A 57,108-nucleotide genomic window follows, 5' to 3' on the forward strand; every position below is an offset into this window, starting at 1 on the left:
GGTCCTCACGGCGGCGGCGGGCGATGTCCGACCGGGTCGTGTCGAGGAACTTGCGCCAGGCCACGGTGACGAGCCAGCCCTTCGGATCCCGCGGCTCGTCGGCCGGCCACACCCGGACCGCCTCGACCAGGGCGTCCTGCACGGCGTCCTCGGCCGCCGCGAAGTCTGCTCCGCGGCGGACGAGGATCCCGATGACGCTCGGCGTGAGGCTCCTGAGCAGGGCCTCGTTCATGGAGGGGGTCACTCCGTGACGGTGGGCGACTCGCCCAGGAACGGGCGCAGCTCCAGCCACTCGTGGATCGGCTGCCCGCCCGCTCCCGGAGCCGCCGACAGCTCCCCGGCCAGTTCGAGGGCGCGCTCGTAGCTGTCGACGTCGATCACCATCCATCCGGCGATGAGGTCCTTGGTCTCGGCGAACGGGCCGTCGGTGACGGGCGGGCGGCCCTCGCCGTCGTACCGGACGAACGTGCCACCGGGGGCGAGCGCCTGGCTGTCGACGTACTCGCCGGTCTCCTCCAGGCGGGCGGCGAAGTCGTTCATGTACGTGACGTGGGCCGTGATCTCCTCCTGCGTCCACTTGTCCATCGGCACGTGGTTCACGGACTCCGGGGCGCCGCGGTAGTGCTTGAGCATCAGGTACTTGGCCATGGTGTGCTCCTCGGTGCTTGTGCGACCTATTTTGGTCACGCTCACCTCAGGGACGGAGCCGGTCACGGCTTCTCGACATCATCCGCGAAGTCTTTTGCCCTCGTCTTCGAACGGGTCGGCTACAGGGCGTCGAGTTCGGCGTTCGCCCTGGCGGTGACGTGGGCGAGCGCGCGGGCCGCGATCTCGCGGTCGGCCTCCGGCAGGTCCCCGTACAGCCGCTCGGTCGTCTCGGACACGGCGGCCGTGAAGGCGCGCTGGACGCTGTCGCCCCGGTCGGTGAGGGAGGGCAGGGCACCCTCGACCAACCCGGCGTCGGCGAGTTCGTCGAGCAGGACGCCCGCCGCCGACTCGTCGATCTTGAGCTTCGCGGTCAGGTAGCCGACGGCCCCGGCGCGGTCGGGCCCGTCGGACACGGCCTTGAGCGCCACGGACTGGTGGAAGGTCAGCCCCGAACCGGCCAGGAGCCGGTCCCGCACGGCGGCGATCGCGTGGTACGTGATGCCGATGAGCTGGCCGTTGAGGAGGGGGGTGGAGGCGGTAGTCATGGCGTGGATCTCCTTGTGGATAGGGCGTGTTGAGGCTCCGGATGTCAAACGGAGATTTCTCCGGTTGGCGTGCCGCAACTCTAAGCGGAGAGTTCTCCGATTTTCAAGGGATAACCGGAGAAGCCTCCGCTACGTTCGCTACGCTGCTTCGCATGACCACCCCCGCCGATCGCACCGCTCGCACGGACCGCGCCGCCCGCACAGATCGCGCCGAGCGCGCCGACGCCGCCCGCAACCGCCTCCGCGTCCTCGGCGCCGCCCGGCGCCTGCTCGCGGCGGACGGCTTCGCCGAGCTGTCCCTGGACGCGGTGGCCAAGGAGGCCGGAGTCGGGGTCGGCACGGTCTACCGGCGCTTCCACAACCGGGCAGGGCTCGTCTACGCACTGATCGAGGACAACGAGACCCGCTTCCAGGAGGCGTTCGCCCGCCACTGCGAGGACGAGACCCCGTCGGCGTACGAACGACTGCGCGCCTTCCTGCACGGCATGACCGAACTCGTCGACGACAACCGGGAGTTACTGCTCCTGGCCGAGGCGAGCGCACCGGCGGGGCGCTATCACAGCACCCCCTTCCGGCGGCACCACGAGCAGATCGTCGACATGGTCGCGGAGCTCGCCCCCGGTGTGGACGCCGCCTACGTGGCGGACCTGCTCCTGATGGCGTACACGCCGGGCCTGTTCGACTTCCAGCGCACCGAGCGCGGCTGGGACGTGGACCGCATCAAGGGCGGCCTGGACGTGCTGATCGCGGGGATCGGGGCCGCGGCGCGGGCGCCACAGCCCGACCCGGCCGACCCGACCGACCCGGCCGACCCGGCCGACCCGGCCGACCAGCAGCCGTCCTAGCCGAGCACCGAGCGAGCATGCCTATGCTCGGCGCATGCCCCACGCCCTGATCCTCGGCGGTACCGGCCTCATCGGCCGCGTGGTCGCCCAGCGGCTGCTCACCGCCGGGTGGACCGTCGACGTCACCGGCCGGGACCCCCGCCGCATGCCGTCCGGGATCGCCGCCATGGGCGCACGGTTCACGGCGGCGGACCGGGCCGACGAGGATCAGCTCCGGGCCGCCCTGGGCTCGGGCGCGGACCTGCTCGTCGACTGCATCTGCTACACCGCCGCCGACGCCCGCCTCCTGCTGCCCCTGGCTGCCGACGCCACGTCCACGGCGCTGATCTCCAGCCGGGCCGTGTACGCCGACGCCGACGGCAACCACGCCAACTCCGACGTCCCACCCCGCTTCGACGGCCCCGTCCGGGAGACCCAGCCCACCGTGGCCCCGGGCGACATGGACCACCGCTCCCGGGAGGGCTACGGCCCCAACAAGGTCGCGGCCGAGCAAGTCGCCCTGGACAGCGGCCTGCCCATCACCGTGGTACGCCCTTCCCGCGTCCATGGGGTGGGCGCGGCCCGCCCGCGCGAGTGGGTCTTCGTCAAACGCGCCCTGGACCGACGCGCCGCGGTGCTGCTCGCCCACCGGGGCACCGGGGTCGTCCACCCGACGGCCGCAGCCAACATCGCCGCTCTCGTCGAAACAGTCGCCACGCGGCCGGGCGCACGCGTCCTCAACTGCGCCGACCCCGACGCGCCGAGCGCCCTCGCCATCTCCCGCGTCATCGCCCGGCGCCTCGGGCACACCTGGGACGAAGTCCTCCTCGACGCGAGCGCCCCGGACACGCTGGGGCGCACCCCGTGGGACTCCCCCCACCCGGCCGTGCTCGACACCTCCGCCGCCGAAGCCCTCGGGTACCGGCCCGCCGGGGACTACGCGACGACGGCCGCCGCCGAGATCGACTGGCTCGTCACCGCCGCCCGGACCGGCGACGCCGAGGGGACCCTGCCCAAGCCGGACGACCCGTACTTCCGCCCGTTCTTCGACTACGCGGCCGAGGACGCCTTCCTCACCGCGCACACCCGGCGCGCCTGAGCCCCCGCGCCCCGGCTCACCCCGTACGCCGGATGACCGCCAGATACATCGCGTCCGTCCCGTGCAGATGCGGCCACAGCTGGACATCGGGCCCGTCCCCGAGCGCCGGGACGCCGGGCATCAGATCCCGCGCGTCCACCAGTTCCGCGTCCCCCCACTGCTTGAGCACGTCATCGACGACGGCCCGGGTCTCGGCGAGGTGCGGCGAGCACGTGGCGTACCCGACGACACCGCCGACCCGCACCGACTCCAACGCCGTGCGCAGCAGCGCGCGTTGCAACGGAGCAAACCCTTCGAGGTCTTCGGGCCGCCGCCGCCAGCGCGCTTCGGGGCGTCGCCGCAGCGCGCCAAGTCCCGTACAGGGAACGTCCATCAGGACCCGGTCGAAGCTCCCGGGCCGCCACGGCGGCCGGGTCCCGTCGGCGGCGACGACCTGGTAGGGGCCGGGGTTCCCGGCGAGGGCCTGGCCCACGAGGCGGGCCCGGTGCGGCTGCTTCTCGGCGGCGAGGAGCACGGCCCCGCGCTCGGCGGCGAGGCCCGCGAGCATGGCGGCCTTGCCGCCGGGGCCCGCGCAGCCGTCGAGCCACTTGGTGTCGGAACCGTCGACGGGAGCGTTCGCGAGTGCGATTGCGACCAGCTGGCTGCCCTCGTCCTGGACCCCGGCCCGCCCTTCGCGCACCAGGTCGAGGGAGCCGGGCTCGCCGCCCTCGCTCAGCCGCACGGCGTACGGCGACCAGCGGCCCGGAAGCGCCGAATCCGCGTCGAGCGAGTCGAGGAGTTCATCGGCCGTGGACCGTCCGGGCCGCGCCACGAGGGTCACCTCGGGCCGCTCGTTGTCGGCCTCCAGGAGGTCCTCGATCCCGGCCCGGCCGCCCCCGAGGGAGTCCCACAGCGAGGAGACGACCCACCGCGGATGCGAGTGCACGACGGCGAGATGGTCCTCGGGGTCCTCGTCGTAGGGCGGCGCGACCTTCTCCAGCCAGCCGTCGAGGTCGTCCCGCGCCACCTTCCGCAGCACCGCGTTCACGAACTTGGCCCGCCCGTCGCCGAGCACCACCCGCGCCAGCTCCACCGACGCGGACACCGCGGCGTGCGAGGGGATCCGGGTGCCGAGCAGTTGGTGGACGCCCAGGTTCAGGACGTCGAGGACGGGCGGGTCGACCTCGCGCAGCGGCCGGTCGATGCAGGCCGCGACGATCGCGTCGTACGTCCCCTGGCGGCGCAGCGTCCCGTACACCAGCTCCGTGGCGAGCGCCGCGTCCCGCGCGTCGAACTTCTCGGGCCCCTCCTGCTCACGGGCCTTGCGCAGCAGCGGCGGCAGCACGAGGTTCGCGTACGCGTCCCGCTCGTCGACGGCCCGCAGCGCCTCGAAGGCGAGGAAGCGGACGGGGTCCTTCTGCGGGCGGCGGTACGGCTTGGGGGACTTGCCGGAGTTCCCGGGCCGGCCCTGGGAGGCGGGCTTGCCCTGGCCTCCGGACTTGCCCTGGGTGCGGGGACGCCGGTTCGGCTGGTCGTTCAAAGGTGCTCCGCTGCTGGTGATGGGGCGAACCATGTCAGCGTACGTCGCCCGCGCCCGGCCTCCCACTCGCACCCTCGCGGGCGGCGTCAGACGCCGAGCCGCTCCCCGGAGGCGATCCGCACCCCGCGCGCCCAGTCGGCGGCGGCCATCGGCTTCTTGCCCTGTGCCTGCACCCACAGCAGTTCCACGGCGTACGAGCCCGTGCCGACGTACAGGTTCTTCTTGCCCGCGGCGATCTCACCGGGCGCGAGGTCGGTGCGGTCCGGGACGGGCGTGGCCTGGATCAGCTTCAGGCGCTCACCGCGGAACACGGTCCACGCGCCGGGCGCGGGCGTGCAGCCGCGCACCACGCGGTCCACCCGGAGCGCGGGTGCCGACCAGTCGATGTGCGCGTCCTCGACGGTGATCTTCGGGGCGAGGCTGACGCCGTCGGCGGGCTGCGGCACAGCCGTCAGCGAGCCGTCCTCGATGCCGTCCATGGTCGCGGCGAGCAGCCCGGAGCCCGCGAAGGCGAGGCGGGTCAGCAGGTCGCCGCTGGTGTCGGTGGACCGGATCTCCTCGGTGACCGTGCCGTACACCGGCCCGGAGTCCAGGCCCTCCTCGATCAGGAACGTGGAGGCGCCGGTGATCTCGTCCCCGGCCATGATGGCGTGCTGCACCGGCGCGGCACCCCGCCAGGCGGGCAGCAGCGAGAAGTGCAGATTGACCCAGCCGTGGACCGGGATGTCCAGGGCGGACTTCGGCAGCAGCGCGCCATAGGCGACGACCGGGCAGCAGTCGGGCGCGATCTCCCGCAGCCGGGCCTGGAACGCCTCGTCACGCGGCTTCGCGGGCTTCAGGACCTCGATCCCGGCCTCTTCCGCACGCTCGGCCACCGGACTCGCGACCAGCCTGCGGCCACGGCCCGCGGGCGCGTCGGGGCGGGTGACGACGGCGGCCACCTCGTGCCTGCCGGATGCGATCAGCGCGTCCAGGGCGGGGACGGCGACCTCGGGGGTGCCTGCGAAGACCAGCTTCACTGGGTGGTACCTCGGTTCTCTGGGGGTCGGCGACGCACCAGTCTATGGGCCCTGCCCAGAGGTTTCCCGGGGGCGTACGCATGGGTGTGCGCCCTGCGCATATGCACATACGCCCCTGGACCGTGACCCCTCACGACGTAGCGCGTTGGGTCAAGAGAAAGTTGACCACAACGGGCCGCACACGCGGCCCGCTCCTCATTGCACAGCACCACCAACCCTCCACCGCCGCAGCGGAACCGAGACACGGACCGCCCCGCACGCCGCACGTCCCCGTACGCAGCCCGTCCCCACCGACGCGACCCCCGCACCCGTCCCCGCTTCCCGCTTTCCCCTCTTTCCTTTCCGTCCTTCCCCTTTCTCCCCTACAGCTCCTTTCATCCCGATCACTCAACGCCGGTTCGAGAGGCTTGTTCATGGCCGACCACGCAACCCACGACGCCCAGGCACGGGCCAGCCTGCACCTGCTGGTGCGGGACATCGAGCGGGTCCGCCGGCAGGTGGACGCACTGCGCACCCTCACCGCCCAGCTCGGCAACGTCTACCGCCCGCGCCGCTCCAGCCCCTCCGCGGGCTTCGTCGTGTACGGACGCGCGCCCGCTCCGACCGTCCGCCTGGCCCAGGAACTGCGCGACAGCGTCGAGACACTGGTGACCGCGGCCGTCGACTTCGACCGCTCGCTCGGCTTCTCGTGGGACGCGGTGGGCTCCGCGCTCGGCGTCACCAAGCAGGCCGTGCACCGCCGCTACGGCGCACGCCGCACCACGGCCCAGACCACCGCCGAACCCGAGCGGGCACCCGAGCCGACCACCGCCGCGACCGCCACCACGGCTCCCGCCCCGCCCCGCACGGTCCCGGTGGGCGCCCCCCTGCCCTCCGTCCCCGCGGCCCGCACCATGCCGACCCAGCCGTCAGCGGGCAGCCCCGGCCTCCGCGACGACATGCGGCCCGGCGCCTTCCCCGGCCCGCGCAACGGCTGACCCGGGCGGCAGCCGCCTGCCCCCTGCCCACGCCGGGCGGGGGGCAGCCGTGCTTCATGGCCCACCCACACCACCCGCCGACGCACCCAACGCCGCCAGCCCACCCAGGACCGCCGACTCCCCCGGGACCCGCCGGACCAGCCACCGCCGATCGGATCAGCCAACACCCGCTGGCTCACCCGGCCACCCACTGACTCACCCGACGCCTGCCAGCTCCGCGCTCCCGCCGACTCTCCCAACGTCCGCCGACTCCGCCGATATCCCCCAGCGCCCCCGGCGCCCGCCGACTCGCCCTCACCCAGCGGCTCACCCGATATCCGCGGGGTCGATCCGCACCCGCACCGCTTCCTGCTGCCCCGCCCCCCGAGCCATCCGCGCCGCCTGGGCCGTCTTCAGGGCCCGGGCGAGGGCCGCGCCGCTGCCGGGCGGCACCCGGACGAGTGCGCGCTCCCAGTGCTCGCCGGGCGGGGCGTCCCCTGGCCGCCGAGGCCGACCGGCCGCGGTGGTGGCGACCGGCACCGGACCCAACACCTCGGCGTCCGGCGGCAGTTCGGCGCCGCGGAGGAACTCGGCCAGCGCGTCCGGGGCCCCGGTCACCGCCGCCATCCGCGACACCGGCGGAAACCCCAGCTCGGCCCGTTCCGACAACTCCCGCACGGCGTGCCCCACCGGATCCCACCGCACCAGCGCCTGCACGGGCCGGAGCGTCGGCTCGGCGACGATCACCACCGTGCCGCCCGCGCCCTGGTCGCGTACCAGCGCGGCCGCGCCGATCCAGCGCCGCAGCGCCTCCTCGCCCGCGCGCAGATCGGGGCGGCCGAGCATGGCCCAGCCGTCGAGCAGCAGGGCGGCCGCGTAGCCGCCCTCGGCCACGGGCTCCGCGCCCGGGGTGCTCACCACGAGGGCCGGCGCGCCGCCCACCGTGTCGAGGACCTGCTCCCGCCCCGACGTCCGCACCGGCACCGCCGGAAACGCCCGCCCCAGCTCCTCGGCGGTCCGCCGCGCCCCCACCACCTGCGCCCGCAGGCGGAACCCACCGCACTCGGAGCAGTGCCAGGCGCCCTCGTCCCGCCCGCACCAGGAACAGCACAGCGCGCCGCTGTCCCGGGCCTCGAGCGGCCCGGCGCAGTGGCGGCAGCGCGCGGGCTCCCGGCACCGCTCACAGGCGAGGCGCGGCACGTACCCGCGCCGGGGCACCTGCACCAGGACCGGCCCGTGCTTCAGGCCCTCGCGGGCCACCTGCCACGCCAGCGTGGGCAGCCGCGCGGCCCGCGCGGCCTCGTCGCGGGCGAGGTCCCCGTCCCCGACGGTCCGTACCAGCGGAGCGGCGCCCCGCACTTGCTCGCGCCCGGCGGCCAGCGGCAGCGCCCACCCGCTCTCGACCAACTGCGCGGCCTCGACGGTGCAGCCCCAACTGCCCAACAGGAACCCGCACTTGTCCCGCGCGGCACGCAGCTCGAGCACCTCCCGCACATGCGGGAAGGGAGCGTTGTCGTCGCTGTGACTCGCGTCGCCGTCGTCCCACACGACGACGAGCCCGAGGTCGCGCACCGGGGCGAACATCGCCGCCCGCGTCCCGACGACGGCCCGCACCGACCCGCGCCGCACGGCCAGCCACTCCCGATACCGCCGCTCCTGCCCCGCGTCGGCGGTGAGCACGGCGTGCTGCCCCTCCCCCAGCCGCTCCCGCAGGGCCGCGTCGACACGCGCGGCGGGCCGCCCGGCCGGTACGACGACGAGGGCGCCGCGCCCCGATGCGAGCGTCGCCTGCACGGCCCGGGCGATCTCGTCGGCCCACTGCGGCCCGGGCAACGCCGTCCACACGGCCCGGGGCGCACCACCGGAGGCGAGCGCCGCCACGAACTCAGGACCGCGCCCGTACCGCCCCCACGACCCCGGGTCGGGCGCGGGCGGCGGCGGAGCGGCAGGCGGCGAGGGCCGGGACTCCGCGCGGGCGTGCCGCGGCGGAACGGCCAACTGCAACACGTCGGCCAGGCTGCCCGCGTACCGGTCGGCGACGGCACGGGCGAGCCCCAACAGCTCCTGGTCCAGGACGGGCTCCGGCGACACGACCTGCGCGAGCGCGGCCAGCGGTCCGTTGTAGTCCGACTCGGCGCACCGTTCGACGACGAACCCGTCGATGAGCCCGCCGCCCTCGCGCCGCCCGTGCCGCACGTTCCGCGCCCCGGCGCCGAACCGCACCCGCACCCGCACCCCGGGCTGCGCGGCCTCGTCCAGTTCCTCCGGCACCGCGTAGTCGAAGTACCGGTCGAGATGCAGCACCCCCTTGTCGACCACCACCCGCGCCACCGGCAACCCCTCGGCCAGCGCGGCCCCCCGCCACGTACGCGGCTTCGCCTTGGGCACCTTGGCCTTGCGCACACTCTCCCGAATGAGCGCGAGCTGCTCGGGCCCGCCACCCTCCCCGGCATCCGACTGACCGTTCTCGCTGCTCACAGCCAAATTCCTACCAGACAGGAGTGACAGCGCCGACCCGGGCGGAGACCAGGGGCAGCCCAGAAGGTCCCGGCACGCACCGAGGCCCGGCCTCCCCCAAGGGAGCACCGGGCCTCAGTGACCGAAAGAGCGGCGGCCTCGCCTACAGGCCCACGGCCTTGCGCAGCGCCTCGACCCGGTCCGTCCGCTCCCAGGTGAAGTCGGGGACGGCGCGGCCGAAGTGGCCGTACGCGGCGGTCTGGGAGTAGATGGGGCGCAGCAGGTCCAGGTCGCGGATGATCGCGGCCGGGCGGAGGTCGAAGACGTCGCCGATGGCGGCCTCGATCTTGTCCGTGTCGACCTTGGCGGTGCCGAAGGTCTCGACGAACAGGCCCACCGGCTCGGCCTTGCCGATCGCGTAGGCCACCTGGACCTCGCAGCGGGCGGCGAGGCCGGCCGCGACGACGTTCTTGGCGACCCAACGCATGGCGTAGGCGGCGGAGCGGTCGACCTTGGACGGGTCCTTGCCGGAGAAGGCACCGCCGCCGTGGCGGGCCATGCCGCCGTACGTGTCGATGATGATCTTGCGGCCGGTCAGGCCGGCGTCGCCCATCGGGCCGCCGATCTCGAAGCGACCGGTGGGGTTGACCAGGAGGCGGTAGCCCTCGGTCTCCAGCTTGATGCCGTCGTCGAGGAGCGCCTTGAGCTCCGGCTCGACGACGAATTCGCGGATGTCGGGGGCCAGGAGCGAGTCCAGGTCGATGTCCGACGCGTGCTGCGAGGAGACGACGACGGTGTCGAGGCGGACGGCCTTGTCGCCGTCGTACTCGATGGTGACCTGGGTCTTTCCGTCGGGACGCAGGTAGGGGATGGTGCCGTTCTTGCGGACCTCGGACAGGCGCCGCGAGAGGCGGTGCGCGAGGTGGATCGGCAGCGGCATGAGCTCGGGGGTCTCGTCGCAGGCGTAGCCGAACATCAGGCCCTGGTCGCCCGCGCCCTGCTTGTCGAGCTCGTCCTCGTCGCCCTCGACACGCTTCTCGTACGCGGTGTCGACACCCTGGGCGATGTCCGGGGACTGGGCCCCGATGGACACCGACACGCCACAGGAGGCGCCGTCGAAGCCCTTCTTCGAGGAGTCGTAACCGATCTCGAGGATCTTTTCACGCACCAGCTGCGCGATCGGCGCGTACGCCTTGGTCGTGACCTCACCGGCCACGTGCACGAGGCCGGTCGTGATGAGCGTCTCCACGGCGACCCGGGAGGTCGGGTCCTCCCGCAGAAGGGCGTCGAGGATGGTGTCGCTGATCTGGTCGGCGATCTTGTCGGGGTGACCCTCGGTCACGGACTCCGAGGTGAAGAGACGGCGGGACACATCGCTCCCTGTGGTTGCAGCGGCTGCTGGCTGATCATTGGCGGACGGGCCGAGAGCTGCGCTCGGCGTCGTCCACGACCAGTTTATCGGTCGCACTCCGCCGCGCGGTCACCTGTCTCGCCACATGGAGCCCTGTGACCTGCGGCACTGCATTGTGCGATACGACGATCGGTCTCCACCAGGGGGCCTGCCGTCCGAATTCACAGGATTTGAGCCCTCCACTTGAACGAAAGTGATGTTCGCCCCAGTTTTCGGCGTGGAGACCCGCCGGTTCACGCCAGTCGCTGAACCACCAGGTCCCAGATCGTGTCCGCCAGGTCTTCCTTGGGCCCGTACGGCACAGGAGTCTCACTGCCATCGGCACCGAGCACGATGGCCTCATTCTGCTCAGAGCCGAATGTCTTGCGCTCACCGACCTCGTTCACTACGAGAAGGTCGCAGCCCTTGCGGGCGAGCTTGGCGCGTCCGTTGGCGAGGACGTCGTCCGTCTCGGCGGCGAAGCCGACGACGACCTGCCCGGGGCGGGGCCGCTCGCCCGCGATCTCGGCCAGGATGTCCGGATTGCGGACGAGGGTGATCGAGGGCGGAGCCTCGCCGTCCTTCTTCTTGATCTTTCCGGTGGCGTACGTCTCGGGGCGGAAGTCGGCCACGGCGGCAGCCATCACCACCACGTCGGCGTCGGCGGCGGCCTTCAGGACGGCCTCGCGCAGCTGCACGGCGGTGCCCACGGGCACGATGTCGACGCCCGCCGGGTCAGGCAGCGCGGTGTTCGCCGCGAGGAGGGTGACGCGGGCGCCGCGGGCCGCCGCGCCGCGGGCGAGCGCGTAGCCCTGCTTGCCGGAGGAGCGGTTGCCGAGGAAGCGCACCGGGTCGAGGGGCTCGCGGGTGCCGCCGGCGCTGACGACGACGTGCCGTCCGGCGAGGTCCTGCTCGGGCCGCCCGCCGCGGGCGAGGACGCGGCGTACGACCTCGAAGAGCTCGGCGGGCTCCGGGAAGCGGCCCTTGCCGGTGTCGACGCCGGTGAGGCGGCCGACGGCGGGCTCGACGACGAGGGCGCCGCGGCGACGCAGGGTGGCGACGTTCTCCTGGGTGGCGGGGTGCTCCCACATCTCCGTGTGCATGGCCGGGGCGAAGACGACCGGACAGCGGGCGGTGAGGAGCGTGTTCGTGAGCAGGTCGTCGGCCAGGCCGTGGGCGGCCTTGGCGAGCATGTCGGCCGTGGCGGGCGCGACGATCACGAGGTCGGCGCCCTGCCCGATGCGCACGTGCGGCACCTCGTGGACGTCGGACCAGACCTCCGTGGACACGGGGTGGCCCGACAGCGCCGACCAGGTCGCAGCGCCGACGAAGTGCAGCGCGGACTCGGTGGGGACGACGCGCACGTCGTGTCCGGACTCGGTGAGCCGGCGCAGCAGCTCGCACGCCTTGTAGGCGGCGATCCCACCACTGACCCCCAGAACGACCTTCGGCTTGTCCACCGTGCCTCCCCGCACTCGAAAACGTACGACTCCATGACACACCACGGGCCCGGCAGGTGCTCTGCCGGGCCCGTGGTGGACCTGCTGGTGCTTACTGCGGCGCTGCTGCTCAGGTCGCGGGGGCCTCGACGGCCTCGGACGTCAGCAGACCCGCGTTGATCTCGCGGAGCGCGATCGAGAGCGGCTTCTCGTGGACGTGGGTGTCCACCAGCGGGCCGACGTACTCCAGGAGGCCCTCGCCGAGTTGCGAGTAGTACGCGTTGATCTGACGGGCGCGCTTGGCGGCGTAGATCACGAGGCTGTACTTCGAGTCGGTGGCCTCGAGCAGCTCATCAATCGGCGGGTTGATGATGCCCTCGGGCGCGGTGATGGAAGAGGACACGCTCTGCCTTCCGAAAGGTGGACGGTGAAGATGGTGAATTCGGTTGTTGAATTCGCGTTGAAGATCAAACAACCTTCATCAAGGCTAGCAGCTCGCGCGCCACGTCCTCGACGGAGGTGTTGACGAGGGTGATGTCGAACTCGGACTCCGCGGCCAGTTCCACCCGCGCCGCCTCGAGCCTGCGCTCGATGACCTCGGGCGGCTCCGTGCCCCGGCCGGTGAGCCGGCGCACCAGCTCCTCCCAGCTCGGCGGGGCCAGGAAGACCAGCTGGCCGTCGGGCATCGACTCACGCACCAGGCGGGCGCCCTGCAGATCGATCTCGAGCAGGACGGGCACGCCCGCCTCCAGGTGCTCCAGGACGGCGTTGCGGGGCGTGCCGTAGCGGTTGCCCGCGAATTCCGCCCACTCCAGGAGCTCGCCGTTGGCGATCAGCTTGTCCATCTCCTCATCGGAGACGAAGAAGTACTGCACGCCGTGCCGCTCGCCGGGGCGCGGCTTGCGGGTCGTCGCCGAGACCGAGAGCCAGACCTCGGGGTGTTCCTTGCGCATATGGGCGACGACCGTGCTCTTGCCGACCCCGGAGGGGCCGGAGAGCACGGTCAGCCGCGGACGTACGTCCGGGGGTACGGGGGTCGTCCCCCGGGGTGTAGCAGCCATGCAGCGATTATCCAGCCTCTTGGGACTGCCTGAGACCAGGAGCCCCGGAAAAGCCGGAGACCGTCAGGCCCCGCTGCCGCCGAACTCGCGCTCGAGAGACGCGATCTGGTTGGAGCCGAGCCCGCGCACGCGGCGGCTCTCGGAAATGCCGAGGCGCTCCATGATCTGCTTGGCGCGGACCTTGCCCACGCCCGGCAGGGACTCCAGGAGGGCGGAGACCTTCATCTTGCCGATGACGTCGTTCTCCTGGCCCTGCTTGATGACCTCGTGAAGGGAGGCGCCGGAGTGCTTGAGTCGATTCTTGACCTCGGCCCGCTCCCGGCGAGCCGCGGCGGCCTTTTCGAGCGCGGCTGCGCGCTGTTCAGGGGTAAGGGGCGGAAGAGCCACGCCTACGTCACCTCGGATGTCGAACTGTCGGATACGGACCGGTGAGGAACCTAGTCGCCCCACACCAGGGGAGCAACGTGCAACGCGCTTGCCCGTCGCCCCCCACTACCTCAAGGGTGTGGGGGGTGGCCCCCACTCGTCGGAGACTAGCGGCCATGGCCGCCGGAGTCAGCGAGAACAGACGAAAAGTCCTGGTCAGCCTCTACTGAGCCCGACATTTCAGGCATTTCACCCCTGTTTTGGCCGGGTGTCGCGTAAGCAACGCGTCAGTTCTGCGCGCGCACGCCCTCCTCGGCATCTCCCGGAAACGCGAATCCGCACCCGGAAAAGCCTTTCTGCCGCCCCGACGTGCGCGCTCTCGGCGAAAGAAGTCCCGCGTCCTACGCGGCGTCCACCGCGGCCCGCACCTCGTCCGCGAACCGCGCCGCCGCGTCCCGCAGCGCGCCCGCCTCGGGGCCCGCCTTCAGGACGCCCCGGCTGACGTTCGGCACGACGTTGCGCACGGCCGCACCGAAGACCCGGGGAAGGTCGGCCGGGGTCGCGCCCTGCGCCCCGATGCCCGGCGCGAGCAGCGGCCCGTTGATGTCCAGCTCGAACGTCGACAGGTCCCCGAGCGTGGCCCCGACCACGGCCCCGTACGACCCCATGGGCGCGGCTCCCGCGTTCTCGGCCGCGAGGTGGCCCAGCATGGTGGCCCCGATGCTCCGGCCGTCCTCGCGCACCGCGCGCTGCACCTCGGCGCCCTCCGGGTTGGAGGTGAGGGCGAGCACGAACAGGCCCGTGCCGCTCTCCCGCGCCAGGTCCACGGCGGGCTTCAGGGAGCCGTAGCCCAGGTAGGGCGAGACGGTCAGGGCGTCCGAGAAGAGCGGGGCGTCCTTGCGCAGGTAGGTCTCGGCGTACGCGGCCATGGTCGAGCCGATGTCGCCGCGCTTGGCGTCCATGACGACCAGGCCCCCCGCGGCGCGCAGGTCCGCGACCGCGCGCTCCAGGACGGCGACGCCCCGCGAGCCGAAGCGCTCGAAGAACGCCGACTGCGGCTTGAACACGGCGACCTGGTCGGCCAGGGCGTCGACGACGGTGCGGGTGAAGGACTCCAGGCCCTGCACGTCGTCGTTCAAGCCCCAGGCGGCGAGCAGGGAGGCGTGCGGGTCGATCCCGACGCACAGCGGGCCGCGGGTGTCCATGGCGTGGCGCAGCCGGGCGCCGAAGGGTTCCTGGGGGCTCATGCTGCGGAGGCCTTTCGGGTGTCGGCGCCGACCGCTTCGGCGAGCGTCGCGTACGGGGAGGTGGCGAGGCGGGCGGCGAGGCCCTTGTGGATCCCGCGCGCCCAGAACGGGCCCTCGTAGATGAACGCGCTGTAGCCCTGCACCAGCGTGGCGCCGGCGAGGATGCGCTGCCAGGCGTCCTCGGCGTTCTCGATGCCGCCGACGCCCACGAGGGTGATCCGGTCGCCCACGCGCGCGTAGAGGCGGCGCAGGACCTCCAGGGAGCGCTCCTTGAGGGGCGCGCCGGACAGTCCGCCGGTCTCGGCGTACAGCTCCGGGTCGGAGGTGAGGCCGAGGCCTTCGCGCGCGATGGTGGTGTTCGTGGCGATGATGCCGTCCAGGCCCAGCTCCACGGCGAGGTCGGCGACGGCGTCGATGTCCTCGTCGGCGAGGTCGGGCGCGATCTTCACCAGGAGCGGGACGCGGCGGCCCTCGACGCTGCGGTCGGCGGCCTCGCGCACGGCGCTGAGCAGGGGGCGCAGCGACTCGGTGGCCTGGAGGTTGCGCAGGCCGGGCGTGTTCGGCGAGGAGACGTTGACGACCAGGTAGTCGGCGTGGCGGGCCAGGCGCTCGGTGGACTTCACGTAGTCGGCGGCGGCCTCGGCCTCGGGCACGACCTTGGTCTTGCCGATGTTGACGCCGACGACGGTCCTGAAGACGGGCGTGCGGGCCGCCAGGCGGGCCGCCACGGCCGCGGAGCCCTCGTTGTTGAAGCCCATGCGGTTGATCAGCGCGCGGTCCGGCACGAGGCGGAAGAGGCGCTTCTTGGGGTTGCCGGGCTGCGGCTCACCCGTGACCGTGCCGATCTCGATGTGGTCGAAGCCGAGCATGGCCATGCCGTCGATGGCGACGGCGTTCTTGTCGAACCCGGCGGCGAGCCCGAAGGGGCCGTGCATGCGCAGGCCGAGGGCCTCGGTGCGCAGCTCCTTGTGGCGCGGGGCGAGGGCGGCGGCGACGAAGGTGCGCAGGACGGGGACGCGGGCGGCGAGCCGGATCCAGCGGAAGGCCAGGTGGTGGGCCCGCTCGGGGTCCATGCGGGTGAAGACCAGGCGGAAGAAGAGGTGGTACATGGGTGGAGTCCTCGGTGTCCTCGGTGTCCTCGGTGTCCTCGTGCGGCACGGGTCGTGGGGCATGCCGCACGAGGAGGGGGACACCGGATCCGGTGTCCCCCTCGTGGGCTGCTAGTCGCGGTCCGCAGACAGGGCCGTCAGGTGCTCCGCGTGTTCCTGGAGCGAGCGCACGCCCACGTCCCCGTGGTTGAGCGCGTCGATGCCCTGGACGGCGGCGGCGAGGCCCTGCACGGTCGTCAGGCACGGCACGGAGCGCGCGACGGCGGCCGTGCGGATGTCGTAGCCGTCGAGGCGGCCACCCGTGCCGTACGGGGTGTTGACGATGAGGTCGACCTGGCCGTCGTGGATGAGCTGGACGATGGTCTTCTCGCCGTTCGGGCCCTCGCCCTCGGACTGCTTACGCACGACCGTGGCGTTGATGCCGTTGCGCTTGAGGACCTCGGCCGTGCCGGAGGTGGCGAGCAGTTCGAAGCCGTGGGCGACCAGTTCCCGCGCCGGGAAGATCATCGAGCGCTTGTCGCGGTTGGCCACCGAGATGAACGCGCGGCCCTTGGTCGGCAGCGGACCGTACGCGCCCGCCTGCGACTTGGCGTACGCCGTGCCGAACACCGAGTCGATGCCCATGACCTCACCGGTGGAGCGCATCTCCGGGCCGAGCACCGTGTCGACGCCGCGGCCCTGGATGTCGCGGAAGCGCGACCAGGGCATCACGGCCTCCTTGACGGAGATCGGCGCGTCGAGCGGCAGTTCGCCGCCGTCGCCGACCGCCGGAAGCAGCCCTTCCGCGCGCAGTTCGGCGATGGTCGCGCCCAGCGAGATGCGGGCGGCGGCCTTCGCCAGCGGCACCGCGGTCGCCTTCGAGGTGAAGGGGACGGTGCGCGAGGCGCGCGGGTTGGCCTCGAGGACGTAGAGGATGTCCCCGGCCATCGCGAACTGGATGTTGATGAGTCCGCGTACGCCGACACCCTTCGCGATGCCCTCCGTGGAGGCGCGCAGGCGCTTGATGTCGTGGCCGCCGAGGGTGATCGGGGGCAGCGCGCACGCCGAGTCGCCGGAGTGGATGCCGGCCTCCTCGATGTGCTCCATGACGCCGCCGAGGTACAGCTCGTGGCCGTCGTAGAGCGCGTCCACGTCGATCTCGATCGCGTCGTCCAGGAAGCGGTCGACGAGGACCGGCCGGGACGGGCTGATCTCGGTCGACTCCTCGATGTACGACGACAGTCGGGCCTCGTCGTACACGATCTCCATGCCGCGCCCGCCGAGGACGTACGAGGGGCGGACGAGGACGGGGTAGCCGATCTCGTCGGCGATGGCCTTGGCCTCGGCGAAGGTCGTCGCGGTGCCGTGCTTGGGCGCGGGCAGGCCCGCCTCGGCGAGCACCCGGCCGAAGGCGCCGCGGTCCTCGGCGGCGTGGATGGCCTCGGGCGAGGTGCCGACGACGGGGACGCCGTTGTCCTTCAGGGCCTGGGCGAGGCCGAGCGGAGTCTGGCCGCCGAGCTGGACGACGACGCCCGCGATCGGGCCCGCGAGGGACTCCGCGTGGACGACCTCCAGGACGTCCTCCAGGGTGAGCGGCTCGAAGTAGAGCCGGTCGGAGGTGTCGTAGTCGGTGGAGACGGTCTCCGGGTTGCAGTTGACCATGACGGTCTCGTAGCCCGCGGCGCTCAGCGCGAAGGAGGCGTGCACACAGGAGTAGTCGAACTCGATGCCCTGGCCGATGCGGTTCGGGCCGGAGCCCAGGATGATCACGGCGGGCTTCTCGCGCCGGGCGACCTCGGACTCCTCGTCGTAGGAGGAGTAGAAGTACGGCGTCTTGGCGGCGAACTCGGCGGCACAGGTGTCGACCGTCTTGTAGACAGGACGGACGCCGAGGGCCTGCCGGACCTCGCGCACGACGTCCTCGCGCAGGCCGCGGATCTCGGCGATCTGGGCGTCGGAGAAGCCGTGCCGCTTGGCCTCGGCGAGCAGCTCCGGCTCCAGCTTCTCCGCGGCCGTCAGCTCGTCCGCGATCTCCTTGATGAGGAAGAGCTGGTCGACGAACCAGGGGTCGATCTTCGTGGCGTCGAAGACCTCCTGGGGCGTGGCGCCCGCGCGGATGGCCTGCATGACGGTGTTGATGCGCCCGTCGGTGGGCCGCACGGCGGCACGCAGGAGCGTGTACTTGTCGCCTGGCTTGCCGGTGAAGGAGAACTGGCTGCCCTTCTTCTCCAGGGAGCGCAGCGCCTTCTGCAGGGCCTCGGTGAAGTTGCGGCCGATGGCCATGGCCTCGCCGACCGACTTCATGGTCGTGGTCAGCGTGGAGTCGGCCTGCGGGAACTTCTCGAACGCGAAGCGCGGGGCCTTGACGACGACATAGTCGAGGGTCGGCTCGAAGGAAGCCGGGGTCTTCTCGGTGATGTCGTTGGGGATCTCGTCGAGCGTGTAACCGACGGCCAGCTTCGCGGCAATCTTCGCGATCGGGAAGCCGGTGGCCTTCGAAGCGAGCGCCGAGGACCGGGAGACACGCGGGTTCATCTCGATGACGATGACCCGGCCGTCGTCGGGGTTGACGGCGAACTGGATGTTGCAGCCGCCGGTGTCGACGCCGACCTCACGGATGATCGCGATGCCGACGTCCCGCAGGATCTGGTACTCGCGGTCGGTGAGCGTCATCGCGGGCGCGACCGTGATGGAGTCGCCGGTGTGCACGCCCATCGGGTCGAAGTTCTCGATGGAGCAGACGACCACGACGTTGTCGTGCTTGTCGCGCATCAGCTCCAACTCGTACTCCTTCCAGCCGAGGATGGACTCCTCCAGGAGCACCTCGGTGGTCGGGGAGAGCGTGAGGCCCTGGCCGGCGATGCGGCGCAGCTCGTCCTCGTTGTGCGCGAAGCCGGAGCCGGCGCCGCCCATGGTGAAGGACGGGCGGACGACGACCGGGTAGCCGCCGAGCTCGTCGACGCCGCCCAGCACGTCGTCCATGGAGTGGCAGATCACCGAGCGCGCGGACTCGCCGTGGCCGATCTTGGCGCGGACGGCCTCGACGACCTCCTTGAAGAGGTCGCGGTCCTCGCCCTTGTTGATGGCCTCGACGTTGGCGCCGATCAGCTCGACGCCGTACTTCTCCAGGACGCCCTGCTCGTGCATGGAGATGGCAGTGTTGAGGGCCGTCTGGCCGCCGAGGGTGGGCAGGAGCGCGTCGGGGCGCTCCTTGGCGATGATCTTCTCGACGAACTCCGGGGTGATCGGCTCGACGTACGTGGCGTCGGCGATCTCCGGGTCGGTCATGATCGTCGCGGGGTTCGAGTTGACGAGGATGACGCGCAGGCCCTCGGACTTGAGGACGCGGCACGCCTGGGTGCCGGAGTAGTCGAACTCCGCGGCCTGGCCGATGACGATCGGGCCGGAGCCGATGACCAGGACGGACTGGATATCGGTGCGCTTAGGCACGCTGGCCCTCCATCAGGGTGGTGAAGCGGTCGAAGAGGTACGCGGCGTCGTGCGGGCCGGCGGCCGCCTCGGGGTGGTACTGGACGCTGAACGCGGGCTGGTCGAGGAGTTGGAGCCCCTCCACCACCTGGTCGTTGAGGCACACGTGGGAGACCTCGGCGCGGCCGTAGGGGGTGTCGGAGACCTTGTCCAGGGGCGCGTCGACGGCGAAGCCGTGGTTGTGCGCGGTGACCTCGACCTTGCCCGTGGTGCGGTCCTGCACGGGCTGGTTGATGCCGCGGTGGCCGTACTTCAGCTTGTACGTGCCGAAGCCGAGGGCGCGGCCGAGGATCTGGTTGCCGAAGCAGATGCCGAACAGCGGCGTCTTGCGCTTCAGGACCTCCTGCATGACGGCGACGGGGCCGTCGGCCGTGGCCGGGTCGCCGGGGCCGTTGGAGAAGAACACGCCGTCCGGGTTGACCGCGTAGACGTCCTCGACGGTGGCGGTGGCGGGAAGGACGTGCACCTCGATGCCGCGCTCGGCCATCCGCTGCGGGGTCATGCCCTTGATGCCGAGGTCGACGGCGGCGACGGTGAAGCGCTTCGTGCCGATCGCGGGGACGACGTACGTCTCCTTGGTGGCGACCTCCGCGGACAGGTTCGCGCCCTTCATCTGCGGGGCCTCCTGCACCTTGGCGAGCAGATCGGCGTCCGCGGAGACGGCGTCCCCGGAGAAGATGCCGACGCGCATGGCGCCGCGCTCGCGCAGGTGGCGGGTGAGCGCCCGGGTGTCGATGCCGCTGATGCCGACGACGCCCTGGCGCTCCAGCTCCTCGTCCAGGGAGCGCTTGGCGCGCCAGTTGGAGGGCACGCGCGCGGGGTCGCGCACCACGTAGCCGGAGACCCAGATCCGCGCGGACTCGGGGTCCTCGTCGTTGACGCCGGTGTTGCCGACGTGCGGGGCGGTCATCACGACGACCTGGCGGTGGTACGACGGGTCGGTGAGGGTCTCCTGGTAGCCGGTCATGCCGGTGGAGAAGACGGCCTCTCCGAAGGTCTCCCCCACGGCCCCGTAGGCACGCCCACGGAAGATGCGGCCGTCCTCCAGGACGAGTACGGCGGGAGTCTTCACGGCTCCCCGAGTGGAGGTCGTCATCGTGCGCCTTCCGTTTGCGTCGTGCTGTCGACCTCGGCGTCGGCGCCGTCGGTCCCGGTGCTGTCGATCATGTTGTTGATGGTGGTGACCCACTCGGCCTGCTCGGCGGCGTGGTCCGAGCGGAAGCCGGAGTCGAGGAGCTTGTCGCCGTGCGCCCAGGTGACGATCAGCAGACCGCCCTCGGCGAGGACCTTGCCCGCGATGCCCTTGTCGAGGCGGGCCTCGCGCAGGGCCTCCTTCGGGATGAAGAAGTCCCGCGCCCCGGGGCGTACGACGTCCAGGCCCGCGTCGGTGAGGGTCAGCTCCACCCGGCTGCGGGTGCCGAGGCCGTGCGCCACGATCCGGTCGAGCCAGTGGCCCGCGGTGGTCGAGCCGTGGTACCGGCCGGTCAGCTCAAGTGTGGCCGGGCCGGTCGCGGACGGCGCGCTGGGGAGCTCCGGCAGGTCGGACTGGAGCGTGCCGCGCCACTTCCAGCCCTCGCGCATCAGCCAGTAGACGAGCGCGATGAAGAGCAGCAGGCCGACGACCCAGCCGATGCGGGCGGCCCAGTCGGTGACCTCCGCCGACTTCTCCTCGGCGGCCAGGTGGGTCAGGTGGGTGCTGGCAAGAACGTGTGTAGCGGTCACTGGAGCTTCCCGTCGACGAGCGTGGCCCGGCCCCGCAGCCACGTGTGCGTGACGCGTCCCGGCAGCTCACGGCCCTCGTAGGGGGTGTTGCGGCTGCGGGAGGCGAATCCCGCGGGGTCCACGGGTCCACGGTATGCCGGATCGACGAGCGTGAGGTTCGCGGGCTCGCCCGCCGAGACGGGGCGGCCGTGGCCGTCGGCCTGCCCGATCCGCGCCGGGGTGTGGGACATGCGGTCGGCGACGCCCGCCCAGGTGAGCAGGCCGGTGTCGACCATCGTGTGCTGGACGACGGACAGGGCGGTCTCCAGGCCGACCATGCCCATGGCGGCGGCGCCCCACTCGCAGTCCTTGTCCTCGTGCGGGTGCGGGGCGTGGTCGGTGGCGACGATGTCGATCGTGCCGTCGGCCAGGGCCTCGCGCAGTGCCATGACGTCGCGCTCGGTGCGCAGCGGCGGGTTGACCTTGTAGACCGGGTTGTAGCTGCGCACCAGCTCGTCGGTGAGGAGCAGGTGGTGCGGGGTGACCTCGGCCGTGACGTCGATGCCGCGGGACTTGGCCCAGCGCACGATCTCCACGGAGCCCGCGGTCGACAGGTGGCAGATGTGCACGCGCGAACCGACGTGCTCGGCGAGCAGGACATCCCGGGCGATGATCGATTCTTCGGCCACCGCGGGCCAGCCGCCGAGCCCGAGCTCCGCGGAGACGACGCCCTCGTTCATCTGGGCGCCCTCGGTGAGCCGCGGCTCCTGCGCGTGCTGGGCGACGACGCCGCCGAAGGCCTTCACGTACTCCAGGGCGCGCCGCATGATCACGGCGTCGTCGACGCACTTGCCGTCGTCGGAGAAGACCGTGACACCGGCCGCCGACTCGTGCATGGCGCCCAGCTCGGCGAGCTTCTTGCCCTCCAGGCCGACGGTGACGGCGCCGATGGGCTGCACGTCGCAGTAGCCGGACTCCTTGCCGAGGCGGTAGACCTGCTCGACGACGCCCGCGGTGTCGGCCACGGGGAAGGTGTTGGCCATCGCGAACACGGAGGTGTAGCCGCCGCTGGCGGCCGCGCGGGTGCCGGTGAGGACGGTCTCGGAGTCCTCGCGGCCGGGCTCGCGCAGGTGGGTGTGCAGGTCGACCAGGCCCGGAAGGAGCACCTTGCCGTCGGCTTCGACGACCGTGGCGCCCTCGGCGCTCAGGCCGGTGCCCACCTCGGCGATGGTGTCGCCGTCGACCAGGACGTCCTGCGGCTCGCCGCCGAGCACCTGCGCGCCACGGATCAGGATCTTGCTCATGGTCTTACTTCTCCTCGTCCGAGAGAACGGTGTGCGCGGGGCGCTCGGTGGCGGGGCGGGTGTGGGTGACGGCGGGCTCGTTGCCGCCGAGGAGCAGGTACAGGACGGCCATCCGGATGGAGACGCCGTTGGCGACCTGCTCGACGACCGTGCAGCGGTCGGAGTCGGCGACCTCGGCGGTGATCTCCATGCCGCGGACCATCGGTCCCGGGTGCATGACGACGGCGTGCTCGGGCATCCGCGCCATGCGCTCGCCGTCGAGGCCGTAGCGGCGGGAGTACTCCCGCTCGGTCGGGAAGAACGCGGCGTTCATGCGCTCGCGCTGCACGCGCAGCATCATCACGGCGTCCGACTTGGGCAGCACCCGGTCGAGGTCGTACGACACCTCGCACGGCCAGTGCTCGACGCCCACCGGGACCAGGGTGGGCGGCGCGACGAGGGTGACGTCGGCGCCGAGGGTGTGCAGCAGGTCCACGTTCGAGCGGGCGACGCGGCTGTGCAGGATGTCCCCGACGATCGTGACGCGCTTGCCGGCCAGGTCCTGGCCGAGCCCGGCGTCCCGGCCGACCAGGCGGCGGCGCATGGTGAAGGCGTCGAGGAGGGCCTGGGTGGGGTGCTGGTGGGTGCCGTCGCCCGCGTTGATGACGGCCGCGTCGATCCAGCCGGAGTTCGCGAGCGTGTAGGGCGCGCCGGAGGCGCCGTGACGGATGACGACCGCGTCGACACCCATGGCCTCCAGGGTCTGGGCGGTGTCCTTCAGGGACTCGCCCTTGGAGACGCTCGACCCCTTGGCGGCGAAGTTGATGACGTCGGCGGAGAGGCGCTTCTCGGCGGCCTCGAAGGAGATCCGGGTCCGGGTCGAGTCCTCGAAGAAGAGGTTGACCACGGTACGGCCGCGCAGCGCGGGCAGCTTCTTGATCGGCCGGTCGGCGACGCGGGCCATCTCCTCGGCGGTGTCGAGGATGAGAACGGCGTCGTCGCGGGTGAGGTCGGCGGCCGAGATGAGGTGTCGCATCATCTGGTGGGCTCCGTAAGGGAATTCAGGTGTGCGGGTGCCCGGGTGGAGGGTGTCCTCCGCGGGGCACGGCGGGCATGCGGGCGCGCGTCAGCTCGCGCACGGACCGGGGGCCACGGGGGCCGGTCGTGCGGGAAGGAGCTAGCGCTCGCCGGCCGGAGCGGTCGGCTTGGCACCGAGCAGCACGGCGTCGCGGCCGTCCTCCTCGGCGAGCTGGACCTTGACCGTCTCCCGCAGCGACGTCGGGAGGTTCTTGCCTACGTAGTCGGCGCGGATGGGCAGTTCTCGGTGGCCGCGGTCGACGAGAACGGCGAGCTGCACCGCGCGCGGGCGGCCGATGTCGTTCAGGGCGTCGAGGGCGGCGCGGATGGTGCGGCCGGAGAAGAGCACGTCGTCGACGAGGACGACGAGGCGGCCGTCGATGCCGTCACCGGGGATGTCGGTGCGGGCGAGGGCGCGCGGCGGGTGCATCCGCAGGTCGTCGCGGTACATCGTGATGTCGAGGGAGCCGACCGGGATCTTGCGGCCGGTGATCTCCTCGAGCTTCGCGGCGAGCCGCTGGGCGAGGAAGACACCCCGAGTGGGAATGCCGAGCAGGACCACGTCCTCCGCGCCCTTGGCGCGCTCGACGATTTCGTGGGCGATACGGGTCAACACCCGCGCGATGTCCGGGCCTTCGAGAACGGGCCGCGCGACATCGGAGTCATGCGTGTCCATGTAAAACGGACCTCCTTCTCCGCCTCACGGGACGGACCTTAAAGGACGTCTAAATTGCGCCAACTGCGTCCTCCACGGTACCAGCAACGGCAACGCGGGCCGTCACCACCCCCACGGAAGGGGCCCTCGGACCCATTCGGCTTGACGCAGCCAAGTAACGCTGCGTAACCTCACAGTGAGTCACCAGCAGCGCGGCGGAGCCGCACGTTGTCACAGCGTCCGGGGAGCTATATGTCCAGCGAATACGCCAAACAGCTCGGGGCCAAGCTCCGCGCCATCCGCACCCAGCAGGGCCTTTCCCTCCACGGAGTCGAGGAGAAGTCCCAGGGTCGCTGGAAGGCGGTCGTGGTCGGGTCGTACGAGCGCGGCGACCGTGCCGTGACCGTGCAGCGCCTTGCCGAGCTGGCGGATTTCTACGGCGTTCCGGTGCAGGAACTCCTCCCGGGCACCCCGCCCGGCGGTGCCGCCGAGCCCCCGCCCAAGCTGGTCCTCGACCTGGAGCGGCTCGCCCACGTCCCGGCCGAGAAGGCGGGCCCCCTGCAGCGTTACGCCGCCACGATCCAGTCCCAGCGCGGTGACTACAACGGCAAGGTCCTCTCCATCCGCCAGGACGACCTGCGCACCCTCGCCGTCATCTACGACCAGTCGCCCTCGGTGCTCACCGAGCAACTCATCAGCTGGGGCGTTCTCGACGCCGACGCGCGCCGCGCCGTGGCCCACGAAGAGGTCTGATTCTCCCAAGGGAGAGTTGAGCAGAAACGTGCCGCCGGGGTGGCCGGAACCGATTGGTTTCCGGCCACCCCGGCGGCCTTTTTGTGCGCCGTCCCGGAAGCGACAGATCCGTCGGAATCGGTCGGCGGACAGAAACCCTCGGCAGTGCGCGCGCCCGCGGAATGCAAAACGCCGTAGGGCCCGCAGCCAAACGGCTGCGGGCCCTACGGCGTCCGAGAAAAGCGGCGGCAGCCTACTCCCCCCGGCGAAGACTCGGCTTCAGCTCCTTGAAGCGGCCGAGCAGCCCATTGATGAAGGCCGGCGACTCGTCCGTGGAGAATTCCTTGGCGAGCTGGACGGCCTCGTCCAGAACGACCGCGTCGGGCGTTCCGTCGACCCAGACGAGTTCGTACGCGCCAAGACGCAGGATGTTCCGGTCGACGACGGGCATCCGGTCGAGCGTCCATCCGACGGCGTACTGCGAGATCAGCTCGTCGATGCGGGAAGCGTGCTTCTCGTATCCCTCGACGAGCTCCATCGTGTACTCGCTGACCGGCGGCTGCCGGGTGTCGGAGCGCGCGTGGCGCACCCAGTCCGCGAGGACCGTCAGGACGTCTGCACCGCGCTGGTCGGCCTCGAAGAGGATCTGGAAGGCGCGCTTGCGGGCCGTGTTACGGGCGGCCACGGTTAGCTGTTCACCCGGCCGAGGTAGCTGCTGTCACGGGTGTCGACCTTGATCTTCTCACCGGTGGTGATGAAGAGGGGCACGTTGATCTGGTGGCCGGTCTCCAGGATGGCGGGCTTGGTGCCACCGGTGGAGCGGTCGCCCTGGACGCCCGGCTCGGTCTCCTGGATCGTGAGCTCGACGGCGGCGGGCAGCTCGACGAAGAGGACCTCGCCCTCGTGCTGCGCGACGGTGGCCGTGAAGCCCTCGATCAGGAAGTTCGCGGCGTCGCCGACGGCCTTCTTGTCGATGTGCAGCTGGTCGTAGGTCTCCATGTCCATGAAGACGAAGTACTCGCCGTCCATGTAGGAGAACTGCATGTCGCGCTTGTCGATCGTGGCCGTGTCGACCTTGACGCCGGCGTTGAACGTCTTGTCGACAACCTTGCCGGAGAGCACGTTCTTGAGCTTGGTGCGCACGAAGGCCGGGCCCTTGCCGGGCTTGACGTGCTGGAACTCGACGACGGACCAGAGCTGGCCGCCTTCGAGCTTGAGCACCAGGCCGTTCTTGAGGTCGTTCGTGGAAGCCACGGTTGCGGAATCTCCTGGACTGACGTGGACGACGCCGGGGCACGCGCCGCGGTGGGTACCGCTAGAGCGCGAGCAGCTCCTTGGTCGTAATGGTGAGTAGCTCGGGTCCGCCGTCCGCTTCGCAGCGGACGACGAGCGTGTCATCGATCCGGACCCCGCCCCGGCCCGGGAGGTGGACCCCCGGTTCGACGGTGACCGGCACGCAAGCGTCCAGTTTACCCATGGCCGCGGGCGCCAACTGCGGGTCCTCGTCGATTTCGAGTCCGACGCCGTGTCCGATGCGCGGAGCGAGCCCGTCCGCGTAGCCCGCGGCGTCCAGTACGTGGCGTGCCGCGCGGTCCACGTCACGGCAGGCGGCGCCGGGGGTCAGGGCCTCGCGACCGGCCCGCTGAGCGGCGAAGACGAGGTCGTACAGCTCGATCTGCCAGTCCGCGGGAGAGGTGCCGATGACGAAGGTACGGCCGATCTCGCTGCGGTAGCCGCGGTAGCAGGAGCCCAGGCAGACGGAGAGGAAGTCGCCCTCCTCGACGCGCCGGTCGGTGGGCCGGTGCCCGCCGCGGCCCGAGTTCGGACCGGTGCCCACGGAGGTCGCGAAGGCCGGTCCGTCGGCCCCGTGGTCCACGAGGCGGCGCTCCAGCTCCAGCGCGAGGTGGCGCTCGGTGCGCCCCACCAGGATCGACTCGAGCAGCTCCCCCAGCGCCTGGTCGGCGATCTCGGCGGCGATCCGCAGACAGGAGATCTCCTCCTCGTCCTTCACGAGCCGCAACTGCTCCACGCCCTGCCCGAGGTCCGTCAGGCGCACCCCCGGCGCGACGGAGGCCAGCGCGTGGTGCCGGGCCACGGTGAGGTGGTGCTCCTCCACGGCCAGCGTCTCGGCTCCCTGCGCCGCGGCCTGCCCCGCCCCCACCACAGCGGGATCGCCCTCGGGCGCCGCGAGCACATGCGCCCGCAGCCCCGCGTCGGCCAGCTCCGTCCCCGGTTCCTCCCCCGGCGGCCGCCCGCACACCAGCACGTCCTCGGTCCGCCCGAGAAGAAGCACGGCACCGCTCGGCGCCGCGCCCGCGAGATAACGCACATTGGCAGGCCGCGACACCAGCGCGGCCGCACTTCCCCCACCCGCACAGCGCTCCCTGAGCCGCTCCCTGCGCGCGGCGTACACCTCTGACATGGGGCGAGCCTATGAGCGCGGAAGCGGCTCGGCCGGTTCAGCGCGTCCGGACGGGCGGTGGGCAGCTGCGCGCCGGGCGAGAGCGGGGGTGCGGTGGGCGCGGGGTGGGGGTTGCGTTGCGGTGGCTGTGTGAGGGCGCGGCGAGTACGGCAGGGGGCTTGCGTTCCGGGTACCGCAGGGGTGCGCGGCTGCGGGGAGGGTGGGGGCGGCTTGCCCCCAGGGCTGCTGCACGCGGCCTGACGCGGCCTGACGCCGGACGGGGACGGCTGCGTGCCGCCCGATGGCTGCCTGCCCCGGGGCGGCATGCGGCCACGCACCGGGCGGTACGGCTTGCCCGGACCGACGACGGCTGTGTGCTGCCCAGCACTGCTCTCCTCGGAGCGGAGGGAGCCGGTGCAACCGGTACAGCTTGTTCAGGGCGAGGTGCGGACTCGTGCCGTCGCCCCCGCGTCCGGTTGCCGACCGGGCCGCGCATGGCCGCACACCCAGCGGAGCCGGGCCGCATGGGGCCAGGGTGAGCGTGCGTCGCCCCACGCGGGCGTTCGTGGCTCTCGGGCAGTGCCTGGAACCCGGCGACGCACAAGTCCACTGCGGCGCCCCCCGCCCCTCAGGTGTCGCAGCCCACCCCGTCGTTGTCCCGGTCGAGGTGGCGGCCGTAGCCCGGGTCGCCGCGGTGGACGGGTGCCGCGCCCGCCGCTCGGGCCGCGGCACAGTTCTCGTAGAAGACGGAGCCCCCGCCGCCGGTCCCACCGCCGTCGGATCCGCCGCCGTCCGATCCGCCGTCGGCCGACCCACCGGAACCCGCGTCCGCGGGCGGCCGCACCGTGACGGTCGCCCTGACCGTCTTCGTGGCGCGCACCGTGACGGTCTCCGCGGGCTCGGGCCGGGGCTTCTTCGGCTTCGCCGTGGTGGTCTCCGTCGCCGTCCGGGTCGCCGTGGCCGTCGGCTGTGAGGCCGCGGCCTCGGGCTTCGCGCCGTCGTCGGATCCGGCGCCGCCGGCGGTCATGCCGACCAGGAACGCGACCGCGATCCCGGGGAGCACGAAGCGTTTCCGGGCCCACTTGGGCGCCGTCCGGGGCGGGCGTGGAGGAGTGTGCGGAGTGGTCATCTCGTCCCCCCAAGGGGCCGGTACCTCCGGATGTGGCCAGTGGCCGGGAGCCGACCGTAGCGCCGGGGCCGCAGGGGCGACAGGCGCCGGTGCGGGAGGTGACCTACTCGTGATGGGAGCGGTGTACGCCCGGGGTGGGCGGGACGGAGGATGCCCCCGAGGCGCGGGCGGTCCCCAAGCCGGGGGTGGTCCCCGAACCGGGGGCGATCCCCGAGCCGTGTGCGGCCCGGCGACAGCCCGCCGTCACCACTGGGGCGGGCTCGCGATCGCCCGCGCCAGGACGTCGTCCAGGAGGCGGGCCGTGGCGGGGACGTCGAGCTGGGAGTTGTCGATGATCGGCAGCCCCGAGCCGTACCACCCGGCCATGCGGCCGTGGATGCGGGCCACCTCTTCGTCCGTGAGGCGGCGGTTGCCGCTGCGCTGGGCGTTGCGCTCCAGGACGACCTCAAGACCGGGGAGCAGGACGACGGGCAGCAGACCGGGGCCGACGTGCCGCTTCCAGCCGCCGAGGCCGACCACGGGTCGGTCGGGGAAGACGGCGTCGTCGAGGATGCAGGAGATGCCGTTGGCCAGGAAGTTCCGCGCGGCGAAGCCGCAGGTGCGGCGGGCCAGGCGGTACTGCGCCTCGGAGTGGTCGTTCCAGCCCGACTGGGGGTCGGCGAAGCCCGAGCGCACCCATTCGCGTACGTCGTCGAGGCTGATGTGGGACGTCGGCACGCGCCGGTGCTCGGCCCAGAACTTCGCGACGCTGGTCTTGCCCGCGCCCGCGGGGCCGATGAGGAGCACGGCGAGCGTGGTGGAGCCCGTGTCGGCCCGGGCCGTGCCGGGCGGCGGGCTCGGCATGGCGACGGGGCCGCCGGGCGGGAGCTGGATGTGGCCGGTGGTGTCACGGACGGGCGGCGGGGCCGCGGGGGCGTGATGTGCGGCGGGGCCGGGGCCGGTCTGGGCGTGCCCGGTGGCCGCGGGGTGCGGGGCGTGACCTGGAGCATGCGGGGTCGGGGCGGGCGCGTGCGAGGTCGGACCTGGAGCATGCGGAGCCGGTCCCGGGGCGTGCGGAGCCGGCGCGTGCGGCGCACCCGGCGCGTGCGAGGCGCCCGGCGCTCCGGGCACATGCGGCGGAGGGGAGCCCGGAGCCGCACCCGGCGGCGGACCGCTCGGGTGGTGTGCGGCCGGGGACCAGCCGGTGGCCGGTCCGTGCCCCGGCTGAGGGGGCGGCGGCAGCGGAGACCCCACTGCGTGCTGCATCCGGTGCCACTCCGTCTCGTACGACTGCTGATGCGGGCGGCAGCCGGGGCCACCCTTACCGAACGGTACCGTCCCCGGCCGACGTTGTGTGAACGGCCGGGGCGGCCGAGAAGTGCCCATGGCTGATTCGGACCGCCCCGAACAGGGCGGATCGCGCGGTCAGTCGGCGACTTCCCCGTACGCGGCGAGCAGCACCGCCGGGTCCGGGCCCTCCAGGACGGTGGGCTTGGCGAGACCGTCGAGGACGATGAAGCGCAGCAGGTCACCGCGGGACTTCTTGTCGACCTTCATGGTCTCCAGGAGCTTGGGCCACTGATCGTAGCGGTAGCTCAGCGGCAGCCCGACGGACTCCAGGACGGTGCGGTGACGGTCGGCGGTCGCGTCGTCAAGGCGGCCCGCCAGGCGGCCGAGTTCGGCCGCGAAGTGCATGCCGACGGCGACGGCTGCACCGTGGCGCCACTTGTAGCGCTCGTTCTTCTCGATGGCGTGCGCCAGCGTGTGCCCGTAGTTGAGGATCTCGCGCAGGCCGGACTCCTTGAGGTCGCCGGAGACGACCTCGGCCTTGACCTTGATGGAGCGCTCGATCAGCTCGGAGGTGTGCGGGCCCGCGGGCGTACGGGCACCCTCCGGGTCGGCCTCGATGAGGTCGAGGATGGCCGGGTCCGCGATGAAGCCCGCCTTGATGATCTCCGCGAGCCCGGAGACGTAGTCGTGCACCGGCAGCGAGTCGAGCGCCGCCAGGTCGCAGAGCACGCCCGCGGGCGGGTGGAAGGAGCCCACCAGGTTCTTGCCCTCGGCGGTGTTGATGCCGGTCTTGCCGCCGACCGCCGCGTCGACCATGGCGAGCACGGTCGTCGGCACGGCGATCCACCGCACTCCGCGCAGCCAGGTCGCGGCCACGAATCCGGCCAGGTCGGTGGTGGCGCCGCCGCCGACGCCCACGATCACGTCGGTGCGCGTGAAGCCGGACTGGCCGAGCGCCTTCCAGCAGTACGCGGCGACCTCGGCGGTCTTGGCCTCCTCGGCGTTGGGCACCTGCACGGCCACGGCCTCGTACCCCTGGTCGGCCAGGTCCTGGCGCAGCGCGTCGCCGGTCTCCGCGAGCGACTCGGGGTGGATGACGGCGACCCGCTTGGCGGCGTCGCCGATCAAGGCGCCGAGTTCACCGAGCAGTTGCCGCCCGACGAGCACCTCGTACGGCTCGGTGCCCGCCGTGCCGCCGACGTGGATGCGCGTCACTGCCTCGCTCATGCTTCCTTCAACTCCAGTGCGTCGAGGACCGCTTCCGCGACCTCTTCGGGGGTGCGGTCGTCCGTGGTGACGACGGCGCGGGCGACTTCTTCGTACAGATGGCGGCGCGCGTCCATCAGCTCGCGCCACTGCTTGCGCGGGTTCACCAGGAGCAGCGGCCGGGCGGCGTTGAGCCCGACCCGGCGGACCGCCTCCTCGACGTCCATCGCGAGGTAGACCACGGGCAGGCCCCGCAGCAGCGCGCGGGTGCCCTCGTCGAGGATCGCGCCGCCGCCGAGGGCGAGGACGCCCTCGTGGTCGGCGACGGCGGTCCGCACCGCCGCGCGCTCGCGCTCGCGGAAGTACGGCTCGCCCTCGTCGAGGAAGAGGTCGGCGATCTCTCGGCCCTCGGCGGCCACGATGTCGGCGTCGGTGTCCCGGTAGGCCACGCCGAGCCGGTCGGCCAGGAGCGCGCCGACCGTGGACTTGCCCGAGCCCATCGGGCCCACGAGCACGACGCGCGGCCCGCTCACCGGTCCGGTCGCGTCGGCCGTCACCGGATCTGGAGGTTGTCGAGGTACGAACGGACGTTGCGGCGGGTCTCGGGCACGCTGTCGCCGCCGAACTTCTCCGCGACCGCGTCCGCGAGCACCAGCGCCACCATGGCCTCGGCGACGATCCCGGCCGCGGGGACGGCGCAGACGTCGGAGCGCTGGTGGTGCGCCTTGGCCGCCTCGCCGGTGGCCACGTCGATGGTCGCGAGGGCGCGCGGGACGGTCGCGATGGGCTTCATCGCGGCGCGCACCCGCAGCAGCTCACCGGTGGTGAGGCCGCCCTCGGTGCCGCCGGAGCGGCCGGTGGCGCGCTTGACGCCGTCGGCGGTGGCGATGATCTCGTCGTGCGCCTTGGAGCCCGGCACCCGCGCGAGGTCGAAGCCGTCGCCGACCTCGACGCCCTTGATCGCCTGGATGCCCATGAGCGCACCCGCGAGCCGCGCGTCCAGACGCCGGTCCCAGTGCACGTGCGAGCCGAGTCCCACCGGCACGTCGTACGCGAGCACCTCGACCACACCGCCCAGGGTGTCGCCGTCCTTGTGGGCCTGGTCGATCTCCGCGACCATCGCCTTCGACGCGTCGGCGTCGAGGCAGCGCACGGGGTCGGCGTCGAGCTTCTCGACGTCGGCGGGGGTCGGGTACACGCCGTACGGAGCCTTGGCCGCGGCCAGCTCCACGACGTGGCTGACGATCTCGATCCCGGCCGTCTCCTTCAGGTAGGAGCGGGCGACCGCGCCGAGGGCCACGCGGGCCGCGGTCTCGCGGGCGGAGGCGCGCTCCAGGATCGGCCGGGCCTCGTCGAAGCCGTACTTCTGCATGCCCGCGAGATCGGCGTGGCCGGGCCGGGGCCGGGTCAGCGGGGCGTTGCGGGCCAGCTCGGCGAGGGCGCCGGGGTCGACCGGGTCGGCCGACATGACCTGCTCCCACTTGGGCCACTCGGTGTTGCCCACCATGACCGCGACGGGCGAGCCCATGGTCAGGCCGTGCCGGACGCCGCCGATGAACGTGACCTCGTCGCGCTCGAACTTCATGCGGGCGCCGCGCCCATAGCCGAGGCGCCGCCGGGCGAGGTGGTCCGCCACCATGTCCGTGGTGATCGGGACGCCGGCCGGAAGGCCCTCCAGCGTCGCCACCAGTGCGGGTCCGTGGGACTCCCCCGCGGTCAGCCAGCGCAACCTGCTCAACGGTGCTCCTCATGCTCGCGCCTGGAACTGCTTGTCGGCGCGACCGGGTGCGCGGCCCTGGCCCGCCACCCCCGATCCTCCCACGTCCGGGGGCGTGACCCGGCTCCCGGTCCATCTGACGGACGCCTGGACGGACACCGCGGCCCCACGCACCCCGTGCGGCAGCCGTCAGCGCTCCGCGAGCGCCCGCTCCCCTGCCTTGCGCATCACGTCGAGCGGTCCGGGCGCCCGTCCCGTCATCTGCTCGACCTGCAGCACCGCCTGGTGCACCAGCAGGTCGAGCCCGCTGACGACAGCGCCGCCGTACGCCGACCAGCGCGCCGCGAGCGTCGTGGGCCAGGGGTCGTACAGCACGTCGAAGAGCGTGGTGGGCCGCTCCGGCACGACGTGGGACAGCGCGTCCGTGGTGCCCGCCGGGGTGGTCGCGATGACCAGCGGTGCGTGCAGGCCGCGCTCGGCGTCCGCCCAGTCGGCGGTGCGCACCTCGATGTCGAGCCGTTCGCCCCACTGCCGCATCTCGGCGGCGCGGGCCTCGCTGCGTACGTACGCGACGACCTCGCCGGTGCAGATCCGGGCGAGCGCGGCAAGCGCGGAGGAGGCGGTGGCGCCCGCGCCGAGGATCGCGGCGGACTCGACCTGCTCGATGCCGCGCTCCCGCAGGGCGGCGACCATGCCGGGGATGTCGGTGTTGTCGCCGGTGAGGCGCCCGTCGTCGGTCCGCACGACCGTGTTGACGGCCTCCACGGACGCGGCGGTGTCGCTGACCGAGTCGAGCAGCGGGATCACGGCGCGCTTCAGCGGCATCGTGAGGGAGAGCCCCGCCCACTCGGGCCCGAGCTGTTCGAAGAACCCGGGCAGCGCATCCTCGTCGACCTCGAAACGGTCGTACGACCAGTCGGTGAGGCCGAGTTCGGCGTAGGCGGCGCGGTGCAGCACCGGGGAAAGGGAATGAGCGATGGGCGAGCCGAGTACCGCGGCCCGCCGGCCGTTGACGCTCACTGTCCGTTCTGCTCCTTCAGGTATTTCTCGCGGTTCCGGTTCTGCTCCTCGTTCGTCTCCGCGAAGAGCGTCTTGTCGGCGCTGACGGAGACGAAGTAGTACCAGTTGCCCTTGGCCGGGTGCAGCGCGGACTTGATCGCGACTTCCCCGGGGTTGCCGATCGGTCCGGGCGGCAGGCCCTTGATCTTGTAGGTGTTGTACGGGTCCTTCAGCTTGCGGAGTTCGTCGACGGAACCGATGGCCAGCTTGGACTGGCCCTTCAGGTAGTTCACCGTCGAGTCGAAGTCCAGCAGGCCGTAGGTCTCGGTGTTGCCGGGCTTGAGGCGGTTGTAGACGACCGTCGCGACCTTCTCGAAGTCGTGCTTGTACTTGCCCTCGGCCTGGACGAGGCTCGCCACCGTGACGACCTGGAGCGGGTTCTTCAGGCCCAGTTCCGAGGCCTGTTCCTCGATGCCCATCGCGTCGTACTTCGCGGTGGCCTCGGCCACCATCTTCCGCAGGACTTCCTCGGGCTGCTGGCCCTTGGCGACGGGATAGCTGGAGGGGTAGAGGAATCCCTCCAGGGGGTCCTTGACTTCACCGCCGATGTTCGCCGACGCCCATTTGGGCAGGCCCAGGCTGCGCCACTCCTTCTGCGCGACACCCTTCGTGGTGCCCTTCTTGAGCTTCAGCCGCTCATCGATTTTCTCGTACACGCGCACGTTTCGCGTGCCTTCCGGAATGATGAGGTTGTTACGGCTCTTCGGGCTGAGCATCAATTCGACGGCGGACGCGGCCGACATCTGTTTCTTCAGGGTGTAGACGCCCGCCTGGATTTTCTGTCCGTCCGGGTTCTTGCCCTGTGCGGAGACGAATGCGTCGACACTCTTGACGACCCCTGCGGCCTTGAGCCGGTTGCCGATGTCATAGCCGCCGGAGCCCTTTTCGATGGTGACGGTGACATTCGACGCGGTGCCGTCGCCGGAGTAGTCCGGGGCCGTGCCGAAACGATCCTGGTAGAACTGGTAGCCGAAGTAGCCGATGCCGCCGAGGCCACCGGCGAAGACCACGGTCACGACCAGGCAGGCGCAGCCACTGCGGCGCTTCTTGGGTTTCTTGCCGCCGCGGCCGCGCCGGTCGCCGCGACCGCCACCACGCCCGGGCTCGTCGTCGTCCTCGTCGGCGCCGTCCGCGAAGAAGGCGTGCTCGCCCTGGTCGGGCCCGGGGTCCCAGTCCGTCTCGGGCTCCGGCTCGGGTGCGGGGCGCCGACGTCCCGGCGGCTCGGGCGGCGGGTAGGCCTCCGGCGTGCCGTAGTAGTCGGGGCGCTCCTCGGCGTAGGACCCGGGCTGCCCGCCGTAGGGGTCCACCGGGTCACCGCCGTACGGGTCCTGTCCGCGCTGCCCGTCCCAGCCGCCGTCGCCGGGCTGGCCGCCCCCGCCGTACTGGGCCTGGGCGGGCGCGTAGCCCTGCTGGTCATAGCCCTGGGAGCCGTAGGCCTGCTGCTGGCCCGAGTTCCAGTCGCCGTAGGGAGCCTGCTGCTGCGGGTGCTGGGGGTGCTGGGCCCCCTGAGGGTGCGGCTGCTGCTGCGGGTACTGCCCTTGCTGCGGGTGGGGCTGGTGGTGCGACTGCTGGGGGTGCTGCTGATGGGGCTGGTGCGGCTGCTGGGGGTGGTACTGCTCCTGGCCGCCGTAGGGGGACGAGCCGTCGGCCTGCTGTCCTCCCCATCCGCCGTCCCCGTACAACGGGTCCTCGGGATGCCACGGTTCGGAGCCTGGACCCCGGCCATACTCAGTCATCGATCCCCTACGAGCCGCGAGGCGGGGGCCGCCGGCTGGATGTCAGGGCAACCGTTCCGCCTCTTGATGCTGTGCGGCAGCTGTTCGAACGCCGCCGCATCGCGCGGAACGTTACCGTATCGCGATCAGATGACCACTTCGACGCCCTCGCCGGGGGCCCTTCCTGACGCCCGTTCGGACTCCAGCGCCTGCTGCAGGATCACCACGGCGGCCGCCTGATCGATGACAGACCTGCCCTTTTTGGACTTCACGCCGGAGGCGCGCAGGCTCTGACTGGCCGTCACTGTGGTCATCCTCTCGTCCACAAGTCTCACCGGAACGGGCGCAATCCCGGCGGCGAGCTCCTGGGCGAAGCCGCGGACCTTCACGGCGGCCGGGCCCTCGCCCCCCTTGAGGGAGCGAGGGAGCCCGACGACGACCTCGATCGGCTCGTACTCCTCGACGAGTTGCTTGAGCCTGCGGTGGGCGGCCGGGACGTCACGTCCCGGCACGGTCTCCACCGGTGTGGCGAGGATCCCGTCGGGGTCGCACGAGGCGACCCCGATCCGGGCGTCCCCGACGTCGATCGCGAGCCTGCGCCCGCGACGGATGCCTTCGGTCATCGGCGCGGGCCTCAGGCCGTCTCGGTGACGAGGCGCTCGACGGCGGCGATGGCGTCGCCGATGGCGGCCACGTTCTGGCCGCCGCCCTGGGCGACGTCCGGCTTGCCGCCGCCTCCGCCGCCGAGGGTCTTGGCGGCGGTGCGCACCAGGTCACCGGCCTTGAGGCCACGCTCGCGGGCGGCCTCGTTGGTGGCGATGACCGTGAGGGGCTTGCCGTTGGCCGTGGTGAACAGGGCCACCACGGCCGGGCGGTCGCCCGGGATGCGGCCGCGCACGTCGAGGACCAGCTTGCGCAGGTCGTCGGCGCCGGTGCCGTCCGGGACCTGGCCGGTGACCAGGGCGACGCCGTGGATGTCCTTGGCGCCCTGGGCGAGACCGGCGGCGGCGGCGAGGACCTTCTCCGCGCGGAACTTCTCGATCTCCTTCTCGGCGTCCTTGAGCTTGGCGAGCATGCCGGAGATCTTCTCGGGCAGTTCCTCGGGACGGCCCTTGACCAGCTCCTGGAGCTGGGCGACGACCGTGTGCTCCTTGGCCAGGAAGTTGTACGCGTCGACGCCGACGAGGGCCTCGATGCGGCGCACACCCGAGCCGATGGAGGACTCACCGAGCAGCTTGACCAGGCCGAGCTGGGCGGTGTTGTGCACGTGGGTGCCGCCGCACAGCTCCTTGGAGAAGTCGCCGATCGTGACGACGCGCACGCGCTCGCCGTACTTCTCACCGAACTCGGCGATGGCGCCCTGCTTCTTGGCGTCGTCGATCGACATGACCTCGGCCTGGACGTCCAGCTCGCGCGAGAGCACGTCGTTGATCTTCTGCTCGACGTCCGTCATCACGGTCGTGGGCACGGCCGACGGGGAACCGAAGTCGAAGCGGAAGCGGCCGGGCTGGTTCTCCGAACCGGCCTGGGCGGCCGTCGGGCCGAGCGCGTCGCGCAGCGCCTGGTGCGTGAGGTGCGTGGCGGAGTGGGCGCGGGCGATGGCGCGACGGCGGTGGGAGTCGATCGAGGCCCACACCGGGGCGCCGACGGTGATCTCGCCGACCTGCACGACGCCCTTGTGGACGTGCACGCCCGGCACCGGCTTCTGGACGTCGCGGACCTCGACGACGGCGCCGCTGTCCAGGCGGATGCGGCCGGTGTCGCCGATCTGGCCGCCGCCCTCGGCGTAGAACGGGGTGCGGTCGAGGACGATCTCGACCTCGTCGCCCTCGGTGGCGGCGGGCGAGGAGACGCCGTCGACGAGGAGGCCGACGATCACGGCCTCGTTCTCGGTGGCCGTGTAGCCCGTGAAGTCCGTGGCTCCGGCGTTGTCGGCGATCTCGCGGTAGGCGCCGAGGTCGGCGTGGCCGGTCTTCTTGGCCTGGGCGTCGGCCTTGGCGCGCTCCCGCTGCTCCTTCATCAGGCGCCGGAAGCCGTCCTCGTCCACGGTCAGGCCCTGTTCGGCGGCCATCTCCAGGGTGAGGTCGATCGGGAAGCCCCAGGTGTCGTGGAGCAGGAACGCCTTGTCGCCGGGCAGCACGGTGGAACCAGCGGCCTTGGTGTCGGTGACGGCGGTGTCGAGGATGTTCGTGCCGCCCTTGAGGGCCTTCAGGAAGGCGGCCTCTTCGGCGAGGGCGACGGTCTCGATGCGCTTGCGCTCGGTGAGCAGCTCCGGGTACTGCTCGCCCATGGTCTTGATGACCGTGTCGACCAGTTCGGCGACGACCGGTCCGGAGGCGCCGAGCAGGCGCATGTTGCGGACGGCGCGGCGCATGATGCGGCGCAGGACGTAGCCGCGGCCCTCGTTGCCGGGCGTGACGCCGTCACCGATGAGCATCACGGACGTGCGCATGTGGTCGGCGACCACGCGCAGCGAGACGTCCGACCCGTGCTCGGCGCCGTAGCGGACGCCGGTCAGCTCGGTGGCCTTGTCCATGACGACGCGCAGGGTGTCGGTCTCGTACATGTTCTGTACGCCCTGCAGGATCATGGCGAGGCGCTCCAGGCCGAGGCCCGTGTCGATGTTCTTCGACGGCAGGTCGCCGAGGATCGGGAAGTCCTCCTTGCCCGTGCCCGCGCCGCGCTCGAACTGCATGAAGACCAGGTTCCAGATCTCCACGTAGCGCTCGTCGTTGACGGCCGGGCCGCCCTCCTCGCCGAACTCGGGGCCGCGGTCGTAGTTGATCTCCGAGCACGGGCCGCAGGGTCCGGGGACGCCCATGGACCAGAAGTTGGGGCCCATGCCCAGGCGCTGGATGCGCTCGGCGGGGACGCCGATGACGTCGCGCCAGATGCGCTCGGCCTCGTCGTCCTCCTTGTAGACCGTGATCCAGAGCTTCTCCGGGTCCAGGCCGTAACCGCCCTTGTCCTGGGGCGAGGTGAGCAGCTCCCAGGCGAGCTTGATGGCGCCTTCCTTGAAGTAGTCGCCGAAGGAGAAGTTCCCGCACATCTGGAAGAACGTGCCGTGCCGGGTGGTCTTGCCGACCTCTTCGATGTCGGGCGTGCGCACGCACTTCTGCACGCTGGTGACACGGGGGGCGGGCGGCTTGGCCTCGCCGAGGAAGTAGGGCTTGAAGGGGACCATGCCCGCGGGTACGAGGAGGAGCGTCGGGTCGTCTGCGATCAGCGACGCCGACGGCACGACCTTGTGCCCACGCTCCTCGAAGAAGCTCAGCCAGCGGCGGCGGATTTCAGCCGACTCCATCAGTGGTCCTCATTCCGGTTGTACGAGTACGTCGTGTCCGTCGACTTGGCGAGGGACTTGGGGTGCTTCTTGGTGCCGGGTTCGACGAGCGCGAAGCGACGCTGCGCGGGCAGTTCGGGGTCGACCGGGGCGTTCACGCCGAGGGCGTCGCCCAGCTCGGCCTCGCGCTCGGCCATGCCGTCGCGGACGTCGAGCGCGAAGTCCTTGAGCCGGTGGCCCGCTTCGAGCGCCTTGTCGGCGGCCCGGGCGGCGAGGCTCTCCGGCGTCAGCTGCTTCAGCTTGCGGTTGACCTTGGTGGTGGCCCAGACGCCGGCGGCCGCGCCCGCGGTGAACCAGAACGTACGTCGGAACATCGCTGCGTCAGTCCTTCTTCCGCTTGCCCCGCCGTGCGGACGGGAGGGTGCGGCCCACGATCACCGTACGACGGGACGGCTTGGCGGGCACTTCCTTACGACTGAGGGCCCGGCGCACTCCGTAGCCGAACGCGGCCACCTTGACCAGCGGGCCGCCGAAGGTGGAGGCCACGGTCGTGGACAGCGCCGACGCGTTCGACGTGACTTCCTGGACATCCGAGGCGATGGCGTCCACGCGGTCGATCTGGGTCTGCGCGGAGCGCACGGCCGTCGAGGCGTCGGCGAGCAGCGGCACGGCCTGCTCGGTCACGTCCGCGACGAGCTTGGTGGTCGCCCTGAGCGTCTGCGCCAGCCTCGCCAGCGCCACGGCCAGGAAGGACACCAGAATCGCCCAGAAGACGGCCACCAGGATCCCGGCCACCTCGCCACCGGACACCGCTCACCGCTCCCTGAGACATCGCCCTGGATTCGCTGTGGATCCCAAGGTCGTCGAACGTCGAAAAGTCGTCCTCCGACCCTATCGCGCCGGGGCCCCGGCTCCGTACCGCATTACCGCACGCGGCACTTGGGCGCGGCAGTTCGCGCAAGCCCGGGGCGAACTGATTGTACGGAATGCTTACGTCTGAGTACGCTCCGTACCCCATGCGACGCTCTCAGCGCCCCGACGACCGCTGGCCCGACTCCGCCCGCTCCCATGGCTGCCCGCCCGTCGCGGGCAACCTTCCGGCCGAGCTGACTGCTTTCTTCGGGCGCACCGCCGAACTGGCGGCGCTGCCCGCGGCCTTGGCGTCGGCCCGTCTGGTGACCGTGACGGGCGTCGGCGGGGTGGGCAAGTCACGGCTCGCGGCGCGGGTGGCGGCCGCGGTCGGGCCGCGGGACGGGGCCTGGCTGGTGGAGCTCGCGGGGGTGCGCGACCCGCATCTCGTGGAGCACGCCGTGGCCAGTGCCCTGGAGCTGACGGACCACACGAGCCGCTCGCCGCGGCAGGTGCTGCTCGACCGGCTCGCGGGGCGGGAACTGCTTCTCGTCGTCGACGGGTTCGAGCACCTGGTGGACGCGACGGCGTCGCTGGTGCGGGATCTGCTGCTGCGCTGCCCGGGGCTGCGGGTGCTCGCGGCGGGCCGCAGGCCGCTCGGCACGGCCGGTGAGCGGGTGCTGCCGCTCGCGCCGATGCCGGAGCCGGACGCGGCCGCGCTGTTCACCGACCGGGCGGCGGCGTGCCTGCCGGGCTTCGCGCCGGACGGGCGCGACCTCGCCGACGTGCGGGAGCTGTGCCGCCGTCTCGACGGGATCCCGCTCGCCCTGGAGCTGGCGGCGGGGCGGCTGCGGGTGCTTTCCCCGGGGCAGCTCCTGGCCCGCCTCGACGACCGGTTCCGGCTGCTCTCCGGTACGCGACGCGATGTGCCGCCGCGCCATCAGACCCTGCGGACCGCGATCGGCTGGAGCCATGAGCTGTGCACGGCGCGGGAGCGGCTCCTGTGGGCGCGGCTCTCCGTCTTCTCCGGGCCGTTCGACCTGGAGTCGGTCGAGTACGTGTGCAGCGGTGACGGGCTGCACGAGGACGACATCCTGGACGTGCTCGACGAGTTGCTCGCGCAGTCGCTGGTCTCCCGTGAGGAGAGCCCGACGGGGGTGCGCTACCGGATGCTCGACACGGTCCGGGCGTACGGCTCGGAGTGGCTGGAGGCGACCGGCGACGCGGCTCGGATGCGGCGCAGGCACCGCGACTGGTACATGGGGCTCGCCACCTGGTGCGAGCTGGACTGGTTCTCGCCCCGGCAGGCGGAGGTGGCCACGCTCGTCGAGTGCGAGCTGCCCAATCTGCGCACCGCCCTGGAGTTCTGCCTGACCGAGCCGGACGAGACGCACCTGGGCCAGTATCTGGCGGGCACGCTGTGGTTCTGCTGGGTGGGCTGCGGGCGCCTCGCGGAGGGCAGGCACTGGCTGGAGCGGGCCGTCGAGTTGGAGGGCGCGCACGAGGAGTCGCGGCTGAAGGCGCTGTGGGTGCTCGGGTACGTGGCGATCCTCCAGGGCGACACGGTGCCCGCGCTGTGCGCGCTCCAGGAGTGCAAGGACACGGCGGAGCGCACCGGCAGCGCCGTCGCGGCGGCGTACGCGGTGCACCGCCTGGGCTGTCTGGCGCTGGTCACGGACGACATGCCGCGCGCGGAGCGGCTGCTGCGCACGGCGCTCGACCAGTACCGGCGGATCGGGGAGCTGAACAGCAACGTCCTGATGGGCCAGGTCGAGCTGGCGATGGCGATGGCCTTCCAGGGGGAGCTCGGGGACGCGGTGGAGCTGTGCGAGGACGCGCGCCAGGTCTGTGAGGACCACGGGGAGCGCTGGGCACTGGCGTACGCCCTGTATGTCCTTGGTTACGCGGCCTGGGCGCACGGCGAGCAGGGGCGGGCGCGGGACCTGGTCACCCGGTGCCTGGACCTGGACCACGCCTTCCACGACCTGCTCGGCACGGTGCTCGCCGTCGAGCTGCTGGCGCTGTTCACGGTGGCGGAGGGCGACGCGGCGGAGGCGGCGGTGCTGCAGGGTGCCGCGGCGCGGATCTGGCCGTCGGTGGGGCTACCGCTGTTCGGCTCGGAGCACTTCGGCGGGCCGCACGTCCTGTGCGAGGCGCAGGCGCGGGAGCGGCTCGGTGACGAGCGGTACGAGGCGTGCCTGCGGGCGGGCGCCGAGCTGAGCCCCGATGTGGCGGTCTCGCGGGCGCTGCGCCGGCGCGCGGAGGTGACCGGGGCGTGCCGCCCCGGCCGCGGTGAGGGGCCGGTGCCGCCGGGCGCCCCGGAAACGCGCGAACCCGCCGTCTCCCCGACCACACGGGGCGGGGAGACGGCGGGCTGAAGCAGGTGAGGCTACGTCCGGGTCAGCGGGCGTAGTACTCGACGACGAGCTGCTCGTCGCAGATCACGGGGATCTCCTTGCGGTTCGGCTCGCGGTCCAGGCGGAAGGCCAGGGCCTTCAGGTTCACCTGGAGGTAGCGCGGGGTCTCGCCGTCGGCGGCGAAGCCACCCTCGCGCGCGACCTCGAACAGCGGCTTCTGGCGGCTGCGCTCGCGGACCATGACGACGTCGTCCGGCTTCACGCGGAAGGACGGCTTGTCGACCTTCTGGCCGTTGACCTCGATGTGGCCGTGGACGACCATCTGGCGGGCCTGGTAGATCGTGCGGGCGATGCCCGAACGCAGAACCAGGGCGTCGAGACGACGCTCCAGCTCGATCACCAGGGCCTCACCGGTCTTGCCCTGGGTCTTGGCGGCACGCTCGTAGGCGCGGACGAGCTGACGCTCGGACACGTCGTACTGCGCACGCAGACGCTGCTTCTCGAGCAGACGGACCTTGTAGTCCGAGTTCTGCTTGCGGCCGCGGCCGTGCTCGCCCGGCGGGTAGGGGCGGGCCTCGAAGTACTTGACGGCCTTCGGGGTCAGCGCGATGCCGAGCGCACGCGACTTCTTGACCTTGGGGCGGGACTGGTTCGGCATGAACCAAACACCTCTGTTTTCTGTACGGAATCGGCTTCACCAGGGTTAGGGGAGGTCGCATCCGCAGCCTGGGAAACCCGATGGGTCCGGTCGGTCGGACTCACCTGGCAGCCGTTCCCTGGTCTGGGCACTATGTGCAGCACGCGAGTGGCCCACCGACCGTGTCCCGGGATCCGGGAGGGTGGTGGGCTGCCCGCGACACCTTCGACGGTGCGCGACGCTCCTGGAACTTCCCCGCCCGGGGGCGGGGGCTCCGGCTGGATGTCCCGTTCTGGTGGTGCCGGTACGAGACCGGACACGGGACGCAGCACTTCGAGGGATTCTACAGGGCGGTCGTGACCGCTTGCGACACAGGGCCGTCAGGGCCGCTTGCGGCCGAGGTGCTTCCTGGTCCACTCGACGGCGTCGGCGTACCGGGCCTCGGCGCCGTGCCGGGTGGGGGTGTAGTACTCGCGGTCGCGCAGGGCCTCCGGGGCGTACTCCTGTGCGGCGATGCCTTCGGGCAGGTCGTGCGGATACACATAGCCCTGGGCGTGCCCCAGCTTGGCCGCGCCCTTGTAGTGGCCGTCGCGCAGATGCGGTGGGACCGGGCCCGCGTGGCCCTTGCGGACGTCGTCGAGGGCGGCGCCTATGGCCGTGGTCGCGGCGTTCGACTTCGGGGCCAGGGCGAGGGCGATGGTGGCGTGGCTGAGGGTGAGGGCCGCCTCCGGGAAGCCGATCATGGCGACGGCCTGGGCGGCGGCGACGGCGGTGGGCAGGGCCGTCGGGTCGGCGAGGCCGATGTCCTCGCTGGCCGAGATCATCAGGCGGCGGGCGATGAACCGGGGGTCCTCGCCCGCCTCGATCATGCGGGCCAGATAGTGCAGGGCCGCGTCCACGTCCGAGCCGCGGATGGACTTGATCAGGGCGCTCGCGACGTCGTAGTGCTGGTCTCCGGCGCGGTCGTACTTGACCGCCGCGCGGTCGACGGACTCCTCCAGGGTCTGGAGCGTGATCTCCTGCTCGCCCTTGGAGAGGGCCGAGCCCGCGCCCGCTTCGAGGGCGGTGAGCGCGCGGCGGGCGTCGCCGCCCGCGATCCGCAGGAGGTGCCCCTCGGCGTCCTCGGGCAGGGTGACGGCGCCGCCGAGGCCGCGCTCGTCGGTGAGGGCCCGCTTCAGGAGTCCGCGCAGGTCGTCGTCCGTGAGCGGTTCGAGAGTGAGCAGCAGGGAACGGGACAGGAGCGGGGAGATCACGGAGAAGTACGGATTCTCCGTTGTCGCGGCGATCAGCGTCACCCAGCGGTTCTCGACGGCGGGCAGCAGGGAGTCCTGCTGGGCCTTGCTGAAGCGGTGGATCTCGTCGAGGAAGAGGACAGTCTCCTTGCCGTGGCCGCCGAGGGCGCGGCGGGCACCGTCGATGACCGCGCGGACCTCCTTGACGCCCGCGGTGATCGCGGAGAGCTCCACGAAGCGCTTGTTCGTCGCCTTGGAGACGACGTACGCCAGGGTGGTCTTGCCGATGCCGGGCGGGCCCCAGAGGAACACCGACGATGCTCCGGCGGGGCCGCCACCGCCTTCGACGAGTCGGCGCAGCGGCGATCCGGGCCGGAGCAGATGCTGCTGTCCGACGACTTCGTCGAGGGTACGCGGGCGCATCCGGACGGCCAGGGGACTGCTGGACGGGTCCTTCTCCTGGCGGTCTTCGGCTGCGGCGGTGAACAGGTCGGGCTCCACGTCGAAAACCCTATGTCACCCCACTGACAACCGGCCCCGGCCGCCTCAGACCCAGAGGTCGGAGCCCCAGCGCGTGAGGATCAGCATCGCGATGATCCCGATGTGCACGACCGGCAGGGCCCAGGAGAAGTCCTCGAAGAAGGTCTTCAGCCAGCCCGGCGCGGGCAGGAAGCCCTGGCGGACGTTGAAGGCCGTGACGTACCAGAACATCAGGATCGTGGCGACCCAGGCCAGGCAGCACCACAGGCACAGCGCGTTGATGCGGTACAGCGACTGGAACTGCAGCCAGGTGCAGAAGCCGACGCCGAAGAGCGTGCCCGCGTTGAAGGTGAGCCAGTACCAGCGCGGGAAGCGGGCGCGGCCGAGCAGGCTCATGCCGACACCGATCACGACGGCGTACGCGGCGAGGCCCAGCATCGGGTTCGGGAAGCCGAACGCCTCCGCCTGGTCGCTCTTCATGATGCTGCCGCAGGCCACAACCGGGTTGATGCTGCAGCCCGGCTGGAAGTTCGGGTCCTTCAGGAGCTCGAACTTGTCGAGCGTGATGACCCAGGAGGCGAGCAGCCCGGCGGCTCCGGTGATCACCAGGAGCAGCGCCAGCGCCCTGCTGCCGCCGGCGGCCCCCGGCGCGTCCTCGTGGTCCTGGCCGGCCGCGGCGCCGTCCTTCACTGGCTGCTTCACCGAGGTGGGTTTACTCATCACGCCGTTCCGTCGCTCGTGGTGGCCTGCGGGCAGGGACATTGTGCCGTACGTAGCTGTGTGTCCACCGATCGGTGGACACAAGCAGATACGTATGGGGGTCCCGCCGTGTTCGCTCCGGCGGGAGGCTCGATGTCATGACGACGCAACGCACGAAGTCATGACCGCGGAGGGGGTGACGTCATGACGGCAGGGGCGATGAGGACGGCGCCAGGGACGGCGGGGTCGAGAACGGCGGACACGGGTCAACTCGCCGTTGACGTCAGGGGTCTGCGCAAGAGGTACGGCCCCGTGACAGCCGTGGACGGCATAGACCTGAGGGTGGCGCACGGCGAGGTGTTCGGCATCCTCGGGCCGAACGGCGCGGGCAAGTCCACGACCGTCGAGATCCTCCAGGGCCACCGCACGCGCGACGAGGGTGAGGTGTCCGTCCTGGGTGTCGACCCCGCGACGGCCGTCCTGCGGCTCGTCGCGGAGGGCTGCACCAACACCGAGAGCGGCACGGGCTCCTGGAAGGCTGCCCCGGAGAACTGGCCTGGAGGGTCGACCGGGAGGACCGAATCCCCACGCCCCGGGACATGGCTGGGCCCCGGGCGCGCATCCGCACCCGGGGCCCACCTCACAGCATCAGACCAGCTTGCTCTTCACCACGGCCACGATCTCGTCCACCGCGACCGCCTCCTGCTCGCCGGACTCCATGTCCTTGAGCTGGACGACGCCCTCGGCAAGATCGCGCTCACCGGCGACGACGGTGAAGCGGGCGCCGGAGCGGTTGGCGTTCTTCATGGCGCCCTTGAGTCCCTTCCCGCCGTACGAGAAGTCGGCGGCGATCCCCGCCCGACGCAACTCCGTCACCTTGGCGAAGAGGACCCGCCGCGCCTCCTCGCCGAGCGGCACCGCGAACACGCTGGTGGCCGCGGGCAGGTCGAGGGTGATGCCCTCCGCCTCCAGGGCGAGCACGGTGCGGTCCACGCCGAGCGCCCAGCCGACGGACGGCAGCGCGGGGCCGCCGATCATCTCGGACAGGCCGTCGTAGCGCCCGCCGCCGCCGACCGCGGACTGCGAGCCGAGGCCGTCGTGGACGAACTCGAAAGTGGTGCGCGTGTAGTAGTCGAGCCCGCGGACCAGCTTCGGGTCGTCCTCGTAGGCGACGCCCGCCGCGGTCAGGAGCTCCCGCACCTGCTCGTGGTACGCCTTGCAGGCGTCGCACAGGTAGTCGGCCAGCATCGGCGCGCCCACGAGCTGCTTCTGCACGTCGGCGCGCTTGTCGTCCAGGACGCGGAGCGGGTTGATGTCGATACGTCGACGGGTCTCCTCGTCCAGGTCGAGGCCGCGCAGGAAGTCCTGGAGGGCGGCGCGGTAGACGGGGCGGCACTCCTTGTCGCCGAGGGAGTTCAGCAGGATGCGGAACTCCTTCAGGCCGAGCGAGCGGTAGGCCTGGTCGGCCAGGATGATCAGCTCGGCGTCGAGCGCCGGGTCCTCCGCGCCGATGGCCTCGGCACCGACCTGGGAGAAGTGGCGGTAGCGGCCCTTCTGCGGGCGTTCGTAGCGGTAGTACGAGCCCGAGTACCAGAGCTTGACCGGGAGGTTGCCCGCCTTGTGCAGGTTGCCCTCGAGGGCGGCGCGCAGCACGGAGGCGGTGCCTTCGGGACGCAGCGCGAGCTTGTCGCCGCCCTTGGTCTCGAAGGCGTACATCTCCTTGGTGACGATGTCGGTCGACTCGCCGACACCGCGCGCGAACAGCTCGACGTTCTCGAAGCCGGGCGTCTCGACATAGCCGTACCCGGAGTTGCGCAGGGGCGCGGCGATCGCCTCACGGACGGCGAGGTAGGTCGCGGAGTCCGGCGGCAGCAGGTCGTACGTGCCCTTGGGGGCCTGGAAGGTACTCACGGGGTTTCTCTCGTCACATTCCTCGTCGGGGAGCGTCGGCTCCCAGGCCGGCGGCCACCTGGCGCAGATACGGGTTGGTGGCGCGCTCACGGCCGATGGTCGTGTGCTCGTTGTGGCCGGGCAGGACCACGGTCGAGTCGTCGAGCGGCAGGCACACGCGTGCCAGCGACTCGAGTATGTCGGCGTGCGATCCGCCGGGCAGGTCGGTGCGTCCGATGGAGCCGGCGAACAGCAGGTCGCCCGAGAAGAACACCGAGGGGACCTCGGCGGACTCGGGCAGCTGGAAGGTCACCGACCCCTTCGTATGCCCCGGTGCGTGCGCGACGGAGAAGTCGAGACCGGCGAGCTTCAGCTGCTCGCCGTCGGCCAGCTCCCTGAGGTCGGAGGGCTCCCCCACGGTCAGCTCACCGAGCAACTGCGCGCCGAAGGCGCGGCCGATGGCCTTCTCCGGGTCGCTCATCATGTACCGGTCCTCGGGGTGGATCCAGGCGGGCACGTCATGCGCGCCGCAGACCGGGACGACCGACGCCACATGGTCGATGTGGCCATGGGTGAGGATGACGGCGACGGGCTTGAGCCGATGCTTCCGGAGCGCTTCCTCGACTCCTTCGGTGGCCTGATGCCCCGGGTCGATGATCACGCATTCCTCGCCCGCGGCGGGGGCGACCAGGTAGCAGTTGGTCCCCCAGGCCCCGGCGGGAAACCCGGCAATGAGCACGATCGTCCTTCGTTTCGTCGTCCGGCGGAGGTGGCAGCGGAGATTGCGGCAGTTCAGAGCCTACCGGCGCTGCCGATTCCACAGCTAACCCATATACGGTACGGGGCACACGCGGCCGGTCACGCCGCGCGACGACGACCCAGGCGACGTACGACAGACGCGCCGACCGAGACGTACAAGGAGTGCACCCGGTGGTCAGCCAGGAACAGCGGCGCAAGCAGCTCGCGCGGGAGAAGTTCTTGCGGCAGCAGCAGCGGCGGGAGGCCGCGCGACGTCGGCGGCGGATGCGCAACGCGGTGATCGCCGGTGCGGTCGCCTTGGTGGTGGCGGGCGGCGCGGTCTCGTACGCGGCGGGCGCCTTCGACGACGGCGGCTCGACGAAGGACGACGCGGCCCCGACGCCGACGCCCACCAAGCCGAAGGACCCCTGCGGCAAGGCCGCGCCGGGCAAGATCAAGCCGCTCTCCTTCAAGAAGGAGCCGGCGCTCACTGTCGACAAGTCGGCCTCGTACCGGATGAAGCTGGCCACTACGTGCGGCGACATAGACATCGCCATGGACGCGGCGAAAGCCCCGCACACCGTGAACTCGTTCAATTTCCTGGCGGGCAAGGGGTACTTGGACCACACCGCGTGCCACCGTCTGACCGCGGGCAACGTCAACGTCCTGCAGTGCGGCGACCCGAAGGGCACCGGCGAAGGCGACCCCGGCTACACCATTCCGGACGAGAACCTGAAGGACAAGCGGCTCAAGGGCGGTGTGTACCCGGCGGGCACGGTCGCCATGGCGAACAAGTACAAGCCGGACACGAAGAAGGGCCGCGACACCGGCGGCAGCCAGTTCTTCCTCGTCTACCAGGACAGCCAGTTGCCGCCCGACTACACGCCGTTCGGAACCGTCTCCGACGCCGGCATGAAGGTCCTCAAGAAGATCGCCGGAGCCGGTGAGAGCAGCGGGCAGGGCGACGGCGCACCGAACGCGACGGTCGTCATCGACAAGGCCACCGTACGTAAATCCTGACCACCGGCGGGCGAATTTCGCTCGCGCTGGATGCGGACAGCCGCCCCGCCGGTCGCCTATGTTGGCGGTGACGAAACTGTGGACGATGCCGGGGGCCCGTGGCCTTGTGCAGGCATCATGTGGAGGAGGCGCTGTGAGCAGCGACCCGTGGGGCCGCGTCGACGAGACGGGGACCGTGTACGTGCGTACGGCCGACGGCGGCGAGCGAGTGGTCGGATCGTGGCAGGCAGGATCTCCTGAGGAGGCCCTGGCCTATTTCGAGCGCAAGTACGACGGTCTGGTCGTCGAGATCGGACTTCTCGAGCGCCGGGTGAAGACGACCGACCTGTCGGCCAAGGACGCGACGACCGCCATCGACCACCTGCGCCAGCAGGTCGACGAGGCGCACGCCGTCGGCGACCTGGACGCGCTCGGCAAGCGGCTCGACACGCTGGTCGAGACCGTCGAGGCGCGCCGTGAGGAGCGCAAGGCCCAGAAGGCCAAGCAGTCGGACGAGGCGCGGCACTCCAAGGAGGCGCTGGTCGCGGAGGCCGAGGAGCTGGCCCAGAGCGAGCAGTGGCGTGCGGCCGGCGAGCGCCTGCGGGCCCTGGTGGACACCTGGAAGGGGCTGCCCCGCCTCGACCGCAAGTCCGACGACGAGCTGTGGCACCGCTTCTCGCACGCCCGCTCGGCGTTCTCCAAGCGCCGCAAGGCCCACTTCGCGTCCCTGGACGCGCAGCGCGAGGACGCCCGCAAGGCCAAGGAGAAGCTGGTAGCGGAGGCCGAGGCGCTGTCGGGCTCGACGGACTGGGGCCCGACGGCCGCGCGCTACCGCGAGCTGATGGCCGACTGGAAGGCCGCGGGCCGCGCCCAGCGCGAGCACGAGGACGACCTGTGGAACCGCTTCCGCGGCGCCCAGGACGTGTTCTTCGCGGCGCGCAGCGCGGTCTTCGCGGAGCGCGACGCCGAGCAGGGCGAGAACCTGAAGCTCAAGGAGGAGCTGGCGGACGAGGCCGAGAAGCTCGTCCCGGTGACGGATCTGAAGGCGGCCCGCGCGGCCTTCCGGTCCATCAACGAGCGCTGGGAGGCCATCGGCCACGTCCCGCGTGACGCCCGGCCGAAGGTCGAGGGCCGGATGCACGCGGTCGAGCGGGCCCTTCAGGAGTCCGAGGAGGCCGAGTGGCGCCGGACGAACCCGGAGGCGCGTGCGCGCGCCGAGGGCCTGACCGGTCAGCTCCAGGCCGCCGTCGACAAGCTCCGGGGCCAGATCGAGGCGGCGCGCACGGCGGGCAACGACGCCAAGGCCGACAAGCTCCAGAAGGAACTGGACGGCCGCCAGGCGCTGCTGGACCAGGCGCTGAAGGGTCTGCACGAGTTCGGCGGCTGAGTTTTTCGCTGGCTGCGTTGTCTACGTAGAGGGGCTCCCACACAGGACGTGTGGGAGCCCCTCTGCGTAGTGGCCGGGTCTACGGCCTGCGCGCCGACGTCACCCGGTACACGTCGTACACGCCCTCGACTCCCCTGACCGCCTTGAGCACATGGCCCAGGTGCTTGGGGTCGCCCATCTCGAAGGTGAAGCGGGAGGTGGCGACCCGGTCGCGGGAGGTCTGCACGGCCGCGGACAGGATGTTGACGTGCTGGTCGGAGAGGATGCGCGTGACGTCCGAGAGCAGCCGGGAGCGGTCCAGGGCCTCCACCTGGATGGCCACCAGGAAGACCGACGACTGCGTGGGCGCCCACTCGACCTCGAGGATGCGCTCCGGCTCGCGGGACAGCGAGTCCACGTTCACGCAGTCGCTGCGGTGAACCGATACGCCACTGCCGCGCGTGACGAAGCCGATGATGGGGTCGCCCGGCACCGGCGTGCAGCAGCGGGCCAGCTTGACCCACACGTCGTCGACGCCCTTGACGACGACTCCGGGGTCGGCGTTGGAGCGGCGCTTGGAGCGGCCGCGCGAGGGCGGCGCGCTCTCGGCGATGTCCTCGTTGGCGGCCTCCTCGCCGCCGAGCGCCTGGACGAGCTTCTGCACGACGCTCTGCGCGGTGACGTGGCCCTCGCCGATCGCCGCGTACAGCGAGGAGATGTCGGGGTAGCGCATCTCGTGCGCGAGGGTGACCAGGGAGTCGCCGGTGAGGATGCGCTGGATCGGCAGGTTCTGCTTGCGCATGGCGCGCGCGATGGCGTCCTTGCCCTGCTCGATGGCCTCCTCGCGGCGCTCCTTGGAGAACCAGGCGCGGATCTTGTTGCGGGCCCGCGGCGACTTGACGAAGCCGAGCCAGTCCCGGGAAGGTCCCGCGCCCGCGGCCTTGGAGGTGAAGACCTCCACCAGATCGCCGTTGTCCAGGGTCGATTCGAGGGGCACGAGCCGTCCGTTGACCCGGGCGCCTATGGTGCGGTGGCCGACCTCGGTGTGCACCGCGTACGAGAAGTCGACCGGGGTCGCGCCCGCGGGGAGCGCGATGACGTCGCCCTTCGGCGTGAAGACGAAGACCTCGTTGCGCGACAGGTCGAAGCGCAGGGACTCCAGGAACTCGCTGGGGTCCTCGGTCTCCTTCTGCCAGTCCAGGAGCTGGCGCAGCCACGCCATGTCGTTGAGGTGGTCGTCCTTGCCGGTCTTCTTCGGCACGTCGGTGCGCACCTTGGAGGCGCCGGCGACGGCCTCCTGCTTGTACTTCCAGTGCGCGGCGATGCCGTACTCGGCGCGGCGGTGCATGTCGAACGTGCGGATCTGCAGCTCGACGGGCTTGCCGTTGGGGCCGATGACCGTCGTGTGCAGCGACTGGTACATGTTGAACTTCGGCATCGCGATGTAGTCCTTGAACCGGCCGGGGACCGGGTTCCATCGCGCGTGGACGGTGCCGAGCGCCGCGTAGCAGTCGCGGACGGTGTCCACGAGGACGCGGATGCCCACCAGGTCGTAGATCTCCGCGAAGTCACGGCCGCGGACGATCATCTTCTGGTAGACGCTGTAGTAGTGCTTGGGCCGCCCGGTGACGGTGGCCTTGATGCGGGCGGCGCGCAGGTCGGCCTGGACCTCGTCGGTCACTATGGCCAGGTACTCGTCGCGCTTGGGGGCGCGCTCGGCCACCAGACGCACGATCTCGTCGTACATCTTGGGGTAGAGGATCGCGAAGGCGAGGTCCTCCAGCTCCCACTTGATGGTGTTCATGCCCAGGCGGTGCGCCAGCGGAGCGTAGATCTCCAGCGTCTCGCGGGCCTTCTTCTCCTGCTTCTCGCGCTTGAGGTAGCGCATCGTGCGCATGTTGTGCAGACGGTCGGCGAGCTTGATGACCAGGACGCGGGGGTCCTTGGCCATGGCGACGACCATCTTGCGCACGGTCTCGGCCTGCGCGGCCTCGCCGAACTTGACCTTGTCGAGCTTGGTGACGCCGTCGACGAGCAGGGCGACCTGGTCGCCGAAGTCGCGGCGCAGGGTGTCCAGGCCGTACTCGGTGTCCTCGACGGTGTCGTGCAGGAGGCCCGCCATCAGGGTCGCGGGGTCCATGCCGAGCTCGGCGAGGATGGTGGTGACGGCGAGCGGGTGCGTGATGTACGGGTCGCCGCTCTTGCGCTTCTGGCCGCGGTGCCAGCGCTCGGCGACCTGGTAGGCGCGCTCGATCTGGCGGAGCGTCGCGGTCTCGATCTTCGGGTCGTTGCTCCGCACTATGCGAAGCAGCGGCTCCAGAACCGGGTTGTACGGGTTGGAGCGCTGGACGCCGAGGCGGGCGAGACGGGCGCGCACGCGGTTGGAGGATCCGGAGCGCTCGGCCTTGCCGCTGACGGGGGGCTTGCTCGGGGCGGGGGTCCGACCGGGGGCCGGGCGGACCGGCGGGGCGGCGGGCGCCGGCGGGGCGGGCTGCGGCTCGGTCGGCGGCTTGGGGCGGGTCTGTTCGACCGACCGCGTCTCGGCCGGTCGCGGCGCACCCTGCTCGCCCTGTGCGGACGTCCCGCCGGGCGCGCTCGGTGCCTTCTTCGCGGGCGCGCCTGCGGGCGCCGCGGCCCGCTCGGCGGGCTGGGCGGACTTGGCGGCGGCAAGTGGCTGGGACTCGTCTGGCAAGAGCGCTCCCTGTGCGCGATCGGGTCCCCCGGTGAGGTCCCGAAGTGCCCATGGTATCGATCCTGGGCCGACGGCTCGCCCTCGGCCGGTGAGACGGCTCTGTACTGGAGAAACACCAGAGGCGGGCGCCGGATTCCGCCGGGCCCGCCTCTGTCTCCGCTTCGGTGGTGCTGGAGTGCCCCGCGCCGGCCGCCGCGGCCGGGCACTCCCATGAGGGCCTCTGCTGCCCTCTCCTGGGTCCTCAGACCGTGAGCAGGGCCTCCAGGGGCGCGCCGTCCAGAGCGGGATTCAGCCGCTCGCGGCCGTTCAGGAAGCCCAGCTCCATCAGGACCGCCACCCCGGCCACCTCGGCCCCGGCACGGCGGATGAGCCGCAGCGAGGCCTCGGCGGTGCCGCCGGTGGCGAGGACGTCGTCGATGACCATGACGCGGTCGCCGGGCTTGAGGTCCTCGGCGTGCACCTCGATCTCCGCGCTGCCGTACTCCAGGTCGTAGCGCTGGCTGAGGGTCGCCCCGGGGAGCTTGCCCGCCTTGCGTACGGGAATGAAGCCGACCCCGGCCTTCAGCGCGACCGGGGCGCCCAGGATGAACCCGCGCGCCTCCAGACCCACGACCTTGGTGGCCCCGTGCCGCACGCTCAGGTCGGCGAGGGCGCCGGTCAGAGCGGCGAACGCGGCCGGGTCCGCGAGCAGCGGCGTGATGTCCTTGAACAGCACGCCGGGCTCGGGGTAGTCCGGCACGTCACGGATGCGGCTCAGGAGCAGCGCGTTGACGTCGACGAGTTCGGTCATCGGCGTTTCCCCGACGGGCGGCCGCGGCCGCGGTTGCGGGCGGGCTGCGCACGGGGACCCGAGCGCGGGCCGACCACGGCGGGGGCGGAGTCCTCGTCGGGCTCCGCGTCCTGCGGGCTCTCGTCCGCGGACACCGGGGTCTCGGCGGACTCGCCCTTGGCGGCGTCCGCCCTGCGCTTGGCGAGCACCCGCTTCTTGAGCGCCTTCATCTGCGGCTCGGTCTCCTTGAGATCGGCGACCAGCGGGGTCGCGATGAAGATCGAGGAGTACGCGCCCGCGGCGAGGCCGACGAACAGCGACAGCGAGATGTCGTTCAGCATGCCCGCGCCGAGGAAGCCGCCGCCGATGAACAGCAGGCCGGCGACCGGCAGGAGCGCCACCACCGTGGTGTTGATGGAGCGCACCAGCGTGCTGTTGATCGAGCGGTTGGCGACCTCGCTGTAGGTGAAGCGGGTCTGCTTGGCGAGGTCCTTCGACTGTTCCTTGAGGCTGTCGAAGACCACGACCGTGTCGTACAGCGAATAACCGAGGATGGTCAGCAGACCGATCACCGTGCCCGGTGTGACCTCGAAGCCCACGAGGGCGTACACACCCACGGTGATGGTGATGTCGTGGATGAGCGCGATCAGGGCGGCGAGCGCCATGCGCCACTCGAAGGCGATCGCCAGATAGATCACGACCAGGACCATGAAGATCGCCAGGCCTTGCCAGGCCTTGTTGGCGATCTGTTCGCCCCAGCTCGGGCCCACCAGGTCCGCGTTGATGTCGTCGGCCTTCATGTCGAGCTCCTTGGCGAGCTCGACCTTGATCTGGTCCGACTTCTCGGTGTCCACGCCGGCGATCTGGATGCGCAGGGTGTCGTTGCCGAGCTTCTGCACGAGCGCGTCGTGGCCGGAGGCCTCTTCCGCGACCTCTTCCGCCTTGGCGACCGACACGCTGGTCTTCGGCGTGTTGAAGACGGCGCCGCCCTCGAACTCGATGCCCATGTTCAGGCCGCGCACCGCCAGGCCGACGATGGCCGTGATGGTGATCAGGATCGAGATGCCGTACCAGATCTTGCGCTTGCCGACGAAGTCGTAGCCGACCTCGCCGCGGTAGAGCTTGGCGCCGAGATCTCCGAGTTTCGACATCTCACGCCTCCTTCGGGGTCGAGTCGACGGGGGCGGCGGTCGCGGCGGCGCGCGAGCGGCGCAGCGGCGGCTTGGCACCGAGACGCTTCGGGTCGAGTCCGGACCACTTGCCGCCGCCCGCGAAGAACTTCTTGCGGGCCATGATCGTCATCAGTGGCTTGGTGAAGAAGAACACCACGACGACGTCGAGCAGCGTGGTCAGACCCAGCGTGAACGCGAAGCCCTGGACCTTGCCCACGGTGACGACGAAGAGCACCGCGGCGGCGAGGAAGGACACGAAGTCGGACACCAGGATGGTGCGCCGGGCCCGCGGCCAGGCGCGCTCGACGGCGGGCCGCAGCGTACGGCCCTCGCGGATCTCGTCCCTTATGCGTTCGAAGTAGACGATGAACGAGTCGGCGGTGATACCGATGGCGACGATGGCGCCACAGACCGCGGGCAGGTTCAGCGCGAACTTAATCGTCGGGCCGAGCAGCGTCATGATCGTGTACGTCAGCGCCGCGGAGACACCGAGGGACGCGATGGCGATGAAGGCCAGACCGCGGTAGTACGCGACCAGGTAGATGATGACGAGCGCGAGGCCGATGGCGCCCGCGATCAGACCGGCGCGCAGCTGCTCGCCGCCGAGGGCCGCGCTGACGGTCTGGACGCTCTGCTCCTTGAAGGTCAGCGGGAGCGCGCCGTACGACAGGATGTTGGCCAAGTCCTTGGCCTCGTCCTGGGTGAAGCTGCCGGAGATCTCGGCCTGGCCGGAGGTCAGTGCCTGCTTCACGTACGGAGCGGAGACGACCTCGCCGTCCATGACGATGCCGAACTCGTTCTGCGGCGGCTGCTTGCTGGCGAGCTTGCCGGTGATGTCACCGAACTGCTTCGTGCCCTTGCCGGAGAACTCCATCGTGACCTTCCAGCCAGCGGCACCCTGGGTGTCGTAGACGGCCTTCGCGTCATCGACCTCCTTGCCGTTGACCTCGGAGGGTCCGAGGATGAACTTGTCCCAGCCCTTGCCGTCGCCGCTCTTGCCGCAGGCCACGACCGGGTCGGTGGGTTTGACGCCCTTCTTGACCTTCAGGCGGGCCTTCTCGTCGGTGCAGTCCAGCTTGGTGAACTGCTCCTGGAGCTTGGCGGTGGGGTCGGGCGGCGGCGGGGCCTTCACACCCTTGCCCTTGTCGGCATCGTCCTTGGCCGCGCCGGTGGGCGTCCCGGTCGGGGTGGGCTCGTCCTTCAGGCCGTCGGTGACGGAACGGCCCTGGGTCGTCGGCGTCCCGCTCGGCGTGGTCGCCTTGTCCTCGGGCTTGTCGCTCTCCTTGGACTTGTCGCCCTTGTCGCCGCCCGTGCCCTTGTCGCCCTTGTCACCCTTGTCGGAGGACGACGGCTTCGGCTTCGGCTTCTCGCCGGGGCCGGTGCTGGGCTGCTGGGCGAGGACAGGCCGGAAGTAGAGCTGAGCGGTCGTGCCGACCTGCTCCCGCGCCTGCTTGGCGTTGGTGCCCTTGGGGATGTTGACGATGATGTTCCGGTCGCCCTGGGTCTGCACCTCGGCTTCGGAGACACCCAGACCGTTGACACGGTTGTTGATGATGTCAACGGCCGTGTTCATGTTGGTCTTGTTGATCGCGTTCTTCTGGCCCGGCTCGTTCTTCGCCTCGAGCGTGATGCTCGTACCCCCGGCGAGGTCGATGCCCAGGCGGGGGGTGGTGTGCCCGGAGAGGAACATCCCTCCGGTGAGCGCCACCAGGGCGATCATGATCAGGACCAGGGTGCGGCCCGGTTTCCCCTGGGCGGCCTGCCTACGGCCCTTCTTGGGTGCTGCCACCTTCTCGTTCTCCCTGTCCAACCGTCCGGCCTGCGGGGTGCCCCCTCGTCACCTGCGCTGAGCGGAGGCCTGAGCGGAAGGGGCCCCGGGCGGGCGGCCATGAAGTTGTGTCGAGACGCGGCGCGAAATCACCTGGGGCGGGGGCCGCGATGCGCGAGCGGGCGCAGGTCCGACCCCCGGCCGTGACTACTTCGCGCCGGACTCGCCGTCGGTCTTCTTCGGCTCTGCGTCCGCTGCCTCGGGGGCCTCGTCGGCCGTGTCCCGCTTGCCGAGGTCGATGCGCGAGTCGTCCGAAGCGTCCGCGGCCTCGTCGGTCTCGGTGAGGGAGGAGGCGTCGTCGGGCACCACGGGGGCGTCGTCGGACTTCAGGTCGTCCTCGGTGCCGTGAACGATGCGGTTGTACTCGTCGTCGTCGAGGACGGCGCCGATGGAGTTCTTCGCGTACACCGCGTGGACGCCGGGGGCCACCTCGAGGAGGACCGCGTCGTCGTGGACCTCCTTGACGGTGGCGTACATGCCTCCGATCGTGCGGATGCCGGTGCCAGGCGTCATTTCATTGCGCATCTGGGCGGCCGCCTGCTGCTTCCGCTTGGCGGACCGGGTCATCAGGAACATGGCCCCGATGAGCACGATGAAGGGGAGGAGGGTCACGATATTCACGGGACGGAGTTTCCTTCGCACGACCGCGTTCTTGAGCGGCCTGATGGATGGGGGTGGGCGGCGCCGCCCACAAGGGCGGCATCGGCGGAGTCTAAGCGAGTCCGCACCATACGAACAACGCTCAGCATGGCACCGCAGTTCCGGATGGTGCGACTCTCCGCGCCGCCGCGCGTCAGGTCACGACCCGAACAAGTCCTGTTGTCCAGTTCCCGCTCCCTGCCGGGGCGGTACGAGACCCAGATGGGCCCATGCCGCGGGCGTCCCCACCCGGCCCCGGGGCGTCCGGGCGAGCAGCCCCTCCCGGACGAGGAAGGGCTCGGCCACCTCCTCGACGGTCTCGCGCTCCTCCCCCACCGCGACGGCGAGGGTGGACAGGCCGACGGGGCCGCCGCCGAACAGCTTCAG

Annotated in this window: 51 protein-coding genes and 1 pseudogene (2 of these 52 cut by a window edge); 8 read left to right on the top strand and 44 right to left on the bottom strand. The window is 71.5% G+C overall.

Annotated elements, in window-relative coordinates; genetic code table 11:
* The 3 genes from ACZ6BG_RS25585 to ACZ6BG_RS25595 form a co-directional block, all read right to left on the bottom strand.
* Positions 1–232 carry the beginning of an RNA polymerase sigma factor gene (locus ACZ6BG_RS25585; protein ID WP_469005475.1) on the bottom strand. The gene continues 947 nt to the left of window position 1, outside the view, so the window shows 232 of its 1,179 coding nt (coding positions 1–232); it begins with the start codon at positions 230–232; its stop codon lies off the left edge, out of view.
* A gap of 8 nt (positions 233–240) precedes the next feature.
* On the bottom strand, positions 241–648 hold the full coding sequence (locus ACZ6BG_RS25590) for a YciI family protein (protein ID WP_469005478.1): 408 nt from the start codon (positions 646–648) through the stop codon (positions 241–243).
* A gap of 119 nt (positions 649–767) precedes the next feature.
* On the bottom strand, positions 768–1,193 hold the full coding sequence (locus ACZ6BG_RS25595) for a MarR family winged helix-turn-helix transcriptional regulator (protein ID WP_469005480.1): 426 nt from the start codon (positions 1,191–1,193) through the stop codon (positions 768–770).
* Between the two features lie 152 nt (positions 1,194–1,345).
* Between ACZ6BG_RS25595 and ACZ6BG_RS25600 the strand changes: the two genes are divergently transcribed.
* Both ACZ6BG_RS25600 and ACZ6BG_RS25605 read left to right on the top strand, forming a co-directional pair.
* Positions 1,346–2,038, top strand: a complete 693-nt coding sequence (locus tag ACZ6BG_RS25600; protein WP_469005482.1) for a TetR/AcrR family transcriptional regulator — start codon at positions 1,346–1,348, stop codon at positions 2,036–2,038.
* Positions 2,039–2,072: 34 nt separating this feature from the next.
* Positions 2,073–3,116 (top strand): NAD-dependent epimerase/dehydratase family protein, encoded by a 1,044-nt coding sequence (locus ACZ6BG_RS25605; protein WP_469005484.1) that lies wholly within the window; start codon positions 2,073–2,075, stop codon positions 3,114–3,116.
* Positions 3,117–3,132: 16 nt separating this feature from the next.
* Here ACZ6BG_RS25605 and ACZ6BG_RS25610 read toward each other — a convergent pair whose 3' ends face one another.
* Positions 3,133–4,635, bottom strand: a complete 1,503-nt coding sequence (locus tag ACZ6BG_RS25610; RefSeq protein ID WP_469005487.1) for an RsmB/NOP family class I SAM-dependent RNA methyltransferase — start codon at positions 4,633–4,635, stop codon at positions 3,133–3,135.
* Positions 4,636–4,721: 86 nt separating this feature from the next.
* Positions 4,722–5,654 (bottom strand): methionyl-tRNA formyltransferase, encoded by a 933-nt coding sequence (gene fmt / locus ACZ6BG_RS25615; RefSeq protein ID WP_469005489.1) that lies wholly within the window; start codon positions 5,652–5,654, stop codon positions 4,722–4,724.
* 413 nt (positions 5,655–6,067) lie between these two features.
* On the opposite strand from fmt, the gene ACZ6BG_RS25620 reads away from it, so the two are divergent.
* Positions 6,068–6,631: a hypothetical protein gene (locus ACZ6BG_RS25620; protein WP_468453297.1), complete on the top strand. Its 564-nt coding sequence runs from the start codon at positions 6,068–6,070 to the stop codon at positions 6,629–6,631.
* A 306-nt stretch (positions 6,632–6,937) separates the two neighbouring features.
* On the opposite strand, the gene ACZ6BG_RS25625 is transcribed toward ACZ6BG_RS25620, so the two are convergent.
* From ACZ6BG_RS25625 to pyrR, 14 genes are all read right to left on the bottom strand, one after another.
* Positions 6,938–9,088, bottom strand: a complete 2,151-nt coding sequence (locus tag ACZ6BG_RS25625; protein ID WP_469005491.1) for a primosomal protein N' — start codon at positions 9,086–9,088, stop codon at positions 6,938–6,940.
* A gap of 142 nt (positions 9,089–9,230) precedes the next feature.
* Positions 9,231–10,439, bottom strand: coding sequence for a methionine adenosyltransferase (metK, locus tag ACZ6BG_RS25630; RefSeq protein WP_469005494.1), 1,209 nt, complete (start codon positions 10,437–10,439; stop codon positions 9,231–9,233).
* A gap of 272 nt (positions 10,440–10,711) precedes the next feature.
* The gene (gene coaBC, locus ACZ6BG_RS25635; RefSeq protein WP_469005496.1) at positions 10,712–11,917 is read right to left on the bottom strand and encodes a bifunctional phosphopantothenoylcysteine decarboxylase/phosphopantothenate--cysteine ligase CoaBC; all 1,206 of its coding nucleotides are present in this window, start codon (positions 11,915–11,917) and stop codon (positions 10,712–10,714) included.
* 109 nt (positions 11,918–12,026) lie between these two features.
* Positions 12,027–12,299: a DNA-directed RNA polymerase subunit omega gene (gene rpoZ / locus ACZ6BG_RS25640; RefSeq protein WP_164326427.1), complete on the bottom strand. Its 273-nt coding sequence runs from the start codon at positions 12,297–12,299 to the stop codon at positions 12,027–12,029.
* 64 nt (positions 12,300–12,363) lie between these two features.
* Positions 12,364–12,957 carry a guanylate kinase gene (gene gmk, locus ACZ6BG_RS25645; protein ID WP_469005499.1) on the bottom strand — a complete coding sequence of 198 codons (594 nt, stop codon included), beginning with the start codon at positions 12,955–12,957 and terminating at the stop codon, positions 12,364–12,366.
* A gap of 63 nt (positions 12,958–13,020) precedes the next feature.
* A complete protein-coding gene (locus tag ACZ6BG_RS25650; RefSeq protein ID WP_016638838.1) occupies positions 13,021–13,344 on the bottom strand; it encodes an integration host factor in 324 nt (107 codons plus the stop codon).
* A gap of 380 nt (positions 13,345–13,724) precedes the next feature.
* On the bottom strand, positions 13,725–14,570 hold the full coding sequence (pyrF, locus tag ACZ6BG_RS25655; RefSeq protein WP_469005502.1) for an orotidine-5'-phosphate decarboxylase: 846 nt from the start codon (positions 14,568–14,570) through the stop codon (positions 13,725–13,727).
* Positions 14,567–15,679 (bottom strand): quinone-dependent dihydroorotate dehydrogenase, encoded by a 1,113-nt coding sequence (locus tag ACZ6BG_RS25660; protein ID WP_469005505.1) that lies wholly within the window; start codon positions 15,677–15,679, stop codon positions 14,567–14,569. The genes pyrF and ACZ6BG_RS25660 overlap by 4 nt, the downstream gene beginning before the upstream one ends.
* A 111-nt stretch (positions 15,680–15,790) precedes the next feature.
* Positions 15,791–19,108 carry a carbamoyl-phosphate synthase large subunit gene (carB, locus tag ACZ6BG_RS25665; protein ID WP_469005507.1) on the bottom strand — a complete coding sequence of 1,106 codons (3,318 nt, stop codon included), beginning with the start codon at positions 19,106–19,108 and terminating at the stop codon, positions 15,791–15,793.
* Complete coding sequence (gene carA / locus ACZ6BG_RS25670) at positions 19,101–20,243, bottom strand: glutamine-hydrolyzing carbamoyl-phosphate synthase small subunit (RefSeq protein ID WP_469005509.1); 1,143 nt, start codon at positions 20,241–20,243, stop codon at positions 19,101–19,103. Before carA ends, carB begins: the two co-directional genes overlap by 8 nt.
* Positions 20,240–20,869 (bottom strand): PH-like domain-containing protein, encoded by a 630-nt coding sequence (locus tag ACZ6BG_RS25675; RefSeq protein ID WP_469005511.1) that lies wholly within the window; start codon positions 20,867–20,869, stop codon positions 20,240–20,242. The genes carA and ACZ6BG_RS25675 overlap by 4 nt, the downstream gene beginning before the upstream one ends.
* Positions 20,866–22,152 carry a dihydroorotase gene (locus ACZ6BG_RS25680; protein WP_469005514.1) on the bottom strand — a complete coding sequence of 429 codons (1,287 nt, stop codon included), beginning with the start codon at positions 22,150–22,152 and terminating at the stop codon, positions 20,866–20,868. The genes ACZ6BG_RS25675 and ACZ6BG_RS25680 overlap by 4 nt, the downstream gene beginning before the upstream one ends.
* Positions 22,153–22,156: 4 nt before the next feature.
* Entirely contained in the window at positions 22,157–23,170 is a 1,014-nt protein-coding gene (locus ACZ6BG_RS25685) for an aspartate carbamoyltransferase catalytic subunit (protein WP_468453276.1), read from the bottom strand.
* Between the two features lie 138 nt (positions 23,171–23,308).
* Positions 23,309–23,884: a bifunctional pyr operon transcriptional regulator/uracil phosphoribosyltransferase PyrR gene (pyrR, locus tag ACZ6BG_RS25690; RefSeq protein WP_468453274.1), complete on the bottom strand. Its 576-nt coding sequence runs from the start codon at positions 23,882–23,884 to the stop codon at positions 23,309–23,311.
* Between the two features lie 231 nt (positions 23,885–24,115).
* On the opposite strand from pyrR, the gene bldD reads away from it, so the two are divergent.
* The gene (gene bldD / locus ACZ6BG_RS25695) at positions 24,116–24,616 is read left to right on the top strand and encodes a transcriptional regulator BldD (RefSeq protein WP_016638847.1); all 501 of its coding nucleotides are present in this window, start codon (positions 24,116–24,118) and stop codon (positions 24,614–24,616) included.
* A 232-nt stretch (positions 24,617–24,848) separates the two neighbouring features.
* Here bldD and nusB read toward each other — a convergent pair whose 3' ends face one another.
* The 14 genes from nusB to ACZ6BG_RS25765 form a co-directional block, all read right to left on the bottom strand.
* Positions 24,849–25,280: a transcription antitermination factor NusB gene (gene nusB / locus ACZ6BG_RS25700; protein WP_289953505.1), complete on the bottom strand. Its 432-nt coding sequence runs from the start codon at positions 25,278–25,280 to the stop codon at positions 24,849–24,851.
* A 2-nt stretch (positions 25,281–25,282) separates the two neighbouring features.
* The gene (gene efp, locus ACZ6BG_RS25705) at positions 25,283–25,849 is read right to left on the bottom strand and encodes an elongation factor P (RefSeq protein WP_469005518.1); all 567 of its coding nucleotides are present in this window, start codon (positions 25,847–25,849) and stop codon (positions 25,283–25,285) included.
* 61 nt (positions 25,850–25,910) lie between these two features.
* Entirely contained in the window at positions 25,911–27,017 is a 1,107-nt protein-coding gene (locus ACZ6BG_RS25710) for an aminopeptidase P family protein (protein ID WP_469005520.1), read from the bottom strand.
* Between the two features lie 607 nt (positions 27,018–27,624).
* The gene (locus ACZ6BG_RS25715) at positions 27,625–28,125 is read right to left on the bottom strand and encodes an excalibur calcium-binding domain-containing protein (RefSeq protein WP_469005524.1); all 501 of its coding nucleotides are present in this window, start codon (positions 28,123–28,125) and stop codon (positions 27,625–27,627) included.
* Positions 28,126–28,368: 243 nt separating this feature from the next.
* Positions 28,369–29,370, bottom strand: a complete 1,002-nt coding sequence (locus ACZ6BG_RS25720) for an AAA family ATPase (RefSeq protein ID WP_469005527.1) — start codon at positions 29,368–29,370, stop codon at positions 28,369–28,371.
* Between the two features lie 159 nt (positions 29,371–29,529).
* Complete coding sequence (gene aroB, locus ACZ6BG_RS25725) at positions 29,530–30,621, bottom strand: 3-dehydroquinate synthase (RefSeq protein ID WP_469005529.1); 1,092 nt, start codon at positions 30,619–30,621, stop codon at positions 29,530–29,532.
* Positions 30,618–31,100 (bottom strand): shikimate kinase, encoded by a 483-nt coding sequence (locus ACZ6BG_RS25730; RefSeq protein WP_469006192.1) that lies wholly within the window; start codon positions 31,098–31,100, stop codon positions 30,618–30,620. The genes aroB and ACZ6BG_RS25730 overlap by 4 nt, the downstream gene beginning before the upstream one ends.
* Positions 31,101–31,153: 53 nt before the next feature.
* Positions 31,154–32,338, bottom strand: coding sequence for a chorismate synthase (gene aroC, locus ACZ6BG_RS25735; RefSeq protein ID WP_469005531.1), 1,185 nt, complete (start codon positions 32,336–32,338; stop codon positions 31,154–31,156).
* A gap of 168 nt (positions 32,339–32,506) precedes the next feature.
* A complete protein-coding gene (locus tag ACZ6BG_RS25740; RefSeq protein ID WP_469005533.1) occupies positions 32,507–33,337 on the bottom strand; it encodes a shikimate dehydrogenase in 831 nt (276 codons plus the stop codon).
* Positions 33,334–35,112, bottom strand: a complete 1,779-nt coding sequence (gene mltG, locus ACZ6BG_RS25745; protein ID WP_469005535.1) for an endolytic transglycosylase MltG — start codon at positions 35,110–35,112, stop codon at positions 33,334–33,336. The genes ACZ6BG_RS25740 and mltG overlap by 4 nt, the downstream gene beginning before the upstream one ends.
* Before the next feature lie 125 nt (positions 35,113–35,237).
* The gene (gene ruvX, locus ACZ6BG_RS25750; RefSeq protein ID WP_468453507.1) at positions 35,238–35,702 is read right to left on the bottom strand and encodes a Holliday junction resolvase RuvX; all 465 of its coding nucleotides are present in this window, start codon (positions 35,700–35,702) and stop codon (positions 35,238–35,240) included.
* A 23-nt stretch (positions 35,703–35,725) separates the two neighbouring features.
* Complete coding sequence (alaS, locus tag ACZ6BG_RS25755) at positions 35,726–38,395, bottom strand: alanine--tRNA ligase (protein WP_469005537.1); 2,670 nt, start codon at positions 38,393–38,395, stop codon at positions 35,726–35,728.
* Positions 38,395–38,748, bottom strand: a complete 354-nt coding sequence (locus tag ACZ6BG_RS25760) for a DUF6167 family protein (protein ID WP_469005539.1) — start codon at positions 38,746–38,748, stop codon at positions 38,395–38,397. The genes alaS and ACZ6BG_RS25760 overlap by 1 nt, the downstream gene beginning before the upstream one ends.
* 7 nt (positions 38,749–38,755) lie before the next feature.
* Positions 38,756–39,184: a DUF948 domain-containing protein gene (locus ACZ6BG_RS25765; RefSeq protein WP_468453250.1), complete on the bottom strand. Its 429-nt coding sequence runs from the start codon at positions 39,182–39,184 to the stop codon at positions 38,756–38,758.
* Positions 39,185–39,390: 206 nt separating this feature from the next.
* On the opposite strand from ACZ6BG_RS25765, the gene ACZ6BG_RS25770 reads away from it, so the two are divergent.
* Positions 39,391–41,601: an ATP-binding protein gene (locus ACZ6BG_RS25770; protein ID WP_469005542.1), complete on the top strand. Its 2,211-nt coding sequence runs from the start codon at positions 39,391–39,393 to the stop codon at positions 41,599–41,601.
* A 22-nt stretch (positions 41,602–41,623) separates the two neighbouring features.
* Here ACZ6BG_RS25770 and rpsD read toward each other — a convergent pair whose 3' ends face one another.
* From rpsD to ACZ6BG_RS25785, 3 genes are all read right to left on the bottom strand, one after another.
* On the bottom strand, positions 41,624–42,238 hold the full coding sequence (gene rpsD, locus ACZ6BG_RS25775; protein WP_030360491.1) for a 30S ribosomal protein S4: 615 nt from the start codon (positions 42,236–42,238) through the stop codon (positions 41,624–41,626).
* Positions 42,239–42,597: 359 nt separating this feature from the next.
* Positions 42,598–43,950, bottom strand: a complete 1,353-nt coding sequence (locus ACZ6BG_RS25780) for a replication-associated recombination protein A (protein ID WP_469005545.1) — start codon at positions 43,948–43,950, stop codon at positions 42,598–42,600.
* Positions 43,951–43,995: 45 nt separating this feature from the next.
* Entirely contained in the window at positions 43,996–44,649 is a 654-nt protein-coding gene (locus ACZ6BG_RS25785) for a vitamin K epoxide reductase family protein (RefSeq protein WP_469005547.1), read from the bottom strand.
* A 198-nt stretch (positions 44,650–44,847) separates the two neighbouring features.
* Here ACZ6BG_RS25785 and ACZ6BG_RS25790 point away from each other — a divergent pair.
* Positions 44,848–45,102, top strand: a pseudogene (locus ACZ6BG_RS25790) (ATP-binding cassette domain-containing protein); the annotation flags it as partial.
* A gap of 174 nt (positions 45,103–45,276) precedes the next feature.
* On the opposite strand, the gene hisS reads toward ACZ6BG_RS25790, so the two are convergent.
* Positions 45,277–46,539, bottom strand: a complete 1,263-nt coding sequence (gene hisS / locus ACZ6BG_RS25795; RefSeq protein ID WP_469005549.1) for a histidine--tRNA ligase — start codon at positions 46,537–46,539, stop codon at positions 45,277–45,279.
* A 13-nt stretch (positions 46,540–46,552) separates the two neighbouring features.
* Positions 46,553–47,257 carry an MBL fold metallo-hydrolase gene (locus ACZ6BG_RS25800; protein ID WP_469005551.1) on the bottom strand — a complete coding sequence of 235 codons (705 nt, stop codon included), beginning with the start codon at positions 47,255–47,257 and terminating at the stop codon, positions 46,553–46,555.
* Positions 47,258–47,448: 191 nt separating this feature from the next.
* Between ACZ6BG_RS25800 and ACZ6BG_RS25805 the strand changes: the two genes are divergently transcribed.
* Positions 47,449–48,276 carry a peptidylprolyl isomerase gene (locus tag ACZ6BG_RS25805; protein WP_469005553.1) on the top strand — a complete coding sequence of 276 codons (828 nt, stop codon included), beginning with the start codon at positions 47,449–47,451 and terminating at the stop codon, positions 48,274–48,276.
* A gap of 133 nt (positions 48,277–48,409) precedes the next feature.
* The gene (locus tag ACZ6BG_RS25810) at positions 48,410–49,642 is read left to right on the top strand and encodes a DUF349 domain-containing protein (protein ID WP_469005555.1); all 1,233 of its coding nucleotides are present in this window, start codon (positions 48,410–48,412) and stop codon (positions 49,640–49,642) included.
* Positions 49,643–49,721: 79 nt separating this feature from the next.
* Here ACZ6BG_RS25810 and ACZ6BG_RS25815 read toward each other — a convergent pair whose 3' ends face one another.
* The 6 genes from ACZ6BG_RS25815 to ruvB form a co-directional block, all read right to left on the bottom strand.
* Positions 49,722–52,313 carry a RelA/SpoT family protein gene (locus tag ACZ6BG_RS25815; protein ID WP_469005557.1) on the bottom strand — a complete coding sequence of 864 codons (2,592 nt, stop codon included), beginning with the start codon at positions 52,311–52,313 and terminating at the stop codon, positions 49,722–49,724.
* A gap of 241 nt (positions 52,314–52,554) precedes the next feature.
* On the bottom strand, positions 52,555–53,103 hold the full coding sequence (locus tag ACZ6BG_RS25820) for an adenine phosphoribosyltransferase (protein WP_469005560.1): 549 nt from the start codon (positions 53,101–53,103) through the stop codon (positions 52,555–52,557).
* Positions 53,100–54,233, bottom strand: a complete 1,134-nt coding sequence (gene secF / locus ACZ6BG_RS25825) for a protein translocase subunit SecF (RefSeq protein WP_469005563.1) — start codon at positions 54,231–54,233, stop codon at positions 53,100–53,102. Before secF ends, ACZ6BG_RS25820 begins: the two co-directional genes overlap by 4 nt.
* A 1-nt stretch (position 54,234) precedes the next feature.
* The gene (gene secD / locus ACZ6BG_RS25830) at positions 54,235–56,043 is read right to left on the bottom strand and encodes a protein translocase subunit SecD (protein WP_469005565.1); all 1,809 of its coding nucleotides are present in this window, start codon (positions 56,041–56,043) and stop codon (positions 54,235–54,237) included.
* A 186-nt stretch (positions 56,044–56,229) separates the two neighbouring features.
* On the bottom strand, positions 56,230–56,703 hold the full coding sequence (gene yajC, locus ACZ6BG_RS25835) for a preprotein translocase subunit YajC (protein ID WP_469005567.1): 474 nt from the start codon (positions 56,701–56,703) through the stop codon (positions 56,230–56,232).
* Between the two features lie 177 nt (positions 56,704–56,880).
* Positions 56,881–57,108, bottom strand: the end of a protein-coding gene (gene ruvB / locus ACZ6BG_RS25840) for a Holliday junction branch migration DNA helicase RuvB (protein ID WP_030360506.1). It continues 846 nt past the right edge of the window; 228 of the gene's 1,074 nt are visible here — the last part of the coding sequence; its start codon lies beyond the right edge, outside the window; it ends in the stop codon at positions 56,881–56,883.

The sequence above is a fragment of the Streptomyces sp. NPDC041205 genome (genome assembly GCF_055591765.1).

What these genes read in the sequence shown, in the direction of transcription:
- ACZ6BG_RS25710 (WP_469005520.1), bottom strand. Translation starts at nt 27,017, where the DNA reads ATGTCAGAGGTGTACGCCGCGCGCAGGGAGCGGCTCAGGGAGCGCTGT.
- ACZ6BG_RS25715 (WP_469005524.1), bottom strand. Translation starts at nt 28,125, where the DNA reads ATGACCACTCCGCACACTCCTCCACGCCCGCCCCGGACGGCGCCCAAG.
- ACZ6BG_RS25760 (WP_469005539.1), bottom strand. Translation starts at nt 38,748, where the DNA reads ATGTTCCGACGTACGTTCTGGTTCACCGCGGGCGCGGCCGCCGGCGTC.
- ACZ6BG_RS25785 (WP_469005547.1), bottom strand. Translation starts at nt 44,649, where the DNA reads ATGAGTAAACCCACCTCGGTGAAGCAGCCAGTGAAGGACGGCGCCGCG.
- ACZ6BG_RS25685 (WP_468453276.1), bottom strand. Translation starts at nt 23,170, where the DNA reads ATGATGCGACACCTCATCTCGGCCGCCGACCTCACCCGCGACGACGCC.
- ACZ6BG_RS25620 (WP_468453297.1), top strand. Translation starts at nt 6,068, where the DNA reads ATGGCCGACCACGCAACCCACGACGCCCAGGCACGGGCCAGCCTGCAC.
- alaS (WP_469005537.1), bottom strand. Translation starts at nt 38,395, where the DNA reads ATGGAGTCGGCTGAAATCCGCCGCCGCTGGCTGAGCTTCTTCGAGGAG.
- ACZ6BG_RS25605 (WP_469005484.1), top strand. Translation starts at nt 2,073, where the DNA reads ATGCCCCACGCCCTGATCCTCGGCGGTACCGGCCTCATCGGCCGCGTG.
- ACZ6BG_RS25820 (WP_469005560.1), bottom strand. Translation starts at nt 53,103, where the DNA reads ATGACCGAACTCGTCGACGTCAACGCGCTGCTCCTGAGCCGCATCCGT.
- ACZ6BG_RS25680 (WP_469005514.1), bottom strand. Translation starts at nt 22,152, where the DNA reads ATGAGCAAGATCCTGATCCGTGGCGCGCAGGTGCTCGGCGGCGAGCCG.
- ACZ6BG_RS25730 (WP_469006192.1), bottom strand. Translation starts at nt 31,100, where the DNA reads ATGGGCTCGGGCAAGTCCACGGTCGGCGCGCTCCTGGCCGACCGGCTC.
- ACZ6BG_RS25660 (WP_469005505.1), bottom strand. Translation starts at nt 15,679, where the DNA reads ATGTACCACCTCTTCTTCCGCCTGGTCTTCACCCGCATGGACCCCGAG.
- secF (WP_469005563.1), bottom strand. Translation starts at nt 54,233, where the DNA reads ATGTCGAAACTCGGAGATCTCGGCGCCAAGCTCTACCGCGGCGAGGTC.
- bldD (WP_016638847.1), top strand. Translation starts at nt 24,116, where the DNA reads ATGTCCAGCGAATACGCCAAACAGCTCGGGGCCAAGCTCCGCGCCATC.
- ACZ6BG_RS25600 (WP_469005482.1), top strand. Translation starts at nt 1,346, where the DNA reads ATGACCACCCCCGCCGATCGCACCGCTCGCACGGACCGCGCCGCCCGC.
- pyrR (WP_468453274.1), bottom strand. Translation starts at nt 23,884, where the DNA reads ATGGACACGCATGACTCCGATGTCGCGCGGCCCGTTCTCGAAGGCCCG.
- carA (WP_469005509.1), bottom strand. Translation starts at nt 20,243, where the DNA reads ATGACGACCTCCACTCGGGGAGCCGTGAAGACTCCCGCCGTACTCGTC.
- ACZ6BG_RS25770 (WP_469005542.1), top strand. Translation starts at nt 39,391, where the DNA reads ATGCGACGCTCTCAGCGCCCCGACGACCGCTGGCCCGACTCCGCCCGC.
- gmk (WP_469005499.1), bottom strand. Translation starts at nt 12,957, where the DNA reads ATGGCTGCTACACCCCGGGGGACGACCCCCGTACCCCCGGACGTACGT.
- ACZ6BG_RS25595 (WP_469005480.1), bottom strand. Translation starts at nt 1,193, where the DNA reads ATGACTACCGCCTCCACCCCCCTCCTCAACGGCCAGCTCATCGGCATC.
- aroB (WP_469005529.1), bottom strand. Translation starts at nt 30,621, where the DNA reads ATGAGCGAGGCAGTGACGCGCATCCACGTCGGCGGCACGGCGGGCACC.
- mltG (WP_469005535.1), bottom strand. Translation starts at nt 35,112, where the DNA reads ATGACTGAGTATGGCCGGGGTCCAGGCTCCGAACCGTGGCATCCCGAG.
- rpsD (WP_030360491.1), bottom strand. Translation starts at nt 42,238, where the DNA reads ATGCCGAACCAGTCCCGCCCCAAGGTCAAGAAGTCGCGTGCGCTCGGC.
- ACZ6BG_RS25720 (WP_469005527.1), bottom strand. Translation starts at nt 29,370, where the DNA reads ATGCAGCACGCAGTGGGGTCTCCGCTGCCGCCGCCCCCTCAGCCGGGG.
- ACZ6BG_RS25590 (WP_469005478.1), bottom strand. Translation starts at nt 648, where the DNA reads ATGGCCAAGTACCTGATGCTCAAGCACTACCGCGGCGCCCCGGAGTCC.
- pyrF (WP_469005502.1), bottom strand. Translation starts at nt 14,570, where the DNA reads ATGAGCCCCCAGGAACCCTTCGGCGCCCGGCTGCGCCACGCCATGGAC.